Genomic DNA, 52,921 nt, shown 5'->3' on the forward strand with positions numbered 1-52,921 from the left:
GCGCGATACATGTCGAGTATTTCGACGCGCAGTGCTTTTCGTTCGGATTGCCTCGCAGCTTGCGCGTCGGTCTGGCTGGCGGCTGCGGTGTTGCTTGCGGCGTTGCTCGCGTTGGTCCCCTCGCCTGCCGTCTGTTTCGCCTGTTGCTCGATCTGCATGCGCTGCTGCACGAGCTGCGTCGACAACGCGATCGAATCGGGCTGGTTCGCCCACGCGGCCGGCCGCGGCTGATACTGCTCGAACTGCGCGAGCAGCCAGCCCTTCGGATCGGCGGGCGGCGTGTCGTCGGCGCGCGCGCCGAGGCCGAAGCGGTTCAGTGCGATCGCCGCGGCAGTCAGGTTCGGTGAGTTGGCCATACGATCCTCGTCGGCAGGCCACACGCCTGCATATCCGTTAAACGGCCGGCACGCCGAAACCCGTCGCTAGCGCGCGCATTTATTTATTCGCCCGATGCGGCATTCGCCGCCGGCTTCTTCGCGTTCGGCCCGGGCTGCGCTTCGCGCCATTGCCCGCGCAGCTTCAGGCTGTCGGCGAACTCGACGCGCTCCTCGGGCGTCAGCGTCGCCGCGAAATCGGCGACGCTCGCTTCGACCATCGCGCGCAGGCTGCTGTCGGCCGCCCGCGTGCGCGCGAGCGCGGCATCGAGCGCCGCGCGATCGAACTGCGGCGCGGCCAGCAGACGCAGCACCTCACGACGCCCTTCGCGTCCTTCACGCGCATACTGCCGACCGTCGCGGCGCGCGTTCTTCAGGCCGTCGATAAACGCTTGCCGCTGCTGTGCCGACAGCGGTTCGGCGGCGAGGCGCAGCGCGTGCTGGTCCTGCGCCGCCGCCGGCTGATTCGGACCGTGCGCAGCGAACCATTGATACGCGCCACCGGCAATCGCACCGAGCAGGAACACGTTGAGCACCGCGGAGCCCAGCAGCGCAAATTTCCACGAGCGCCCGTTCATTCGCCGCTCCAATCGGCGGAGGTGCCGCCGAAGCTCGAAGTCAGATACGAGGACTCGTGCACGAGCGGCGCGTTTTCGGTCAGCACGAAGAACGACACCGCGAACGCGCCGGCCACGCCGCCGAGCAGGCCGACGCCGGCCACCGCCGCGCCCGACCACCACAAGCGCCGACGCGCGGCTAAACGTCGGGACGGCGCGCCGTCGATGATGCGGCGCTGCAGTTCGAGGCTCGGCGGCTCGATCTGATCGGCGCCGAGCCATGCATCGAGGCAGGCCGCGTCGCTCAACGCGGCGTCGGCTTCAACCCGATGCGCGCGCGCCCACGCCTGCGCGGCCTCGCGTTCGGGCTCCGGCCAGCGGCGTGCATCGGCGCCGTACGCTGCAACGATCTGATGGAATCTTTCGGGCGTCATGACTTGTCCTTGCTCAGGCCGCTGCCGGCCAGTTGAGCGCGCAGATTGCGGCGCGCGCGGGTCAGCAGACTTTCCAGCGCGTCGACGCTGACACCCATCGAGGCGGCAGCGTCGACGTTCGACATCTCCTGGTAATAGGTCAGCACGAGCGCTTCGCGCTGTCGCGCCGGCAACGCGGCGAGCGCCGCGCGCACGCGCGCGTGGTCGGCGCGTGCTTCGAGGCGCGCGTCGGGTGGCGCGGCGGGATCGGCCGAGTCGGGCAGTTCGTCGCTCGGGTCTTCGCGCTGGCCGCGCAGACGGTCATAGCAAAGATTGAGCGCGACCCGATGCATCCATGTGTCGAACTTCGCTTCGCCTTCACGCCAGCGCGCCGCCTGTTTCCAGATTCGCACGAACACCTCCTGCGCGACGTCCTCCGCTTCCATACGATCGCCGAGCATGCGAGTGGCGAGCGCGAGCAGCCGCGGCAGCTTGCGCGCGACCAGCGAGCGGACCGCGCCGGGCTCCTCGCGGCCCACCCGCGCGATCAGCTCGGCGTCCGGATCGGGCGGCGCGTCGCTCAAGGCGCGCGGCTCCGTCGCGACCTCGCGCGCGCACATTCGCGTGCGGAGCGCATCACGGGATCAACGTCGTTCACTTGCCGCCGCTCCTTTAGCTGTCGTGTTGTCGACTTGTTATGGTTTCGTACCGCTAAGCTGCTATTCGGCCTGGTATCAGGTACGCGATCAATATACGACGACCGCCGGCCGGTAATAGGCGGGACGTGCCGGATAGACCACACAGCCGGCGAGCGAGGCCACGAGCAGAATCATCACGAGTGTTTTCATCGCCAACCCCGTTCAAGCCCAATGTCCTTCGATCCAGCGCCAGTGCGGCCCACGCTGCGCCCAATGCCCGGGCACCCAGCGATAGCCGGCGCGCACCGGCTGCCAGTGGCCAGGCGCCCACACGTATTGGCCATGCTCCCAACGCCAGCGGCCCTGGTCCCACACATATCCCGTCCGAGGCGCGGGCACGACTTCGACGCGCGGCGGCGGTGGTGGGGCCAGCGGCGCGATCATCACTTGCGCGGATGCCGGCGCGGACGTCAGCGTGGCTGCGCAGCACAGCGCGGCCGCGAGCGTGGAACCCAGCAGACGAAGCATGCGGTTGGTTTTCATGTCGGTTTCTCCGTTCAATGCCCGAAAAAGTCGGCACCCGAAACGGGCCCGTTTCTACTTGAACGCGGCAGCGAGAAAAATCCGTCGCTGTGTCGAAGAGAAAAAATCAGCGGGACACGACTTCGTTGTCCGCCCGACGACGACCCGGTCCAATGCGGTATGCTCATCCGCTTCGCGAACCTTGTCTGTACCTCTTCCAATGGTCGATTTTCCTTTCGACGCCGTACTCTTCGACTGCGACGGCGTGCTTGTCGATTCCGAACCCATCACGAACCGCGTGCTCACCGAGATGCTGGGCGAGCTCGGCTGGCATTTGAGCGTCGAAGAGACGATGCGCATTTTCGTCGGCAAGACGGTCAAGGACGAAGCCGCGTTGATCGAGGCGCGCACCGGCTTTGCGATCACGGCCGAGTGGCTGACGCAGTTCCGCGCGCGTCGCAACGTGGCGCTCGACCACGAGTTGCGCGCCATCGACGGCGCGCCGGCCGCGGTGCGCGCGCTGCAGCGGACGGTGAACGGACGCATTGCGGTGGCATCGGGTGCGGATCGCGTCAAGATCGAATTGCAGCTGGTGAAGGCTGGCATTCTCGACTGCTTCGACGGACGCATTTTTAGCGGCCACGAAATGCCGCGCAGCAAGCCGTTTCCCGATGTCTACCTCGCCGCGGCCGCGGGACTCGGCGTCGATCCCGCACGCTGCGCGGTCATCGAGGATACGGTGACCGGCGCGACCGCCGGCGTCGCGGCCGGCGCGACCGTGTTCGGCTATTGCCCGACGCACCTCGGTCATAGCAGTGCGACCGCGTTGCATGGCGCGGGCGCGGTCCACGTGTTCAGGGAGATGGCCGAGCTACCGGCATTGCTCGCGGGATGGGGCAAGCGCTGATCGGCCGACGTGTTCGGTGATGAACGACACCGGCCTGCCGCAAGTTGGCCGACGCCGGTCAGTATTGGGCTGCACAGACGCAGTCGATCAGCGCTGCAGCGAGTACAGACGGCCGATCGCGCCGCATGGCATGGTGCGTGCAGCGGACAGGCGCGAGCGCAAAGCGTTTGCGCGCTCGATGCCCATCCAACGTTGCCGGAGATTCATCATGACCATCTTGACCCTTGCCGATCTGTCGCGCTGCGACGCACTCGATCATGCCGCTGCACAGTCAGTGCGCGGCGGCCACTCGTGCTTCACCCGCGAATACCCGCCGTCGTGTTACGGCGAAAAGCCGCCGCACTACAACCCGCCCTCCTACAACCCCAGCGAGCCGGTGCATTATGGCTGTGGGCCGGTCTACACCCCGGTCTGCCATCCGGGGCCGGGCAAGATCGTGCCGCTATAAGTACGACGCCTCGCGCCGTTGCGTACGACGACGCAAGCTTGCATGCGGTCCGGGTCGGTACGACCGGGCCGCATCGCGCGTTTCGTGCACTTACTCGAAGGCCGGATCGATGGGCACACGATAGCCGACCGCGAGCCGGTTCGTTTCGTTGGCCATTCCGACGATTGCCTGCAGTTCGCCGAACATCTCGTCGGTCATGCCGGCGCGACGCGCCGCGGCCGTGTGGCTCGCGACGCAATAGCCGCAGTTGTTCGTCACGCTGACCGCGACATAGAGCAACTCCTTGACGAGCGGATCGAGCGCACCGGGCGCCATCACTTCCTTCAGGCTGCTCCATGTGCGCGCGAGCGTCGGCGGATGCTGCGCGATGTACTTCCAGAAGTTGTTCACGTCGTCGACCTGACGGGTCGCTTTGATGTCGTCATAGACGGCTTTGACTTCGGGTGGGGCGTCGGGGTATTCGATGGGGATGGGCTGGGTCATGCGGACTCCTTGGTGGGGGGATTCGGTGTGGGCGTTGGGGTATTGTGCGCTTGTGGTGCGGCTGGGAGCGGCGGAGCAATTGTTAGTGCCACCGGGAGATAGTTCAATCTCGACACGCCTGAGTTTTTCAGGAGTCCGCGGACGGGAATAAACCGGCGCGGAAGCCGGGCGATTTCCTGCCTGATAGCCTTACTCGTCGGCGTTACGTGCGGATCGTCGCAAAGTCGTTCGCAGCCACCGTCGCATATCGGCACAAGAGTTACTGATATCTGATCAAGCGTCGCATTTCCTTTGTCATCAACGTCTGGTTCCTTGATGATTCTCGTATCGACCCAAATATTTCCTTCCTTTAGAGGGTGTTAGGAACTTTGAGTTAGACCTGGTATCCTGGCCGAATGAAAACACGCAGGCCATACCCACGTCACACACCAGGCTATCAGCATTCCGTATTGCCTTGTCGGGATTGTCTTGCGCCCAGAACGAAAGGCCGATGCTGATGCCGTACAGCGTCACAGCACCAACCGGCGTCCAGTTGCGGGTGTGACGCGATCAGTGGGCCGGGTTGCATGCGCGCGCCTTCGCGTACAGTGCGTGACGCACCGCAAGAAGCGCATGATCGTCGCCTGCATGCCGCTGCGCAGGCGTGTACGTAATGGCGCCGCCACCTCGTCTTGGCGTCACGACGAAACGTCACGACCTCGGGGAACTGCTGGTTGAGATTTGCCGGGAACGAGCCGCGCCCACCGAATGGCAACACATTATTGACGAAGCGCGGCGGCACGATTCGCAAAGAAAACTCAAGAATGGCATCGCACGGCTGGCGGACTCGGACCCGATACAAGCTCGACCGGGAGAGGACAACTAAGGCCACTGGCAGCAGCGAAGCGGCAGATTTTCATTTGACAATCGTTTGCAAAAATTCAGAGCGCGCCGCATTGATGCTGGCGCTCGATCCGTCATAAGGTGGTGCGACGTTATCTATACGGAGTGCACCGAATCCATGACGAGCAAGTCGGTACCGCATAAGCGGCAAAAGCCACCACCGCCCGGCCTCAAGCAACTGGCATTTGCCTTTCCCTTCCTGCGCAAGGCGCAAGGCAATGCCCGAGCGTCGGCCCAGTTCACCGATGAGCACGAGATTTACCGGCTGCTCGCCGCAAGCGAGCCGTCCGGCGCGTATCTCGTCAGCCGCAAGGGCATGTGGCACGGTGGGATTCACATCACCGAGGCCGGCGCGGGGCAGGCGCTCGACCTTGACGCGGGACTACGCTGCCTCGCGGAAGGGGTGCTGGTCGCCTATCGCGCCGACAGCGACTATCCGATCAGCGAAGTGAGCGTGGACGGCAGCAACGTACCGCTTCGGGCTCCCTACAGTACGGGCTTTGCCCTCGTGCGGCACGAGATGGAGTTTCCGCGCGGCACCAAGTTGACGTTCTACACGCTGTACATGCACCTGATGTCGAACGCCGACTACGAGAGCAACTTCCCGAAGCGGCAGAAACCGGCGTACTGGTCGCGGCAGTGGCGGGTGACTCAGTACGCGCAGGACAAGCCTCTGCGGGGTCGCGCTGGTCAGCTCGCGGCCCCGTCGCAGGTAGGTTTGCATGTGCGCAAGACGCCTAACGGCTCCGTTCTTGGCATCCTGCCGCAGGGTGCGAGCGTCAGCATAGGCAAGACCGAGACGGTACAGGGTGCGGCATGGGGCCAGGTAACGCACCTGAATGGAGCAACGCTCTGTCCGCCCGAGGCAGGCGGCTATGTCGCGCCTTCCGTGGCTATCAATGGCTGGATTTATCTGGGCACGCAGAATGGCGGCCCGGTTGCCGAAGAGCGCATCCCTGAGTCGAATTTCGACCGTGTGATTGTCACAACCGATCAGACGTGCAGCCTGGGCGATCCTCAGGGAATACAAGGCGGCGTCCCGATCAAGGCGGGCGACCTGATCGGCCACCTCGGCCGCTATGACTCGCTGAACGGGTGCACGTCCGGAACCCGGATGGCGCACATCGAGGTGTTCTGCGACGACAGCATCCAGCCGTTCCTCGAGCAGGGCCGCGCATGGGTGAACCAGCACGGTCCGCACAAGGAAGACTGGGCGGCAGTGGGCCTGCCGTCCGGGCCGACGATCCTGCGGATCGCACCGGGCACGGTGCTGTGTCAACGTACTGAGGACAACAAGTTTGTCCCCGGCGCTGACCCACAGTCGAGAAAGACGGACGCCGTTCAGGTGTATTCGCTCGCCGAACTGGCGCGTGATCCGAATCGACGGGTCCCCGAGCCGCATCCGCATCCCGATCCGGGTTGGCCGGTGAGCTGGTGGCACGTGGACGGCGTGAATGCACAGGGTCAAAAGATCGACGGATGGGTGTGCGACTTCAACCACCCGGGCGGGCGGGTGACGCCGGAATTCGCGCAGAAGTGGATCGACTTCGAGTGCCTGGCGGATGCCCATGATCCGGCGCATACGATTTTTGCGACCACCCGGAAGTGGGTGGATTATGCGAGCGGCGCCAATGTCGCGGACCCCGCTTCGCGGTCGAATCTCAGCCCGCTGATGCTCAGGGTGTACGACGCCCTGTTCACGAAAGGCGATGGGAAGCACGCAGCTGATGAACTATGCATGCTGTCACAGACCGAGCGTGGCGGGTATCCGTGGCTGATGCAGGCGGCTTCGAGGCTGATCGTCAGGCACGAGAGCGAGTGGGCGAATCCATCAAAGTGGAAGCAGTTGATCGCCGAGCTGGAGAAGCAGACGGGGCCCAGGCCGCAGCACGAGGAAGAGCAGAAGCGGATCGATAAGCTCGTGTGGTGGAATGAGGTGGCGGCGGGTGTCTCCGGGTTCCCCGGCTCTGATGTGTATCACATAAATCCAATTGGGCTGGTGGGAAATTTTGGCAAAAGTTCGGTGCATCCGTTTATTTCTATCCAAGGACAACGAATTGAACTTCAGTTTTTGCTGAAATCCGATGGCCAGCCGCTTAATGAAAAAGACTATGCAGATGCGGCTGCGGAGTTAGGGTGCGAGATGCAAGCAATCAAGGCGGTAGCGAAAACGGAAACAGGATCGTCAGGTCCTTACTTTAAACCCGGCCACGATTTGGCTTCAAGAGACGACCAAGTTCCAGCCATCCTCTTCGAACGGCATCTGTTTCATCGCGCAACCCACGGCGAATACGATCAAAGCCACCCTCACATTTCCAATTCCATACAAGGCGGCTACGGGAACAAGGCGGTTCAATACGAAAAATTGACGGAAGCATATGCACTCAACTCAAATGCGGCACTACTTTCTGCATCTTGGGGGCGATTCCAAATACTAGGGAGCAATTTTGGGGCGGCGGGCTTTAAAAATGTGCAAGACTATGTTGCGTCGATGAGTGAATCCGAGGCTAATCAACTTCGGGCATTTGTTTCTTTTATCAAAGCGGATTCCGCGTTGAACAGGGCCATTTCCAGCAAAGATTGGCATGGATTTGCAGTTAGATACAACGGTCCGGCCCAACAAGGCTACGATGCAGCTATTGCAAGAAATTATAGGGAGCTAAGCGGACAATGAAGTCAATAACACATACAATTCGCACAATGATGTTGTTTGGTGGCGCCCTTTGCAACGTAACTATAGCTGCGCCTTCGCTATGCGAGTCACCAGAATCTGTGGTTTTTTCTTGCTCAACCGCGACTTCGAAAATTATCGCTTTATGCATGGATGCGCGCACTCAAGAAATAGTTTATCGATTTGGGAAGGTTGGAAAAATAGAGATGTGCTACTCGGCAAAACAAGGAAGTGAACATGGATTTTTATATAATCACTATGTCCGTCCAAGCGTAGATTACATGCGCATTTCCTTCATGAGAGCGGGATACGAATACTCGGTATTCAGAAATTATGATGCTACCGAATCTCAAGTTTCGAGCTATGGTGTAGCAGTCTCTAAGGACGGTAGCGATGAAATGCAGATTAAATGCAAATCGCAAGTAGTCGATAGAATGTCGATAATTATTGAGCAATTGAAGTGCGATGAAAGCAGCGCACTTGGCTGCTTTTAGCGCTGATGTGAAAACTAGCCCACCCCCAGTAGAACTTAATGATTTATAAAAAACATGAAAATTCTCTGCGTTTTTTTCATGTTGCTATCCCCTGTCGTCAATGCCGAGGAGTGAAATTACTCACGACAATTCACACGATGCAGTAAAGCGGCATCCAGCAGTGCCGCGCAAGCTGATTTCGTTACTGCGGAGATTGTGGTGCAAAAGAAGCGACTAAATATCGCTTTCGCGAATGCAGCCAAAAAACTCGCGCCCGAGGACAAGACATATCTAGACAAGGTGCAGCACGAATGGATCACGTGGCGGGATGACAACTATAATTTTCTCGCCGAGCATGTGTCAGGCTCTTTCGGTGCTACTCGAACGAGCCTCGATTTCATGTTGCGGTCGGTGTTCGATAGGGCAAGCGAACTTGAGATGATTTCAGATGAAATGGGCGGGAATTAGATGTCTTGGCTTTGAATCATCGACGGTTGCATCAGCAGCTAATCGATAGTTCATGATATGCGCCGCCCAAGCTGCCATTACCGAGCGTCGCTGCCTCAAACGTATTTCGGTCTGACGCATGCCAAGAAAGATGAGACGCACCCATACCGAGACCACTCTACCGCATGTCGTTATACAGAAGTGTCGGCGTCGCCGTCATCGCGCAAATAAGCGAATGGTTTCCGCGGCGATATGAACTTTCGTGAGTCCCTTCCAGATGGTCTCCGCACCGGGTTCGCCGTCGCCCTCGCGACCGAGGAAACCGCCCAGGCGTGCGACCTAACGCAACACCTCGTTGAGCTCGGGCTGCGCTGGGGTACGCGTTTTCGTGAGCCAGTGGGCGGCCCGAATTTCATCGGGATTGGAGAACAGATGCGCATCCAGATCAGGACAGGTTCGGCCCATCCGCATCAAATGAGCCACCCGCCAGGCCACCACCAGAAACAGCGCCAACGCGCGCTCGAGTCGTTCAATCGTGCCCAGTTGCAGCTCTTCGACCCGACAGCCGTTCTTCAGAACGTTGAACAGGATCTCGATTTCCCATCTCGCCCGATACCACTCGATCAATTCGATCGTTTCATCCAGCGTGCTCGACGCACGGTTAGTCAGCAAGCGCCATTCGATCGGCTTAACACCGGCAGGTGCGTCGAACTCGCGCGCAACCAGGCACGTTGCAGCGATGCTTTTGCCCTTGCTCGCGGGCAACTCCACGCGTTGCAGCCACAGGCGCTGGCGCACCGTGCGCGCTTTCACGCCTTGGCGCGCGGCCATCGTGAAGGCGATTTCGCCCACCGCTTCGCCGCGCGCGACGCGCTCCCACAGTTTGTCGCCCTCGGGCAGGCTGCGGTTATGCGAGGAACGTACCAGCCAGTCGGCCGGGTTGCCCAGCGCATCGGCGCGTTCCATCAACGCCATCAGATCCGCTTCGCGATCGGCCACATACACCAGGCGGGTCGAGGGCATGTCCGGCGCCATCTCGGCGATGCGCTCGTAGCCTTCGATCCAACGCAAACTTTCCTTGGAGCTGCCACGTTGGCCCGAGTCGTCCTTCTTCTCGCGGGCCCACATCCAGGCGTCCAGGATGCCCAACGCCTCGCGCTGCGGAGTCACCACATAGGTCGGGTGAACAAACATTCCGCGCTGCGCCTCATACGTCAGCGGCCCCAATCCCAGCGCATCCTGACCGTTGAAATCGAGCTCGGTCGTGTCTTGCAGGCAAAGAACGACTGGGTGTGCCTGCATCCGCTTGTGCGTCTGCTGCCAATGCGGCTCCAGAATCGCATGCCACTGGACCTTCTTGTTGTCGAAAAAGCGGTACGCCGCGATCGTTTTGCCCCAGCCATGACATGCCTGCGGCACACTGGCCGTCGGCTCAGCCGACATTCTTTCCATCAAAGGCTTCGCTCGCTTGTTCAGGCGCGCGTCGCCCAGGCCCAGTTGCTCCAATTCCGTTTGCGTCCACGGTGTCGATTCGGTGACCAAGGCGTCCGCTCAAAAGCGGAGAGTAAACGGCAAACGCCGACAGTTTACAAGCGCTGCTCTATGTCATTGAAAGTAAACCGGCTTTCTCGCTGTCGCGGCACGACGGCGACGTTGTGTATAACGACATTCGTTAAACCTTCGCCACACGCCCATACGTATCTTCGAACCGCACGATATCATCCTCCCCGAGATAAGCGCCCGACTGAACCTCGATCAACTCGAGCGGAATCTTGCCGGGGTTCAACAGCCGGTGCGTGACGCCGAGCGGAATATAGGTCGACTGGTTTTCGGTCAGCATGATTTCCTTGTCGCCGTTCGTCACGAGCGCGGTGCCCTTCACGACGATCCAGTGCTCCGCGCGATGGTGATGCATCTGCAGACTCAGCTGCGCGCCCGGATTGACGACGATGCGCTTGACCTGGAAGCGCTCGCCGCTATCGATGCCTTCATACGAACCCCACGGCCGCACCACGCGACGATGCGTGACCGACTCGTGACGCCCCATCGCATTGAGCTGCGCGACAATCTTCTTCACATCCTGAGCCTGATCCCGATGCGCGACCAGCACCGCGTCCGCGGTCTCGACGATCACGACGTTGTCGAGCCCGATCGCCGCCACGAGTCGATGCTCGGCGCGAATATACGAGTTGCTGACCGCGTCGGTCAGCACGTCGCCGATCAGCGCGTTGTTCTGCGCATCGCGCTCGGCGATGTCGGCGAGCGCGGTCCACGAACCGATGTCGTTCCAGCCGAGATCGGCGACCGCGACGACGGCCGCGCATTGGGTCTTCTCCATCACCGCGTGGTCGACGGAAAGGTTCGGGCAGGCGGCGAACGCCTCGGCATCGAGTCGCACGAAATCATGATCCTGCTGCGCGCTGTGCAGCGACAGCTCGGCCTGACGCGCGATCTCCGGCTCGTAGCGGCGCAGTTCGTCCATATACGTCGACGCCTTCAGCATGAACATGCCGCTATTCCAGTAGTAACGGCCTTCGTCGATGAAGCGCTGAGCGGTCGCGGCATCGGGCTTCTCGACGAATGAATCGACCGTGAAGCTCTGCGTGCCGTCGATCAGCGGCGCGCCCGCGCGGATATAACCGTAGCCGGTATGCGGCTCGGTCGGTGCGATGCCGAACGTGACCAGACGCCCGTCTTTCGCGATCTGTGCTGCTGCTTCGACCGCCTTGACGAACGCGGCCTCGCCGGCGATCACGTGATCGGACGGCAGCACCAACAGCAACGCGTCGGGCGCGTCGCGCAACGCGAGCAATGCCGCCACGGCGATGGCCGGCGCCGTGTTGCGGCTCGCCGTTTCCAGCACGATGCGCGAGGAACCCACGTCGACCTGCCGCAGTTGCTCGGCGACAAGAAAACGCTGCTCGTTGTTCGTGACGACGATCGGCGCGGTCACATCATCGATGCCGCGCAGGCGCAACGCGGTTTGCTGGACCAGCGTGTGTTCGCCGGTCAGTGCCAGATACTGCTTCGGGTAGCCGCCGCGCGACATCGGCCACAGTCGTGTGCCGCTGCCGCCGCAAAGAATTACCGGATGGATGTGCATGTTTTCAGGTCCTCGTTTGTGTCTTATCAATCGACTGCATCGTGCATCTGCGTCTTGCTCGCGTCGCACGTTGCTGGCCGTCTTTTTTCCGCGCCACTTATTGCTTGCCAACCCACTCCATCCGCACCGACTCGAGCTCGCGCGGCAAGCGCGCCGACAGCGGCGCGCGGCGCGGCAATTCGACGAAGCCGAGACGCCGGTACAGCGCGTATGCGCGCCTGTTGCTCACCAGCACGTCGAGCACCAGCTGTTGCGGATCGTGTTCGCCATGCGCCGCGCGAGTCTGCGAACTCAGCAACGCCCGCGCGCGCATCGCCTCCGCAAACAGCGTGCTGAAAACGCCCGTGCCGCGCAGGCGCTGATGCGTCGCGCAGTGGGCGATCAGCGTCTGCGACGACTTCGGTGCCGGCAACTCGCTTTCGAGCACGAGGCCGCGCAACAGCATGCGAACCGTGCGGCGCAGGCCGAAGAACAGCAGCAGCATCAGCGCGACATGCGGATCGTCGAACCATGTGTTGCGTCCGTCATGGAGCGCTAGCACCGCGACCGGCCGGTCGCCTTCGGTCACGGCCACACGGTGGCGTCGATACGAAAAGCGTCCGAGCTTCGATGCGAACGCAAATGCCAGAAATTCGATGCACGCCTCGGCCGGCTCGTCGAGAAAGAAACCGAATTCACGCACGCCCGATGCGAAGACCAGCGGCGCGCACGCTTCGGCATCGCCGGCGCGCGCGGCACGACAGCGCAACGTGCCCGGTTCCTGTTCGCGATCTGGCGAATCCACGCGCGCGGGATCTAAGGCATACATGACAGGCAGCCCCGTGTTTGATTGGTTACGTTGTGGTTAGCGAGCGACGCGCTTGAGCGCGACGATCGTGCGGCTGATCTGCTCGGGTTCGTGCGTCGAGCAGATGAAAAAGCGCAGCCGCGCCGCTTTTTCCTCGACGGCCGGATAGAAGATCGGCTGCACGTTGACGCCTTCGGCAAACATCGCGTTCGCCCATTGCGCGGCCTTCAGTGTGCTGCCGGTAATGATCGGCACGACCGCATATCCCGCGCTCTTGCCGGTATCGAGACCGGCGGCACGCGCTTCGTCGATGAACTGCCGCCCGCGTGTGCGCAAGCGCGCGACCCGCTCGGGCTCGGCGATCAGACGTTCCAGCGCCGCGAGCGATGCCGCCGCCAACGCGGGCGCGAGCCCCACGCTATACAGGAAGCCCGGCGCGAGATGGCGCAGGATATCGATCAACGCCTGCGTGCCGGCGATAAACCCGCCGCAACCGGCCAGCGTTTTGCTGAGCGTGCCCATCCAGATATCGACGTCACCGCTCGCGACGCCGCAATGCTCGCGCACGCCCTTGCCGCGCTCGCCGAGCACGCCGAGCGAATGCGCTTCGTCGACCATCAGGAATGCCGCATGACGGCGCTTGAGGTCGACGAATTGCGCGAGATCGGGAATGTCGCCGTCCATGCTGTACAGACCTTCGATCGCGATCAGCACGCGCCGGTAATCGTGCCGCACACGGGCGAGCAACGCGTCGAGCGCCTGCCAGTCGTTGTGCGGAAAGCTCAGCCGTTTGGCGCCGCTCAATTGCGCGCCCTGCACGATGCTGTTGTGCGCGAGCGAGTCGTGCACGATCAGGTCGCCGGCACCGAACAGCGAGCCGATCACGGTCACGTTGGTCGCGTGGCCGCTGACGAACACCACGCAATCGTCGACCTCGTAGAACGACGCGAGCGCCGTTTCGAGTTCGCGCTGCACGGGCCGCTCGCCCGCCACCATGCGGCTCGCCGACGCCGACGTGCCATAGCGGTCGATCGCCTGTTTCGCCCGCGCGCACACGTGCGGATCGCCGGCGAGACCGAGATAGTTGTAGTTCGCGTAGTTCAGATACTCGGCGCCGCCGATGCGCGTCGTCGCGCCGGCTACGCCTTCATGCACGCGAAAAAACGGCGACTGCACCTGCAGCTTGTCGCCCATCTGCCGCAAGATCTCGACCTGCTGATAACCCGGCATGCTTTCGAAGCTGCATAGCTCGGCGCGCGCGGCGTCCTGCGCCGCGCGAGTGCCGCTCGCCGCGAGCGGCGCGCCTGGCTCGCGCGCTTCGTCGGACACGCGTTCGAGCTGCCTCATCAACGCCTTGGCGGCCAGTTGTTGGCGAAGGTGATCACCCAGTCCCATAGTGTTTCGCTAATCCTGTACGTTCAGCCCGCGAATTCTGCCCATTCCCACGCGTCGCGATCCGCGAGCAGCGCGGCGACGAGCCGGTAGTTCATTTCGTGACTCGGCCGCAACGCGCTCACGCGGCCCAGCAATGGCGCGCCGGCCATCGCCATGTCGCCGACAAGGTCGAGCACGCGATGGCGCACGAACTCGTCGGGCACGCGCATGCCGCCGAGCACCCGATTGCCGACGATCGCCGCCGTGCACGACAGCCGCGCGCCGCGCAGAATCGGTACGCCGCGCACGTAGCCGGCCGCGATCGCCGGGATCGCCCACTTGACGCGCCCATACGACCGCGACGGCGCGATCTCGCCCGCGAAGCTCGCCGGCGTCAGCGCGCCGTCCCAGCGCAATTCGCCGAAGCCTTTCAGATCGTTGCGCACGCTCACTTCATATGCGTCTGCCGGTTCGATCGACATGCTGCGTTCGTCGCGCGTGCCAACACCGTCGGCGATTCGCACCGGCCGCAGCACGCGAATGAAACGCTTCGCATGCGGCAACTCGATGCGGCCGCACGCGTGAATCTCGTCGAGCCACGGTTGCGCGCTGCCGTCGAGAATCGGCACTTCCTCGGCGTCGAGTTCGACCGTCGCGCGATCGATTTCGCACGCCAGCAGCGAAGCCAGCAGATGCTCGACCGTGCGCACGCGCACGCCATCGGCCGCTTCGAGCATCGTGCACAGCGGCTGCCCGCGCCGCAGCGCGGGATGCACCGCGAATTCGGCCAGCACCCGGCCGTGTTGCATGCGCCGGAACACGACGCCGCGCGGACCGCTGGCGGTGCCCGGCAGGATCCGCACGTTCACGCGCCGGCCGGTGTGCAGGCCATGACCGCTCACGCTCAGCACGCGCGCGAGCGTCCCCTCGCGATGACTCCAGCCCGCGGGCGCGCGCATCAGACCAGCTCCGTCGCGCTCGACTGCGCGGACAGCGCATCGGCCACGTCGGCCAGCGCGTTGGCACCGACATCGAGCGCATGCTGCGCGGCGACCGCCGCGACCTGCGCCGCCATCTGCGCGGCGGCGCCGTTCGGCTCGGCCGCGTCATCCTGCGTCTGGATCGACTCGACGATCCGTTGCGCGAGCGAATGCACGGTCGCGCCTTCGGCCATCGTCATGATCGACAGCTTGACCTCGAAGCGTTCTTCGACGGCCATGCCGAGCTCCATGCCCATCAGCGAATCCATGCCCATGTCGAGAATCGAGCGGCCGGTTTCGATCTTCTCCGGCGACATGTGCAGGATGCGCGCGATCTGCGCCTGCAACGCCTCCTCGACCAATCGCTGCGCGTCGTCGAACGGCATCGCCGCGATCTGCTCGCGCATCTGCACGCTGCCCTGATGCGCCGGTTCGTGAGCGCCGCGCGCCTGCAGCTCGGTGTAGCGATGCGCGCGCGCCGCCGGCATGCCGAGCGCGAGTGCATGCCAATCGAGCCGCACCACCGCCTCGCCCGCATGCATCGCGACCAGCGCGCGTTCGAGCGCGGCCATCGCTTCGGCCGAGCTGATCGACGCGCCGCCGATGCGAGCCTGCAGCGCTTCACGTGTGTCCGCGTTGCGCGCGAGGAAGCCGACGTCGTCGAGCGGGCCCCATGCCATGCAGGTGCCCGGCAAACCGGCCGCGCGCCGCTGCGCGATCAGCGCTTCGAGGAAGCTGTTTGCCGCGACGTAGCTCGATTGCCCCGGATTGCCGAGGAAGGTCGTCGCCGACGAATAGACCACGAAGAAATCGAGCGACAAGTCGCGCGTCGCGCGATGCAGATTCCATGCGCCCGCCACCTTCGGCGCGAGCACGGCGGCAAAGCGCTCGTCGTCGAGATTGCGCACCAGACCGTCGTCGATCACCATCGCCGAATGCAACACGCCCTTCAACGGCGTGCCGCGCTGCGCGACGTCGGCAAGCAACGATTCGAGCGCCGCCGCGTCGGTCACGTCGCAGGCGACCGTGCGCACTTGCGTGCCGTTGCTCGCGCGCCAGCGCGTGACCTCTTCGGCCAGTTCGGGCGCGAGTGTGCCGGAACGGCTCGCGAGCAGCAGATGACGCGCGCCACGCGACATCATCCAGCGCGCGCTCGCAAAGCCAAGCCCACCCGTGCCGCCGACGATCAGATAGACGGCCGCCGGATCGAGTTCCAGCGTGGCGCCGGACTGCGCCGACCGCGCGGGACTCGGCGTGCCCGCCGGATACGTGACCAGAATCTTGCCGATCTGCCGCGCCTGCTGCATATGGCGGAACGCTTCCTCGACGCGCTCGGCCGGGAACGCGCGATATGGCAGCGGATGCAGCACGCCGTCCGCGAACAGCCGCATCACGTCCTCGAACAGACGCGCGGTCAGCCCCGGCAATGCGCTCATCAACTGGTCCGCATCGATGCCGAAATAGCTGATGTTGTTACGGAACGGCCGCAAGCCGATGCGGCTGTTTTCATAGAAATCGCGCTTGCCCAGTTCGAGGAAACGACCGAACGGACGCAGCGTGTCGATGCTGCGCACCATCGCTTCGCCGGCCAGCGAATTGAGCACGATGTCGACCCCGGCGCCTCGCGTGCGTTCGCGGATTTCATCGGCGAAGGCGAGGCTGCGCGAATCGAACACATGATCGGCGCCGAGCAGACGCACGAATTCACGCTTCTCGCGGCTGCCCGCGGTCGCGAACACTTCCGCGCCGAGATGTCGCGCGAGCTGGATCGCCGCGATCCCCACGCCACCCGCCGCGCCATGCACGAGCACACGTTCGCCGCGACGCAGACGCGCGAGCTTGCACAGCGCGTAGTACGCGGTGAAGAACGTGGTCGGCACCGTCGCCGCTTCCTCGAACGTCAGACGCGCGGGCTTGTGCGCGATCGCTTCCGCTTTGGTGCGCACGTGGCTCGCGAACGACGCCGGCGCGAAACCGAGCACCGCATCGCCCGGCGCGAAACGCTGCACATCGCGGCCGACGCGTACGACGCGCCCGGACAGCTCCATGCCGACCGTCGCGCCCGCGAAGCCGTTTTCGACGGCCTCGTCGGACAGCAGGCCCATCGCGTACATCACGTCGCGGAAGTTGAGGCCCGTCGCGACCGGCTCGATCTCAAGCTCATCCGCCGCGAGCTCGCGATGCGGCAACGGGAACCATTCGAGGTTGCGCAACGAACCCGGCGACGCGAAACCGAGCACCGCCGCTTCATTGCGCGCACGCAGCGGCTCGGCGACGATATCGCGCAGCGCCGCGTTCGGCGTGGGCAGCATGCGGGTTACGTAGCGGCCGCGCGGCGTCAGCAGCACTTCTTCCTCGCCGTCGGATGCCAGCAGTTCACGCGCGAGCAGCGCGCCCGCGTCGCGTTGCGTCGCGCACACATCGATCAGACGGCACGACAGTTCGGGATGCTCGTTGGCCAGCACGCGTACCAGCCCCCACAGTGCGCCCTGCTCCGGACGCAGCGACCGCGCATCCACGAACGGCGTCGAAACCGGCGCGCCGCCGCGTGTGACGATCCACAGTTGCGGGCGCATTTGGTTCGACACCGCCACCAGATCGCGCACCAGCTGCGCGAGCGCGAGCGTGGTCTGTTGCTGCGCGCGCATCACTTCGGCGCCGTCCGCGTCGGCGGACAAGGGCTGGTCGGGCGCGATAAAGACAACGTGATGGGCGGCGCCGGCCGGCGCGGCCAGCTTGCTGATGTCGTCACGCAATGCCTGGAGCGTCGTGCTCGACGTCGTCTGGCCGGCGGCTTGCAGCGCCGTGGCGAGCTTAGCGTCGATCGGGTCGATCGCGTCGATCGCGTCGGACCTGGCGTACAGCAGCGACCAATGCGCGGGCGACGTGCTCGCCTGAGTCGCGCGCGCCGCATCGTTCGCGGCCACCGCGAGCGGCGCGCGCGCCACCAGCAGTGTCGGCGCGCCTTCGAGATCGAGCCCTTGCTCCGTATGGCGCGCGACCTGTTCGAAGCCCGCCTCTTCCAGCAGTTGCGTCAGCGCCTGCGGCGACAGCCACGCCGCCCGGCGCGCGTTGGCATGAGCCGCATCCGCGTCGAGATCGAACACGAGATCCGCGAAACGGCTATTGCGCGGCTCCGCGATCACCACCAGCGCGCCCGGCGCGAGCCAGCCGCGTAACGCGGCGAGCAACGCGCGCGGCTCGCTTTGCGCAGCGAGCACGTGACTCGCGACCACGACGTCGTAGCGCTCGCTCGCGTCGACGCCAGCGAGACGCGGCGCATCGCCGAACTCGACGGTCGCGACATGGAGCGACGGATGCTCAGTCGCGTCGAAGCCGCTCAACTGCTCGCGCGTACCCGCGATCGTGTAATCGCAACGCGAGACCGGCACGTGAATCGCAAGCGGTTGCAGTATGTCGGTGAGCGGCGAATCGAGTTCGAGCACGCGCAGACGGCGCGGCTCGCTCCAGCTTTCGATCGCGCGATGCAGACACGCGGCGGTCAGCGCGTTCGCATGCGTCCACGTGGGCGACGCTTCGAAGAAATGCTCGACGAGGCTGCTGCGCGACGGCGGCAGGATCTGCGCGCCGCTCACTTCTCCGCGCAGCACGACAGGCAGCGCCGCGCCGCAATGCGCGAGCAGTGTCAGCTCGGCCACGTGCGCGGGCGATTGCGCGAGCAGCTCGCGCCACAGCTCGTCGATGGCGGGCAGGTTCGCGCAGGCGCCGTCGTCGCGCACGACACGCGCGCCGTCGCGACGCGCGAGGCCATCTTCGACGACGATCTGCACGAGTCGCGCGAGCAACGCCGGATGCGCGCAATCGGGCAGCGCCGGCTGCGCGAACACGTCCAGCGCGTCGAGCGCCTGCAACGCGTAGGCGCCCGCGAGCACGTCGAGCAGCGGCAGCATCTCGGTCAGATGCGTGTGCCGGCGCGCTTCGTCTTCCTGCGCGGCGAGCACGCTCGTCGCATCGGCGAGCAATGCGGCGGCCGTGGGCAACGCATGGGCGTTCACGTCGGCGGCAAGCGGCTTCGCTTCGACGATATACGTATAGCGTCCGGGCGCCTGCTGGCGCCGGCTCAGCAGATCGACGCGGCGGAAGCGGCACGCGCTCAGACGCGCGACGATCGCGCCCTGCGCGTCGGCGAATTCGAACGATGCGACGACCGAATGTGGGCTGCGCCGCTCGATGCGCGCGAGCACATAGCGGATCGCGTCGCCGCGCAGATAGTCGATGCGGCCCAGTTGCACCGGCACATAGGCCGCATGCTCGAGCTCGCCGTGTCGCGGCGAAGCGAGCAGCGCGAACAGCGGATGAAAGCCGCTGTCCATCAGCGCTGGATGCAATGCGAACGCGTTCGCAGCGTCGGCGGACCGCGCGAGCACTGCGGGCATGTCCACTTCGGCAAGGGCCATGTCGGCGTTCGCGTCGACGTGTACCGTGCGCACCCAACGGAACGCGGGTCCATAGTTCAGGCCGATCGCGGCAGTGTTCGCGTACAGCGTGTCGCCGGACATTGACGGCTGCGCGAGCAGGCTCGTCAGTTCGAACAGCGGCAAGTTGGCCGCCGTGTCGCCGAGCGCGCAGCCGCTCGCGAGCAAACGGCCGGTCACGTTCAGCGACCACGCTTCGTCCGACATGCGATCGCGCGTTTCGATCGTGAAGTTCGCGGTCCGCACGTCCACGGTGAAGCGGAACAGCTTCGAATGCTGCGGCTGGAACACGACCGGCAGACGGATTTCGACGTTCTCGACCGCGCAGCTCGCGGTGCCGAAATGCACGCGCGCGGCGGCGAGCGCCATCTCGACGCAGCCCGCGCCCGGAAACGCCGCGCCGCCATCGACGACGTGATCGGCCAGCATCGGCAGACCCGCCGGGTCGAGCTGGTTTTCCCATGCGAGCGCATGCTCGCGCAGACGATAGCCGAGCAGCGGATGCTCGCGGCGGCGGTACACGAGGTTGTAGGCCTCGGCGGTCGGACCGAGCCAGTGACGTTCGTGCTGCCACGGATACGACGGCAGCGCCACATGCTGATTCAGCCACGCACGCGGCGCGAAACGATCGACGTCGACGTTCGCGCCGTTCGCGATCATCGCGTGGAGCGCGTGATACAGCGTATCCGCGCTGTCGTGATTGCGCTTGAGCGTCGCCAGCGAGCGGCCCGCGATGCGCGCGTCGTCGAGCGTTTGCGTGACGTAGGTGCGCAAAATGGAATGCGGGCCGATCTCGAGGAACAGACGCACGCCGTTCTGCGCGATGCGTGCAATCGCGTCGCCGAAGCGCACTGGCTCGCGGATGTTGCGCCACCAGTAGCGCGCGTCCAGTTCGGTGCCCGCGAGTTCACCGCCCGTCACCGTCGATACGAAACCGCGTGCGACTGCGTTCGGCGCGAGGTCCGCGAGACCCGCGAGTACGTCCAGCTCGATGGGGTCCATCTGACAACTGTGGAACGCGTAGTCGAGATCGAGCATCTGGAAGAAGCGGCCGTTCGCCTTGACGGCCGATTCGAGCGCTTGCAACGCGTCGAGCGGACCGGCGAGCGTGACCGCCTGCGGACTGTTGACGCCGGCAACTTCCACCGTCGCGTCCAGATTGTGTTGCGCGATCAACGCACGCATCGCCGCCTCGCCGAGACCGGCCGCCGCCATTCGGCCGGTGCCGCGCGTTTTCGCCTGAGCGCGGCTGCGAATCTTGATCACACGCACGGCCTGCGCGAGCGTCAACGCGCCCGACGCCCACGCCGCCGCGACTTCGCCGACGCTGTGGCCGACGCACACGTGATACGCGACGCCACGCGCTTCGAGCACGCGCACCACGCCGACCTGGATCGCGAACAGCAGCGGCTGCGAATGCTCGGTGGCCGCGAGACGCTCGACGCTCACGCCTTCGCGCAGCATGTCGAGCAGCGAAGCGCTGCCGTCGGCGCGCCACAGTGCGTCGAGTTCTTCCAGTGCGGCGCTGAATACCGGCTCCTGTTCGAGCAACTGCTTGCCCATGTCGGCCCACTGCGAGCCGTTGCCGGAGAATACGAGCGCGAGACGGCCGTCGTCGGCCGGCGCTTCGCCTTTGACGAGCGCCATGTCCGCGTGCTCTTGCGTGGACGAGGCCAGCGCGGCGAGTGCCGCGCGCGCTTCCGCGAGCGTCGACGGCGCGACGATCGCGCGATGCTTCAGCCATTGCCGACGATGCGCGGCATTCGCGGCCAACAGATTCCACGACGCGCCCTGATCGAGCGACGCCAGATAGCGTGCCGCCAGATCAGGCAATGCGGCCGCCGCGCGCGTCGATAGCACGAGCGGCGCGAGTGGCGCTGTCGCGGCGCCGCGTTCGGGTTGCGTGGTATTGGTGACGCTCGAAGCCGGTGCCTCGCGCAGCACGACGTGCGCATTCGTGCCGCCGAAACCGAACGAGTTGACGCCGATCACGAGCGGCGCGTGTGCACCATCGGGCGATTCAAGCGGCGTCAGACGATCGACGACCCGCAGCCGGCCGCCGACGAAATCGATCGCCGGATTCGGCGTTTCGAAATGCAGCGTCTTCGGCACCGCGCGATGCTTCAGGCACAGGATCGCCTTGATCAGGCCGGCCATGCCCGACGCGGTTTCGAGGTGGCCGACGTTGGTCTTCACCGAACCGATCAGCAGCGGACGATCGACGGGCCGCCCCGCCGACGCGACGCTCATCAACGCGCGCGCCTCGATCGGATCGCCGACGGCAGTACCGGTACCATGCGCCTCGACATAAGCGAGCGAGCGCGGGTCGACGCCCGCGCGTTGATACACCGTGCGCAGCAGCGCGGCCTGAGTCGCCGCGCCCGGCACGCTGATGCCGCCCTGCGAGTAGCCGTCCGAGTTCACGCCCGAACCGGCGATGACCGCATGAATCGTGTCGCCGTCGGCGAGCGCGCGCTCCAGCGTCTTCAGCATCACAAGCGCGCCGCCTTCCGAGCGGACGTAGCCGTCGCCGGTCGCGTCGAACGCACGGCAGCGCCCGCGCGGCGACAGCATCGACGCCTTCGAGAACGTCACGAAACCGAACGGATGCAGCAGCAGATTGACGCCGCCCGCGATGGCCACCTCGGCGTCGCCTATCTGCAGCGCCTGACACGCCTGATGCAGCGCGACCAGCGACGACGAGCACGCGGTATCGACCGACACGCTCGGTCCGCGCAGATCGAACAGATACGACAGCCGGTTCGACGCGATGCTGAGCGTGTTGCCGGTCGCCGAATACGGGTCCACCGCGTTCAGGTCGTCGACGAAACGATTGCCGTAGTCCGGGCTCGCGACACCGACATAGACCGCGCAATTGCTGCCTTCCATGTCGCGCGGACGCACGCCCGCGTCCTCGAAGGTTTCCCACGCGAGTTCGAGCAACAGACGCTGCTGCGGGTCCATCTGCTGCGCTTCGCGCGGCGAAATGCCGAAAAACGACGCGTCGAAACCGGCGACGTCGTCGAGCACGCCCGCGGAAAACGTATAGCTCTTGCCCGCTTCGCGCTTCGACGGATGCTGGTAAAACTCCGTGCCGAAACGATCGGCCGGCACTTGCGTGACCGCGTCTTTTTCGTCGCGCAGCAACGCCCAGAAATCTTCCGGGTTCTCAACATGGCCGGGGAAACGGCAGGCCATCCCCACAATCGCAATCTGTTTCGTCATCGTTCTTCTGTTGGGTGAAGCGTGCGCGTCGGCGTCTCGCGCGATACAGCCGGCGCGAGCGCTTCTACGAGGGCGACGCCAAGTTGCCCGGCGTAAAGATCTGTTCGGGTCGCTGGCGCATCACCGTAGTTGCGCCAGATAAAGTAGTTGCTGTGTGCGGGTTCGTTGTCAAATTGCGCGTACACGTGCGAAAGCGCCGGCACGTGATCGCCATAAAAACACAGCACCGTGTCGCGGCGCCGCGCGCGCAGCGCGTCGAGCAGCCGGCCGAGCGTCGCATCGGCGTTGGCCAGATGCCGCAGATAGGCGGTCAGGTCGCGCCATTGCTCGTCGTCGCCGAGCGAATGGAACGCTGAGGACTCGCCGGGTTGCACTGTTTCCAGATGCAGCGGGCCGTGGTTTTCCATCGTCATCGAGAAGATGAACGCGGGTTTCTCGCGCGGTTCGTCCAGCGCTTCGACGATCGCATCCGCGACCGCCATATCGGCGACGTACGGGCCCGCGCGTGGTGCGTCCGCGAATGCCTTGATGTCGACAAAGCGGTCGATCTGCAGATGTTTGAACGCCCGCTCGCGACCGAAAAAATCCGCGTAATACGGGTGAATCGCCAGCGTTTGATAACCGCCTTGCTTGAACCAAGACGCGAGCGATGCACACGCGCGCCGCACGAACGCATACGGATAAAAGCGCGCGTAGCCGAGCTGCGCGTCATCGACGCCCGTCAGCACCGCGAACTCCGTGCGCATCGTATTCGCGCCCCACGCGGGCACCGTCAGCTCGCCGTGCTGGATCGACTCACGGCGCGCGAGATCGAAGTTGCGCAGGATCGACGGATTGATCGAGATGGACAGACGCCGCGCGTCGAAGAACGACTCGCTCTGGATCAGGATCACATCGGGCATTGTGCCTGGCGTGCCGGTCGCGAACGGACCGTTGGCGAGCGCGGTGCGCAACTGACGCACGGTGGTTGGGCGCATGCCGTTCAGCAAATAGGCGATGAAAACCGCGAAAAAGCCGTGGCGTTGCTGATCGTCGACGGCACGCAGTGATAACGGCAGGCGCGCGGCACATGCGTAGGCGGCCGCAATCGATGCGCACGCGGTGAGCAAAAGCGCGGCGATGGGCCGATGCGCCAGCGGCGTGTCCGCGACAAACGCCGCGACGACCACGACGACGCCGAGCACGATCGCGACGACGGTGCCCACGCTCAGGAACGGCAGATAAAGACGCGGATGCGCGAATAGCTGACTGAAGAGGCTCAGGTCGGTGAAGACGAACGGCTCACGCAGTGATGCGTATTTCGCGTTGCTGACGCCCGCCAGCAGCGCGACCAGTGCAATCGCGACGAACGCCGAAAAATGCACTCGCCCAGTGATCAGCAACACGCACGCGCAGAAGAACACGATTGCTGCGATATGCAACGCGAACGCAAGCGGCGAGCGACGCAGCGACGCACGCGGCTGCGCGAGTGCTTCCGGCAGAAGCGCAAGGCCGGCAGCGGCCGCGAAACTGAGCGCGAGCGTCGCGTTCACTCAATGCTCCTCGCGCGGCAGATACGACAGGCCACCGAGAATTGCATCGGCGAGGACCGCGGGCAGCAACGGCAACAGCCGCATGCCGAACGCGAGCAGGCTCGGGAACGCGATTTCGGCGCGGCCGGCTGCCAGTTTGCGCTGGATGTGTTGGGCTGCTTTGTCGGCGGACCAGAGGAAGGGTTTCTCGCCGGGGAACACGTCGCTCATTGCCGTTTTCACGAAGCCCGGCAGAACGATCGACATGCTAATTCCATCGCGCGACAGGATCGGACGGACCGAATCGCCGTAGGCCTTGATCGCCGCTTTGCTCGCGCAATAGGCCGGCGAAATCGCCATGCCACGCAGCGCGGCTAGCGAGCTGATCAGTGTTACGTGGCCGTGTTTGTGCGCACGCATGCGGGCGATCACCGGCAGCACCGCATGCATCGCGCCGTAGAAGTTGGTGTCGACGATCGCGGCCGTGCGCGCCAGGTCTTCCCAGTCGCTCGCGGATGCGAGCGTGCTGGCCGCGCCGGCGTTGGCGATCAGCAGGTCGATCGGGTGCGCGTCGTCGAAACAGTGCAGCCAGGTTTGCATGGCTTGTGCGTCGCGCACGTCTATCAGGCCGGTCTGCACTGTTGCGCCTTGGGCGCGGCAGGCTTGCGCCGACGCTTCGAGACGTTGCGCGTCGCGGCCGATCAGGGCCAGTACGACGCCAGGCGCCGCATAAGCCAACGCGAGCGCGCGACCGAGACCGGCGCTCGCGCCGGTGATCACGATGTGGCGCGGCGCGGCTTTACGCATGCGCAGCCGCCTCCAGGCGTTGCACCGCGCCGGCTACGGCCATCGCGATGCCGGTCTTCGTGTAGAAGTCGCCGTTGATTTGCGTGTGGTGGACGACGTAGTCGAGGAAGGCCTGGTACAGGTTCATGTCGGGCTGATCGGCGTGGAGCCAGAAATCGTCGAGCGAGCCTTGCCAGGTCAGGCCGGGCATGTTGTAGATGGCCGAACCCAGCGCCATCAACGGGCGGCGGTGGTGCAACGCCGACAAGCCGACTGTGCTGTTCACCACGACGGCGCCGCGCGCGTGGTCGAGCAGCGTCGGCAGATGGCCTGCGTCGATGAAACGCATGCGCTCGGCGATGCCGAGTTCGCGCGCGAGCTGCTCGGCGTGACGGCGGTAGTCGATCAGGCCGGTGTCGAGCGGATGGTTCTTGATGACGAGCCAACTGTCGGCCGGCGCGTGATGCGCGAACGACGTCAGTACTTTTGCGATTGCTTCACGCACGCTGTCGAACGGCGAATGGACGACGATCTGCGCATCCGAATTCAGTTGCAACGGAAAGATGTAATACGCGCGACCGGCTTCGAGTAGATCGCGAGTGACTTTGTCGGAATCGTGATGGTGTTTGCGTTGTCGCAATGCGCGCGTAGCCAGTCCCGAGTATTCGAAGAAGCCGTTTCTCGGACGATGGCTGCGGTAATGCGGAAAGCGCAACGCGAATAGCGTGTTGGCGCTGCGATAACGCATGTCGTGAAAAGCGCGTTCGTAAAGGTTATAGCCGGTGGGATGACCGACGGGGCTGGGCGGCGTGAAACGGCGTTGGTCGAGATACCAGGCGGGATCGCACGGTAATTGCGAGCGACCGTTTACGCCGTCCTTCTCCAGCGTCAGCCAATGCGGGCGGACGTAGCCTTCTTCGAAGACGTGGACGCGCAGGCCGTGGGTTTTTGCAATAGGGTGTACCGGGCGATGTATTTCGCGACAGTCACCGAACATTAGTACGTCGGTAAAGCTGCTGGCGTTCACCTTATTGGAATACCAATCGGACAATTCGCCTGGGTGTCCGCGAAAATTCCATGCATCACTATTACAAGCATATGACAGATCACCGCCGCAGAAATTAACCCGGCGTACGGCGTGGCCGCGCTCGCGCAGTGCTGTGGCAAGTCGGCTAAAGAACGGAGAAGCCGTGCCTTGCAGGGCGAGGAAGGAGCGGTGCATGTGAGTACGTCGAATGGCAGGTCGAGCATTACCGATAGAACACATAGACATACATGCGTCCTCGGCCCCCGGGCGACCTTGGTATCGTTTGAATTGTGCGACTGGCCTTAAGCAAGGAGCGAAGAATACAACATTACGAGGTAAAAAATAACAACGGTTGTAAAATTTAAGAAATTTGTTGGAAGGATACGAAGGTGGATGGCGCAGGCCCTATAGGGTGGCTACAATCAGCCGCCCTTGCTCTATCGGGTAGGCATACGCCAATATTTGCCAACCAAGAATTGCCACGTTTAGTTTGCGCCTGCAATCCTTGGCGAAATATCGCGTAAGAATTCATAGTGGCCCACGTAAAACGTTTGCGCCCATTTGGGCTGCAGGTATTTTGCGGTGCTCTCGATCTTTCCCACTGCTTCGCCAGAGAGGCAGAGAGGGAATTGAAAGAACTACTCAAAGTTGGATAAGACGTTGGAAACAGTATCTAGCAAAAATGCGGCGCCGCCGTCCCCGGGAAAGAAAAAAAGCCTACTCGAGCGCGTCAAAGGAATCGACCGGCTCTTTGCGTTGACGGTGGTCGCGCCTACCGCCATCGCCGTAGTCTATTTTGGATTGATTGCGTCGGACATTTACGTGTCGGAGTCGCGCTTCGTGGTGCGCAGCCCGCAGCGACAAGCTCAAACGAGCGTGGTAGGCGCGCTATTGCAAGGGACCGGATTCTCGCGCGCGCAAGACGACACCTACTCGGTCATCGACTACATCCAGTCGCGCGATGCGCTCAAGGAACTGAACCGGGGCAACTACATTCTCAATGCCTATGGTAATCAGGGCGACTTCTTCAGCCACTTTTCAACGGGCATAGACAGCAGTTTTGAAGCGCTGTGGAAGTACTACAACAAACGCATTGTCTCTGTGGATCTCGATTCGACCTCGGCGATCGCGACCGTGCAGGTTCGCGCGTATACCGCGAGCGATGCGGAGCGAATCAACAAGTCGCTGCTGGAGATGAGCGAGCGCTTGATTAACCGCATGAACGAACGGGCGGCTACGGATACTGTGCAGTTCGCACAAACCCAAGTGGACCTTGCGGCGAACAAGGCGAAAGACGCTGCCGCTGCATTGGCTGAATATCGTAACTCATACACGGTCTTTGATCCGGAAAAGCAATCGGCATTGCAGTTGCAGCAGGTTACCAGCCTGCAGGCACAGATGTTCGCCGCACAGACGCAGTTGATCCAGTTACAATCGATCGCGCCGCAAAATCCGCAGATTCCAGTTCTGAAGACCAGCATCGCGACACTTGAAAAGCAGATTCAGACAGCTACGGGCGGCGTGACAGGTGGAAAGAATTCATTGTCCGCAAAAGCGGCTGCGTATGCGCGGCTGCAACTCGACGCCGAATTCGCCGACAAGCAATTGGCGTCGGCAATGGCGGCATTGGAAAACGCCAAGGCTGAAGCACAGCGCAAGCAACTCTATCTGGAGCGGCTCGTCCAGCCAAATCAGCCCGACGTCGCCATTGAACCGAAGCGCATGCGGGGAATCATCACGGCGTTTATCCTAGGACTTGTTGCGTGGGCATCGCTAAGCCTATTGCTTGCCAGCGTTCGAGAACATCAGGACTGAGTCATGCCGGACAATAGGACCGCTTCGCTCTCTCGCGCCCTAGTCATTCAGGCGCGTGTTATCTTCGCCTTGATCATGCGGGAAATCATTACGCGCTACGGACGTCACAACATCGGCTTCGCTTGGCTTTTCGCCGAACCGATGCTGTTCACCATGGGCGTCATGGGCCTGTGGACTATTGTGCACGATGTCAGTTCCGGCCATAGCGTCAACGTAATGGCGTTCGCGATAACGAGCTATTCCACCGTGCTTGTATGGCGAAACACCATCGGTCGATGCACCCTCGCCGTCGAGCCTAACGCCTCCCTTCTCTTCCATCGAAACGTTCAGGTCATTGACCTTTTCCTCGCGCGCATTGTTCTAGAAATTGCGGGAATCACGCTTTCCATGGTCGTCCTCGTATCATTGTTCGTGGTGACAGGACTCATCCTTCCGCCGGCGGACATGTTGACGATGGCGGCCGGCTGGGGGCTACTAGCGTGGTACTCGGCTGCAATGGGGCTGCTGATCGGCGGCATTTGCGAATACAGCGAAATGGTGGAACGTTTGTGGCATCCGATCGCATACTTTCAATTGCCGGTGTCCGGAGCGTTCGTGATGGCGAGTTGGCTGCCTCCACGAGTGCGCGACATTGTCATGCTTTTCCCGGTTCCGAACTGTGTGGAACTGTTCCGCTTTGGCTACTTCGGACCGTCAATCAAACCTTATTACGATGTCCAGTATGTCGTCATTGTTTGCGCCTTTCTGACGTGGATGGGACTGGCTGTCATGAAAGACATCTCATCGAAAGTGGAACACTGATGCTCAACTTGCGCGACGTGAGCAAGCAATACCGGACCAGGAACGGCCGGCGAACAGTTTTGAATAACATTCAACTTGCAATAGGCAAATCCGAGCGCGTTGGCATTTTGGGGCGAAACGGGTCAGGCAAGTCCACCCTGATTCGCCTCATTGGCGGGTCGGAACTGCCAAGCTCGGGACAGATTGACCGAGGTATGACGGTGTCCTGGCCGCTCGCATTTTCCGGCGGATTCCAGGGCAGTCTGACCGGACTCGACAACCTTAGATTTGTCTGCCGCGTCTACGGGGCATCGTATGACGATGCACTCCCATTTGTCGAAGAATTCACGGAGCTCGGCGATTATCTCCGGGAACCAGTGAAAAAGTATTCGAACGGGATGCGCGCCAGACTCGCATTCGCGATGTCGATGGCAATTGAATTCGAATGCTTTCTGATCGATGAGGTCATTGCGGTAGGTGACGCAAGCTTCCAGGCGAAGTGCCACCACGAACTATTCGAGCGACGGCGCGATAGAGCGATGATCATGGTGTCACACGATCCGCAAATGATACGCGAGCATTGCTCACGCGCGTGCGTGCTCGAGCGCGGAATACTGCGTGAGTTTGCGGACGTCGACACCGCATTCGATTTTTACTACGAGGCGACCGGTCAATCAGAGAAGCGAGCCTTCGTTGCGCCGCCGTTAGCGCCTAAAGCCGTTCTGCAGCTAGTAGCCGCCGAAGCTCCACTCGCGCAGACAAAGCCGTCCAACCACATCACGGACCTAGTCTTGCCCGCCCATCAAATGACTAAAGAGAAACAGAACGAACGGATCATTCAGGCTTTCTATCGTGCACTCTTGGGTCGAGAACCTGAGCCGAGCGGGCTGCAACATCACACCGAACTCTTGGCTCGGCACGATTCCGAATCCGCTATCGAGCAGACGCTGCAAATGTTTTTGGCCAGCGAAGAATCGAAAAGCCATTTCAAGCGTAAGGTACTTGTCGCTTTCCCGGATAGCACAGCGAACACGCCCAGGTACTTCGACAATATCGTCAGTCTGGGCACGCACTGCTACACGAGTACCTTCTTAAAGCGCTTCGGACTGAAGAAGTTCTCTTCGGCGTTCGACTGGACGTTTGCCAGCCCATCGATGATTGCGCACGCGGTCGAAGACAATTTCCAGACTTTCCTGGACAGACAGTACTACGCCCCCGTCCCTGTGGAAGAGCGTCGCGACGGTCCCGAAGTGAACCGGGTGCAACATGTGTTCTACCAGGAGAAACATGGAGTCGACTTCGTATTCAATCATCACGATGTGCACGAGTCAACTGACTACGCCTATTTGACACGGTGCGTCGACCGGCTCCGCTTATGCCTGAAGAATGGGGCAAGCACCCTGTTCCTAATGATTCGCCGTGAAGATGAACATTCAGATCACGATTTCGACCTTGTTCAAACCGCCCTGAAACGCGCCGCACCAGACTGTGCATTCGTGTTCGTAGCGGTTGCGCGTGGCAAGACCAAAACCGGTGTTCCGAGCGTCACAGTCTCCGCGAAAGATAGCCGTTCCGCGATGTACCGTTTTAGTGGGTCGTCGGATTGGCAAACGCTGCAATTTGCCGATTCACTTGATGAAATCAGCCTCTTTCGCACAATTTTCAAGGATTTCCGGCCTAGCACGGTGTGACCATTGGAGAAATGGGCGGCGGCCCATCAAGCCGCCGCCCAGCGCTTCGACAAATACAGGCGTCGCGATTACAGAATCAACATGTCCTGACGTTCACGAATGTCGAGCCGGAACTCAAAATCATCCGGATCGCACATACCAATGCCGCAGAGTCCAACGCCAATCACGCGATTGTCCGCGTCTTCTGACGATTCGGACAAGGACACCAGAACCTTGTGATCGAAGACCATTACGTTGTATTCGCCCGCTTCTTCCCGCAAGACCAGCCATGATTTGCGCACCGTGAAACGGACAAAGCGGGTCTCATGGGATTGTAGCGATACCTCGCCGACTACATGTGAGCCCAATCGAACCGTTACTTCAGTCGATTCAGGACCGCAGACGAGCTTCAGATAGACGAGAACCTCATCGTGGGCAAGGTGGCTCGCCGGCGAGAACTTGAACGCCAGCTTCGCGTTTTTGTTACGCGCCCACGTACCCCACGCTTCGACAGGGTGCCAAGACAATTCGTGACGTAGCATCTCCGCAACGGCACGATCAGGGCCCGCGTCCACGTGGGTCTTCGCGCCAAAGTCGTAGAAGACGCCCGGTTCGATTTGCGCCACTGCCGGCCCGCGCGAATCCTTGCGGGCCGCGGAGAAATGATCCGTCACCCCACCCACGAGATCGTGAAGCACTTCGACCCATTCCCGCGGCTTGAAATCGCGGGCGATTTCAGCCTCTCGACGCACACGATATTGATCGTCAAACACGAGCTTGTTCAAACCACTGACAATGTCGGGTACTGAATCGTTATCAAAGTAGTCGGCGAACCGGGAACCCGCTTCCGGCAGCGATGAATTATTTGCACTCAGACACACCTTTCCGAAGCTCAGGCTTTCGGTGACCGGCAGGCCCCAGCCCTCATAATGGCTGGCATATACAGTGAACAGGCAACCTTTGTAAAGCGCCGCAAGCTCGTCATCCGAAATGCCCGAAAGAAGAGCAATCTTGCTGGCGAGTCGGCTATCTGCTTCCAGCAGTGAACTGGCCTGATCGAACAGCCATCCCCGTTTGCCAACGCACACGAGCGTCGGCGTAGCATCTACGCCGTGCGCGGTCATCAGCTTCTTCCACGCCTGGAAGACGCCTACGTGGTTCTTTCGGGATTCGAGCGTGCCCACGAAAAGCACATACTTGCCGGCCACAAGGCCAGAGTCGATCAGAAACTCCTGACCGCCCGAGGGGATGTCGGTGCGTGCGAATTCGGCGTCGAGTCGCACGACTTTCGGTTCGAACTGTAGTGCAAAGCGTTGCTTGCCGTACTCGATGACATCGTTCTTGGTATTGGTCGAATTAACCGCAATAAAGTCCGCCTGAAGCATGACAGACTCAATCCATGCCTTGAACTCTTCGACCAGCCCCTTCGAACAGTGTTCCGGCGTAAGCAGCGGGATCAGATCGTGCACAAACGGCACATACCTCAAACCGAACCGCTGTTTTGCGTGACGCACGTAGGTGCCATAGTCCTTGATCCACCAGGACGTACCCACATTGATAAGCGTCGAGTTCTGCGGAAAACGGATCCGTGCTTTCATCTCCAACATCTTCAGGAGATGATCGACCGCCGAAATCCAGACTGGCTCTTCGGCGCCGCCCGGGAGCGACGAGAGATCGCACAGTCGTCGGAAAGCGATAGGATCGAGTTCCACCCAGAAATTCTTGCCATCCACAAACGCACACGCGCGCAGAGGCACGTCGGACTCCGACTCCTGAGCGGCTTTAAACAGCTCGATTTGTACCCGCTGAATTCCTGTGGGAAATCGGTTGTGCTGGAAATACTGAACGAGGTCGCTGTAGTCAAAGTAAATCGGCGAACTTCCCGTAGAGCCTGAAAAAGCGACGGAATCCGTGTGATCCGAGTGTTTCTCGAGGTACTCTAGTACGATCGGATCGCGCGAGCCGAATTTCGCCGCTTCCCGGTAATACTTGAGTGCGTTAGTCACGTCGTGTCGCACAGAAAACAGATGGCCAAGTTGAACACTCGTATCGGAATTTTCTGGATTTAGGTCCAAAGCGCGCCGATAGCTTTCCTCAGCTTTTCCAAACATGCCAAGTTCTTTCTGCGAATGACCGAGCTGAACCCAGATTCCATCTGCTTTTGGATTGATCTCAAGTGCATCGCGATAGTGAGCAGCGGCGCGATCCCACGCTCGCTCGTCGCGGGCGGCATCACCGAGCCTCGTTTTATCGGAGAACAACTGCTTTTTACCGTTCTGAAAGAAAGACAACCCCTGTACCATGAGTCAAATCCTAAATAAGTAAAGTAGTCAATTCCATTAAAACGTTTTTTGATACATATCGAGCAGCTTCTCTCGATACTGTCCGGGACCAAACGTCGTAGCCCGTTCCAAGCCGGCAATTCTCAGGTCCTCTCGCAAACCCGCGTCTTGGTCGAGCAAGCGCAGTCCTTGGGCGATCGCGGACACATCGTAAGGATCGACACGCACACTAGCCGAGCCGGCTATCTCCGGCAACGACCCTTCGGTAGAGCACAAGGTCGGAGTGCCGAGTTGCATTGCCTCAAGAATCGGCAGGCCAAAGCCTTCGTACAAGGAAGGAAATACCACGGCCTTTGCCGAACGAATCAGACTTACAAGGAAAGGACGAGGTGCATAGTCAAAGATATGAATCCGCTTGCTCAGACTCGGTCGCTGCTTCAGCATGCCATTGACCAGTTTCATTTCTTCATCCGATTTCCAGGCAAGCGAGCCGACGATCACCAGCTTCGCGTCCAACCGGGTTGAAAGAAACGCCTCAATAAGACGTCCCACATTCTTTTTCGGCTCGATGGCCCCAAAGAAAAGGAAGTAGCTACGAGGAGCCAGACCATAAATACCCTCGACCTCCAATTCTGTCTCACGCTGACTCTTGCGATCGAAAGTGCCCGCGGTCTCAACCGCTTGATATGTGTTGGTAATATCAGATTCAGACGCGCCGAACAAACGAATAATGTCTTCCTTCGACTTCTCCGAGACGGTGCAAATATGGTCCCCGCCTTCAATGCAGCCTTTAATCATCCGGTGATAGTACCGCTTGTTATCCAACGTCGTGTAGGGAAGTCGCAGGGGAACGAGGTCGTGAATTGTGTAGATGTTCGGTATGCCCGCCGCCTTGATCGGCATTGGATACGTCCAATGCATCACATCCGGCGGATTGGGAAAACGTACTTCTAGAAATTTTTTGTATCGTTGGAAATAGCGTCGCGCAATGTGAAACAGATCGTCGATGTTGAATACTTCGGATTCACGCGGCAGACGCCCGGCGAAACGTCGAGTCTCTACGCTGCCAGTTAACGGGATCCCCACCGCCTGATATCCCATCGGGGCGATGAATGGCTCTTTCGCCCACGCCAGCGTCTGCGATAATTTGCTCCTTCTACGCGAAGCCCCGCCGAGGAAATCGAAGAACGCTATCTCACGTAGTAATTCAGGGGTCCGCGGTGAGATCGGAGCTCCGTACAGCGTCCAGGTTTTCCATCTCATATCCTGGATGCTATTGGCCAGATTTCTCGCATAAGTAGCCACCCCTGTCCCGTGTTGGAGAGCGAGATTGTGTCCATCGATTGCAACAACGCGACCCATACCGGTTTGTTCCTTAGACTTCTATGTGAAACGACACGCCGACAACGAACGAAAGAATCACTTTTCAATTCATCAACGCAACCCCACTTGCGAACGCATCACTTCGTGCTGTGCTCGCTGCCCAACGCCTGAAGATATATCTGCCGTGCCTCGTCATAAATGATAGAGTCGAGCTGCGTCAACTCGGCGATTGCCCGGTCGAGTCCCGGCGTGCTGCTGACCTCCGGCAAACACTTCTTAAAGAAAAGCTCTGTTCCAATCAACTGATTCACCGCGTGATCGTGACGCGGATTCAGGTCCGGCCTTTTCAAAATGTCTGCAAGCATCGCGGTCGATCTCGCGAAATCGTCCTGCATGCCGATAAATGAAAACTCATTTAACCGCTCACGAGCCGCATGCCTGAACTCCTGCAGGATGCTGACTTTGTCAGCCTGATCGGCCTCGGCGGCCTCCATTCTCGTAGTCCAATGCATCCAGCCGCGCTCCCCCATTACGGCCCATGCAATGTGGTTCCACGTTTCGTATTCCCGCCATGACGAGATGGTGCGACAAAACTCTTCCATCCCAAGTTGATTGGCCAGCGCCATTTTCTCGTGGAATGATGGATGATCCGACTCGTGCGCTCGCCAAAATCTGTAAAGTGAAACTAAACGCTGCTTCGGGTCTCTAAGGAAGGTAACGACCGAAATCCTAGATTTGGGTATGTACGAGATCGAATCGTAATTGAAATGCCCCAAAAATAGTCTGTACTGAGCCAACTCAGCCGCAGATCTTAGATATAACGTGTCAGCGTGTTCGCGATAAACCGGTTGATCACTGAAGGCATCGGTGATCATGTTTTGCAGGGATGTACCGCCCGTTTTCTGAATATGCAGGAAAACCGTAACCGGGTCGTCGCGCGTTAGAGACGGATGGGGGAGCACATACGGAGAAGATCGCCAGCGCCGTCGGCATTCACCCGACTCCATCACGATACTTAACACGTGCTCGATGCCATTCTGTGTAAGAAGCAGTGGCGTGTAATGGCCAATCGCTTCCTCTTCCGGCTCACGCCCGAGAAGAACCTTGAATATCGCGCGTATCAACTCGGGCGCGAGAGTCTCGAGACATCGCTCCTTTAACCTGCCTTGAAAGTGACCGCCGTCCACGGCGACGCAATCGATCGTACGCGCAAGCTCGTCCGCCATCCATGGTTCGATGGCTGCCGCGAGGCGAGCCCGTGTCTGCTCGTCACGAAAAATAGTTTGCACTAAGACGTTCGCGAAGGGGGCAGGGATTTCCATAATGAAGAAATAAGAGAAATATCGGTGATACGTAGCGCCACGTTCATCGCATTTTGGCAATGTCGCAGCTAGAACTTGAAACGCTTGAATCTGTTATTGCCTACTAGTGGCATTCCCAATAATGGATTGGTTATGTTCTAGCAGTCGTGCGTTCACGATCGTCAAACAAAAAGCACCACGGCGAATCCCGCCCACGTGCTCCCAAATCACGAAACGTCGGTTGCGATGTCGCACTGAAGTGGAAAAGCCAGATCGGCACGGCGCTATGCCGCTCGCGATTCATTACCTGAACGTCTGAACGCCGGTCACAATCGGATAAGCTACGGAGAAAACTACATTCAAGAACTTCTGAACTTCAGCAATCGGCGCGTTGGACACATACAGCAGGTCTTTGTTGTCCATCATGAAGCTCTGCGCTACGAAGAACGAGTTCGGGTCACGCAGATTCACGCGATACACGACCGGCACCTTGCCGTCCGCAGTCGTACGTACAGGCGTAATCGGCCACGGCAACGCTTTTGCATCCTCGAGACGGAAAATAAACACGCCCTGAGCATCCGAACGGGAGTCTTCCAAACCGCCGGCACGCGCCAAACCCTGCGCAAGCGTGATCCCTTGCGCTTCGAAATTGATTTCCTGATTCTTGCCGGTCGCGCCGAGCGACGTAAAACTAAACGGCTGGAACAGCGCCGTCACCACGTCGCCCGCATGCAGCGGCACGTTCTGACGCGGATCTCGAATGACCGTTTCAAGCGGCAGCGATGCCACCGCGTCGCCACGCGTGACCTGAATCGTGATCTTGTCGACTGGCTGCTTGACGCCACCAGCAAAAGCCAGCGCATCGAGCACGCGCTCGCCGCGCGCGCTCAGAGGCATCCGGTTGCTGCTTGCCACATCGCCGACAACGGTCACGTACGAGGTCGCGTTTCGCGAAAGCTTCACCAGAACTTGCGGATCGTGGGCGATATTCTTCAGGCGCGCGGTGATATCACGCTGCAATTCCGTCGGAGTGCGCCCCGCCGCTTTCAATTCACCCGCAAACGGCACATTGATTTTGCCGCTGCCGTCGATCGTCTGATCGGGCAGTACGGTCACACGCGCGTTGCTTGTGCCACCCTTCGAGTCCAATTGCGCAGCGCCAAAAAGCGTGGCGGGCGGCGCTTCCCAGATCGATACTTCAATAGTGTCGCCCACACCGAGTTGCTGTTGGAAAGCGGTTCCATTACCCAGCGCGGTAGCGAAGTTGCCAACGATACGTTCGGCGAACAGCTTGCGGGCGACATCATCGGTCACATCGACAATCTGGATTCCTGTCGGATTGGCGGGAGCCGCGGCGCCGCTTATCTGCGAGCTGCTGGGACCGGAGGTCGGAATGCTAGAGCAACCAGAAACCGCAACCGCGCCACATACGATCGCGGCGAAAATTACACAACGAGACAGACGCGACATTTATGGTGACGATTAGTAAGTAATTAAAGCTCGGCGCGGATTGTCTCATGCTCTGGGCCTGAATTGCGCAATCTGACGAAAATCCCACACAACAATCACGAAAAATTCATCGCCTGCGTCGCGGCTATCAAGTTTCAAGTGGAAATGACGATTAACGAAAGTGAGAGAGATATCAGCAAACGTTTGCAATTGACGCCAGTGCTCCAGCGCTTGTTTGGCCCTACGTTGATCAACAACGTGACATCGATTCGCCCAACAGCGGACACACAATTTCCAGTAGCTTAGGCATAAACAGCTGTCTCGCGCGCGCCGCTGGCATCTTCGCTCAGCGGCCCAAGCGCCAGCAGGATCTGTCGCAACGCATCGTTGGGTGTCGTTTCAGAAGTATTCAAGCGCAATTCAGGGTTCAGCGGTGTCTCGTACGGCGAATCAATGCCAGTGAGCTTCGCCAACAAGCCGTCTCGGGCTTTGCGGTACAGCCCCTTGGGATCTCTCGCCTCAACGACGTGCAGAGGCGCGTCGACATGCACTTCAAAGAACTGTCCGCTTGAAAACAACGCTCTGGCAGCATCACGGTCGGCGCGGAACGGGGAGATAAACGACACGATCACGATCAACCCTGTATCCACCATCAGCCGCGCAACTTCCGCAACGCGACGTACGCTTTCGTGCCGACTAGCGTCAGAAAAATCGAGGTCGTTATTCAGGCCGAGGCGAAGGTTGTCACCGTCGAGAAGCGCTGTGTGGTGGCCCGCAGTATGCAACTCCTTGTCCAGCATTCGCGCCAGCGTCGACTTTCCAGCGCCCGACATGCCAGTCATCCAAATGACCATCGGGCGTTGACGTTTTATCGATGCTCGCATTGCAGGTGTAATCAAAGCAACGGTCGGAACCACCGGACCGATGTAACGTGTTTCCATTTCTCTCGGATCTATTTTTGCGTGTATGTAGCAACACGACGTTAAAGGCACAACTATCGCCTGGTTCGCGCCCCCACCCAACTGCAATCGCAACTCCAATGCGCTGTGGCGCCCCCCACGCAACGATGCGGCGCGGCGTCAACACCGCCGCACGGAGCTTCGATTCGGGCGAACGATATCGCGCCCACAAACCTACCGTTGTCTTACTGAGTTTTTACAAACTGCCGCCGCGAATTCTCTCACGCACTCGGGTAAAATGTTGCGTTGTAATAAAAAAGCCACACCGTACAGATCAGATGTGTCTTTGCGGCAGATTACGAAACCACTACGCCTTCCCGTGTCAAAGCTCTTCTTGGACGTCACGCGCCTTCTAACGCGCCTTTACGATGGGCTTCTGCCTACAGGTGTCGATCGCGTCGGTCTCGCTTACATTGAAAACTACGGCGCAAATGCCCGCGCGATCCTCAGCGAGCGTGGCTACTCCACCGTGCTGACAGAGAGAGATTCCCAGCAAACGTTTGCATGGATTTTCTCATCGATTCGCAATAGAAACAAAATCCGCGCATTAGTCGCTCGCGCCTGCCTTAATCGCCTAAGAGAATCAAGACTCAACGGAATACTGTTGCACACAAGTCACAACGGGATGGAATTCGGCCGCTATTACAAGATGATGTCAAAGCGTCAAATTCACCCCGTATTCATGGTCCACGACTTAATCCCGTTGACTCACGCCGAATACTGCCGCCCCGGTGTGGACGCCACGCATCGCAATCGCATGCACACGGCGTTGAGGCACGCAAGCGGGCTCATCATGAATTCGCAAGCCACGCTCGACTCCCTCGCTGCCGAAGCCGAACGCGCCAACCTTCCGCTTCCACCGACAGTCGTCGCTCACCTCGCCTCCGGCGTAACCCCACGCCCACTCGCGCCGCGCCCGATCGCCACACCGTACTTCGTGATGCTAGGCACGATCGAGCCGCGCAAGAACCACTGGTTAATCCTGAACGCCTGGCGCCGCCTCGTCGAACAACTCGGCACCGCAGCACCAAAGCTCGTGGTAATCGGCCGACGCGGCTGGGAATGCGAAAACGTCATCGACATGCTGGAGCGCTGCGAACCGCTAAAAGGCGTAGTAATAGAAGAACCCCACTGCTCCGACGAAAAACTGCACGCGTATCTGCAACACTGCCAGGCGCTGCTGTTCCCCTCCTTCGTCGAAGGCTATGGCATGCCACTCGCCGAAGCACTCGCGCTGAAAGTACCGGTACTCGCTAGCGATCTCCCTGTCTTCCACGAAATCGCCGATAACATTCCCGACTATCTGGATCCACTCGACGGCCCCGGCTGGCTCGCGCGCGTTCAGGCCTACGCGCAGCCGAATAGCCCCGAGCGCGATGCGCAGATAATCCGCATCGAACGATTTCGCGAGCCGACGTGGGCGGAGCATTTCGAACGCGTCGACGCCTTTCTGGAAACGCTGCGCTAAATGAAGCAACGCGTCATCGCCAACGAACAGGCATCCTCGAACCTCGCAATCGATCTGCACAGTCTTACGCGCGGTTTTCGCCTGTGGAGCGGACTCCGTCAACGGAGCGTCGAGCATGTATGGATCGACCGTTGGTATGGGCGCATTGCCTTACGCGTCGCAGTTCTACTCCGCAAGCACATCAACGCCGCGTGGCCCGGACCGGTCTGGTCGCGTGGACCGTCCGGCACGCCGCTGTTGTCATGGTTTTCGATGCCGCTTGCAGATGCCAGCTCCGAGACATTCGCCGCCGCGCTGAACGAAGCACTCGCGACCGCAACAGAACAGAATCGCCGTTCCCAAACCGCATCCCAATCGCAACGATTGATGCGGCGGTTCGCGCGCACTAACGCATCGTCAATACGTGACTCGCAATCCTGCTGCCCCGTCGCGCTACTCGAGCCACGAAGCAAGGAACGCGTACTGCTGATCGACGAACGCGTCCGCTCAAAAGGATCTAGCGCAATCGCAACACGCCATTCGTCCAAAGCATTTGCGCGAATGGTACAAGCCGCGATAAGCGCCCATCCGCAAGCCGAATTCTGGATCGCTCCATCCACCGATCCAGCACGAGGCCGCTGGCTGTCCGCATCATCGGAACCGATGCTGCCCGCCGGCACGAGGCGTTTCACCGACAACGAATCGCTGTGCGCTGCCCTGCCTCACGTCGATCACGTCTATACGCTGGGGGCGTCGGAAGGCATGCATGCTCTGTTGGCCGGCGCGCGCGTCCACGCATTCGGCGCACCGTACTACGCGGGCTGGGGTCTGACGCATGACGCCCAGCCCTTGCCGAACCGAACTGCGCGCCCCACGCTGGCCACCTTGTTCGACGTGGTGTTTGTCCGCTCGACGCGCTATCTGAATCCGTCCACGCACGCACCCGGCACGCTCGACGATCTGCTAGACAGCATCGAGTTACAGCAAGTGGTCCAACTACGCTTCGCCGATCTGCACGCCGTCGCGGCACTGCGTTTTCAATGGTGGAAGCGCCCGTTCGCGACGCCATACATCACGGCGGGCAATTCGGCATTACGCTGGACCGCCGAACCGCAATCGGTGCAATTCCACGAATGTGCGGTACTGTGGGGCGCGCGCAGCGCAGACGGCCTCGCGCCGGAAGTTCATCGCGTCAGAATCGAAGACGGTTTCTTCCACTCGACGGGCCTCGGCTCCGACATGATCGCGCCGCGCAGTCAGGTGATCGATCGCCGCGGTCTGTACTTCGATGCGAGTCAGCCGAGCGACTTAAGCGTGCTGCTCAACGACACCGAATTCAGCGACACCGAGTTGGCGCGCGCCGCGGCGCTTCGCAACAAGGTCGTGCAACTCGGCGTCACGAAGTACAACCTCGGCCGTCGCCGCCCTATCTGGACGGCGCCGGCCGGCAAGCAGATCGTGCTGGTCCCCGGCCAGGTCGCCGACGATGCATCGATCCGCCTCGGCACGCGCGCCATCGGCACCGCCGATGCTCTGCTGCGCGAAGTGCGCCGCCTGCGTCCCGACGCATTCGTCGTCTACAAGCCGCATCCCGATGTGCTATCAGGCAACCGCAATGGACTGATCGACGCACAGCAGCTCGCGGACGTCGTCGATACGGAAGCGGACCTGCTGTCGCTCGTCGATGCGGCGGATGAAGTTCACACGCTATCGTCGCTCGCGGGCTTCGACGCGTTGTTGCGCGGCAAAGCGGTGTTCACCTACGGTCTGCCGTTCTACGCCGGCTGGGGACTCACCCACGATGCGCTCGCGCCGCTGCCGTGGCGTCATCGCACGCTGACGCTCGACATGCTGTGCGCGGGCGTGCTGCTGCGCTACCCGCTGTACTTCGACTGGAAAACGCGCCTCTTCACGACGCCGGAAGCCGTGGTCGAACAACTCGCACCGCAAGCGGCACGGCCGCTGGAAAAAGTACGCGGCAACCGGATGCGGCCGCTATTAAAAGCCTTTCGCTGGAGTCTCAATGCGATTCGCCACCTGGGCTGGCGCTATCGTCAGTACTTCGCGCGATAACGCAGCACGAACAGCACGCGATCGGGTCTCAGCACCGTTTCACTCGCCAACCGAGCAATAGGTATGCGGCGCCGTCGAGACGTCATCACAAACGCCTCGACGGTCCTGGTCTACTCGCGTTGCCGCATCCCCGTTGTTGAATCTTCGCTCTGTCGGCGTTTCTCTCAGGTTCTCTTTTTTTGATACAAAAAATATAGCGGTTTGCGCGAGATCGCGCAAGTGCGACGTAGAGCGTCTGCGCACTTGGACTTCCATCACCTGTCAGACCGGCCTTGCCCATCGTCACGAAAAATTCTTCAACTTTCGTCGATTCATGCCGTTATTCCGCTCGTCACTCAGGGCTTGATCCAGACTCAGACGGGGAACGGAATCACACCGTTGACGGGCATCGATAGCTGGTCGCAGAACACGCCGGTTGCGCTGGGTGGCGGTCAATATTCGGTGCAGCTGAGCGCGGGTGTCAACGAAAACGGCACGGCCGAATGTTCGAGTTGCCAGTTTGCCGCGCAGACTCCGGGCTCGATCCGCTACGCGGCGCTGCAATGGACCAACAACGACACGCTGTATATGAACGCGTGGCGTTACCAGTACTGAAGACGCTTAGATGACCAGAAGAAAGTAGGTGGAGTAAAAGCGAGCCGATAAATGACAGAAGCCCCGCAAGAACCTTCATTCTTGCGGGGCCTCTCTTTTCGGGCTAAAGCGTTATCCGCTTAGCGCGACATCATGTTCATGCTGACGTTATGCATCACCCACAACGTGCCGCCAACCACGATCACCGCGGTCAGCACGGTGAACGCAAACGCGGTCACGTTCCAGCGCTGCGACGACGACGTGTTCATATGCAGGAAGAACACCAGATGCACGAGGATCTGCACGAACGCGAGGCCCGCGATCGCGAGCAACGCGCTTTGGCCTGTCAACGTGCCGGTCATCACGAGCGCGAATGCCGCGACGGTCAGAATGACGGAGAGCACGAAGCCCGCCGTATAGCTGCCGAAGCTGCCGTGGCCGCCTTCCGAGTGTGCGCCATGGGCGCTATGACTATGGTCCATTTAGATCACGCTCGCAAGATAGACAAAGGTGAAAACGCCGATCCACACGACGTCGAGGAAGTGCCAGAAAAGACTCAGGCACGTCAGACGGATCATGTCGCGTTCGGTCAGGTCGCGATGACGCATCACCTGCAGCGCCAGCACCACCATCCAGATCAGGCCGAACGTCACGTGCAGGCCGTGCGTGCCGACCAGCGTGAAGAACGACGACAGGAATGCGCTGCGGCTAGGACCCGCGCCTTCGGCGATCAGGTGCGAGAACTCGCGCATTTCCAGCACGAGAAACGCGAGGCCCAGCAGGAACGTCACGCCGAGCCAGCCGAGCAGCGCGCCCTTGCGGTTCTTGTGCGCGCCGAGCATCGCGAAGCCGTACGTGATACTCGAGAGCAGCAGCATCGTCGTTTCCAGCGCGACGCCCGGAATCTCGAACAGATCCTTGCCGCTCGGGCCACCCGCGAACTGATGGCTCATCACCGCGAACACCGCGAACAGCGCCGCGAAGATGATGCAGTCGGTCATCAGATACAGCCAGAAACCGAACACCGAGTGCGACGGTACGTGGTCCGGCGCGAGTTGCGGCTCAACCGCAATAGTCTTTTGTAACATCAGTCCACCTCCAGCGCGACCTGCTTGCCGACGCTTGCGCCGACACCGGCCACGGCACCAGCACCGCCGTTGCGTTTGTCTTCAATCAGCGCGACAGTGTCGGCAGGAATGTAATAGCCGTCGTTGTCCATGAAGCTGTAGATGATCACGGTGGCGATCGCGCCGACCGCGCCAACGATCGCAAGCCACCAGATGTGCCACACACCAGCAAAACCGAGCACCAGCGAGAACAGACCCACCAGCAGACCCGCGGACGTATTCGACGGCATGTGAATGTCGCGATACGCCGGCACCTTCTGCGCACCCTTGCGCGACTTCATTTCGGTGAACGCGTCGAGCGAGCGGACCTCCGGGATGTGCGCGAAGTTATAAGCCGGCGGCGGCGAGCTCGTCGCCCATTCCAGCGTACGACCGTCCCATGGGTCGCCCGTCAGGTCGCGGTTTTGCGCCAGGTTGCGATCGCGGATGCTGACGAACAGCTGCAGCAACTGGCAGGCAATACCGATTGCAATCAGCACCGCGCCGAACGCGGCGGCGATCAGCCACGGATGCCAGGTCGGGTTGTCGTAGTGATTCAGACGACGCGTCATGCCCATGAAACCAAGCACGTACAGCGGCGTGAACGCAACCCAGAAGCCGATCTGCCAGAACCAGAACGCGGCCTTGCCGAGCTTCTCGTTCAGCTTGAAGCCGAACGCCTTCGGGAACCAGTAGTTGAAGCCGGCCAGATAACCGAACAGCACGCCACCGATAATCACGTTGTGGAAGTGAGCGATCAGGAACAGGCTGTTGTGCAGCATGAAGTCCGCGCCCGGAATCGCCATCATCACGCCGGTCATACCACCGATCGTGAAAGTAATGATGAAGCCGATCGTCCACAGAACCGGCGTCGTGAATCGCAGACGGCCCTTGTAGATCGTAAACAACCAGTTGAACACTTTGACGCCGGTCGGAATCGAGATGATCATCGTCGCGATACCGAAGAACGCATTCACGTCCGCGCCCGAACCCATCGTGAAGAAGTGGTGCAACCACACGAGGAACGACAGCACCATGATCGTGCAGGTCGCCCACACCATCGTCTTGTAGCCGAACAGCGGCTTCTCCGCGTAGGTGGCGACGACTTCCGAGAAGATACCGAACGCGGGCAGGATCAGGATGTACACCTCGGGGTGTCCCCATGCCCAGATCAGGTTCAGGTACAGCATCGCGTTGCCGCCGGCATCGTTGGTGAAGAAGTGCATGCCGAGGTAACGGTCCAGACCGAGCAGTGCGAGCGTGACGGTCAGGATCGGGAACGACGCCATGATCAGCACGTTCGTGCACAGCGCGGTCCACGTGAACACCGGCATCTTCATGAACGACATGCCCGGTGCGCGCATCTTCACGATGGTCACGAAGAAGTTCACACCGGTCAGCAACGTGCCGATACCGGAAAGCTGCAAGCTCCACAGGTAGTAGTCGACGCCGACACCGGGGCTGAACTGCAATTCGGACAGCGGCGGATAAGCGAGCCAGCCCGTCTGCGCGAATTCACCGATCACCAGCGAAATGTTGATCAGGATCGCGCCGATTGCCGTCATCCAGAAGCTCAGCGAGTTGATGAACGGGAACGCGACGTCGCGTGCGCCGATCTGCAGCGGCACGATGAGGTTCATCAGACCGACCATGAACGCCATCGCCATGAAGAAGATCATGATGACGCCGTGCGCGGTGAAGATCTGGTCGTAGTGATGCGGCGGCAAAAAGCCCGGGGCCAGGTATGACAGCGCCAGTTGCATACGCATCATGATCGCGTCGGCGAAGCCGCGCAGCAGCATGACGAAGGCAATGACGATATACATGACACCAATCTTCTTGTGGTCGACCGAGGTCAGCCATTCGGTCCACAAGTAGCGCCATTTGCCGAAATACGTGATTGCGCCGAGTACGGCCAGCGCGGCGAGGATCATCCCCGCGCCCGCCGTAACGATGATTGGCTCGTGATACGGGATCGCATCGAGCGTTAGTTTTCCGAACATGCGTTACCCCTTAGGCGCACAGTTGGCGTCCTTCACGTTGTCGAGGACGTTGCCGTTGTTGTAGCGGGCGATGATGTTGTTGAACAGCTTCGGATCGACCGTCGAGAAGTACCGCACCGGGTCCTTTTCGCTCGGCTCGGACACCGCGTGATAGCGGTCCATGTCGAGACGGTCCGACGACGCGCGCACCTTCGCGACCCACGCGTTGAAGTCTTCAGGCGAGCTGGCGAGCGTGCGGAACTTCATGTCCGAAAAGCCCTTGCCGCTGAAATTCGCCGCGGTGCCCGCGTAGTCGCCAGCGTGATCGGCGATCAGGTGCAGGCGCGTTTGCATGCCCGCCATCGCGTAGATCTGGCCGCCCAGCTGCGGGATGAAGAACGAGTTCATCACCGTGTCAGACGTAATCCGGAAGTTCACCGGGGTACCGACCGGAATCGCGAGCTGGTTCACTGAAGCGATGCCCAGATCCGGATAGATGAACAGCCATTTCCAGTCGAGTGCGACGACTTCGACGTTGATCGGCTTGACCTGCGATTCGAGCGGGCGATACGGATCGAGCTCATGCGTCGTCCGCCACGTCAACACGGCGAGGAACAGAATGATCAAAGTCGGAATCGTCCAGACGACGACTTCAACCGCGGTGGAATGCGTCCAACCTGGTTGGTAGTCGGCGTTCCTGTTTGACGCGCGGTAACGCCACGCGAAAAACAGTGTCATCAGAATGACCGGCACCACGACGATCAGCATGGCCCACACCGAAGTCGCGATCAGATCACGCTCCGCGAGTCCCACACTCCCCTTCGGATTCAGAATATCGAGGTTGCTGCAACCCGAAAGCAGCAACATGAGGCTGGCGGAAAGGAAACTTGCCGGCCTTCTCAGCGTCCGTCCTTTCATTTCCATTGCCTCGTTTTTTTGACTTCAACGAACGTCATTCGACGGCTCTCCAGTAATAAGCGCTCGCATAATAGGGGTGGCACCGAATTCCAGTAAACACTCGATTCAGCAACGAACTATTGCTTCACAACGCAGTGCGACACGTTGCCGCATTTCCTGCACACCCTATTCACCAGCGTCGTTTGCGACGCTCCAAAAACGAAGCATCGAAAAGTTGACGCGTCGCAAAGTCCCTTGAAAACAAGCGCTAAAAAATCGCTGGACGCGCAGCGATTCCAAGCACTACGCCACGCATACGTTCACAACGGGATCGATAGCGACGCGCAAAAGCGCAAGAGCGTCGCCGCATCCTGACGCGCGGATGCAACAACGGCTCTTGCGCTTGGTTCTTTTAACCCGGCGTGTGCGCGGCGACCGATGCCGCTCCGGGCGCCGCTGCCTGCAGATGCTGGCGGGCTTCCGCCGGCACGGCGTCTGAAGGAAGCGCCGTGCGTTCCGATTGCGCGAGCAGCGTGCCGACCGACGGATCGATCGCATCGGTGAACGGCTTCGGATCGACGCCGATCGCGAGCACGAGCAGCGACATCGCACCGAGCAGCACGAACTCGCGCTTGCCGAGGTCTTTCAGCTTCGCGACGCGCGCATTGGCGATCGCACCGAAGATCACGCGCTTGTACATCCACAGCGTGTAGGCCGCGCTCAGAATCAACGTGGTCGCGGCGATCGCGCCGATCCAGAAGTTGAAGCGGATCGCGCCCATCAGCACCATGAATTCGCCGACGAAACCCGACGTGCCCGGCAGACCGATGTTGGCCATCGAGAACAGCATCACGAAAGCGGCAAAGCGCGGCATCGTGTTGGCGACACCGCCATATTCGGCAATCGATGCAGTTTTCGTGCGATCGTAGAGCATGCCGGTGCACAACAGCATCGCGCCGGACACCACGCCGTAGGAGATCATCTGCACGATTGCGCCGGACTGGCCGAAGCGATTGAAGACAAACAGACCGAGCGTGACGAGGCCCATGTGCGCGACCGTCGAATACGCGAGCAGGCGTCGCATGTCGGTTTGCACCAGTGCGAGCAGGCTCGAATAGATCACCGCGACGAGCGACAGCGTGATCATCATCGGCGCGAAGAAGTGGCTCGCTTGCGGCGCGATCGGCAATGCGAAACGCAGCAGACCGTAGCCGCCGATCTTCAGCATGCCGATCATCACCGCGGCACCGGTCGGGCCGTCGAGGTGCACGTCGGGGAGCCACGTATGCAGCGGCCACATCGGCACCTTCACGCCGAACGCGGCAAGAAAGCCGAGGAAGATCAGCGCCTGGGGCACCGTGTCGAGATGCGCTTCGCGCCACACGGCGAGGTCGAAGCTGTGCGTCTGGCTATACAGATAGAGCATCGACATCAGCATCATCAGCGAGCCGAGGAATGACACGAAGAAGAACTTCACCGCGGCATACGTGCGGTTTTTGTGACCGTACGTGCCGATCAGCAGATACAGCGGGATCAGCGTCGCCTCGAACGCAATGAAGAACATCATGCCGTCGAGGGACGTGAACACGCCCTGCATGAAGCCCGACAGCATCAGGAACGCGCCGAAGTACTGCGCGGTACGCTGCGTGATCGACTCCCACGATGCGATCACGATGATGATCGTCGTCAACGCGGTCAGCGCGACGAGCCACAGCGAAATCCCGTCGATTCCCACATGCCATGCGATATCGAATGTCGGCGACCAGCGGACGTTCTCGACGAACTGCATCGAGGTCACGTCGTTACGGAAATTCGCCACGAGCGGGATCACCGGCAAGAAACCCGCCACCGCGCCGATCAGCGCGAGCCAGCGCGTGCAATTACGCGCCGCGTCGGACCCGGCACGCAGAACCACGAATCCGGCGACTATGGGGATCCAGATGAGAAGACTTAGAAGAGGCAATGGCATGTGCTCTGTCGAAACTTGAAGTACAAAACGCCCCGTCAACGCCCTCAAAAACAGCAGGCGTTGAAATGGAAATGTAAGTTGGAGTTCGCTGAAATTAACGCGCGAAGGGTTTCCCGCTACACGTTTACCCGCAGCCGAATGACCAAGGGTGGGAGATTACCAAGATAAGATAAATTTTGCATCGCAACAGCGTGAAAATCGGCGCCACAATACATTGTTGCGACGGCGACGCTTGCAAAACGCATCGAAATGTGCGTTTGCACATTGTTACAAAGCCTTCCGGCGATCTTGATCATTTGGCCGCAAAAGCTGGCAATTACCAGGAGATTGATGGCTTTTAGGCATTTGGCGTCCAAGGGGCTCCGCTCGGCTGGAACGGATCATGCTGTGATGTTTTGTTTGACTGCCGCGGACGTCCCGCAATCACGCAAAGATTCGCGCTGTCGACGAGAAAAAAATTTTGTGCCGACACTACAGATCGACCCGTGAGCGAGGTGGCCACGATGCCGAGCGCCTCGATCGAGGAGCGCTGAAACTGAATCCTTCCCGGCCCGAATAAACTTCCATTTGCCTTACGACAAAACGCGCCGCGACATGCTACTTGCTGCAGAAAATCGCGCGGAGAGGCACACTCATTTCGCCCGGCCGGCTCCCCTCGCCCGGCTCCTTTTCCGGACCTGCTCGCATGACCCTTCGTGACGACGTCGCCGTACCCGCCCTCGAATGCCGCGGCCTCAGCAAGCGGTACGGCACCGGCCGCATCGTGCTCGCGCAGCTCGACTTCACGCTTGCGGCGGGCGAGTTCGTCGCGATCATGGGCGACTCGGGCGTCGGCAAGTCGACGCTGCTCAATCTGATCGCCGGACTCGACCGCGCCGATAGCGGCAGCGTGATGATCGACGGACGCGCGGTCGAGCAACTCGACGATAACGCCGCGACGCGTCTGCGTCGCCAGAAGCTCGGCTTCGTATTCCAGGCGTTTCACGTGCTGCCGCATCTGACGCTCGCGCAGAACGTCGCACTGCCACTGCTGCTCAATGATCTCCCGACGGCGAGCGCGCTCGACATGCTCGCGGCAGTCGGCCTCGGCGGACGAGGCGACGACTTTCCGCGCGAGCTGTCTGGCGGTGAGCTGCAGCGCGTGGCCATTGCACGAGCGCTCGTGCATCGTCCGACGCTGCTTCTCGCCGACGAACCGACCGGCAACCTCGACCCCGCGACCGCGCACGACGTGCTCGGCCTGTTTCGCGCGCAAAGCAAGGCGACCGGCGCGGCGACGATCATGGTCACGCATTCGGAGGCCGCGGCCGCCGTGGCCGACCGCGTGTTGATCCTGAGCGACGGCGGTCTGCACGCCTCGCGCGATAAAACCGCGAACGCCGCGCATGCGGCGACCCGCTCGACCGACGATGCCCGCTGATCCTGGTCCTCTGCCGAGCACACCGGGATCTCGCGTTCTCGCGCGCTGGCTGTTGGCGGCGGAATGGCGCAGTCATCGCGGACGCGCACTCGTCGCAATCGCGACGATCGCGCTAGGCGTCGCGCTCGGCTACGCGGTGCAATTGATCAACAGTGCAGCCTTCAACGAATTCTCGGCGGCCGCACGCAGTCTGTCCGGTGAAGCGGATCTGCAGGTGCGCGGCGCGCAGCCTTTCGTCGACGAGTCCCTCTATCCGCGACTGGCCAATGAGCCGGGCGTGGCGTTGGCGAGTCCCGTGCTCGCGCTCGACATCGCGGTGCCAGGGCACAGCGGTGCGCTGCCGGTCCTCGGCATCGACGCCTTCAAGGCGCGCCGGATCACGCCCGACCTGATCGGCGTGCCCCCGCCGGACCACCCGTTCGACATGCTCGCCTCCGATGCGATATTTCTGTCGACAGCCGCCCAGCAATGGCTGAACGTGAAAACCGACGACCACGTGACGCTGCGCATCGGCACATCGGATCTGCGTCTGCGCGTCGCGGGCGGGCTCGTGCGCACGCGGCCGGGTCAACGGCTCGCGGTGATGGACATCGCCGCCGCGCAATGGAGGTTCGGCAAGGTGGGCAAGCTGTCGCGCGTCGACGTGCAGCTCGAACGCGGCGTCGATCGGCAACGCTTCAAACGCGATCTTCAACAGCAGCTCGGCAGCGCGTGGGTGGTCGCCGAGACGCGTGATACCGAAAGCCGCACCGATCGCCTGTCGCGTGCTTACCGGATCAACATGAACGTGCTCGCGCTGGTCGCACTGTTCACGGGTGCGTTCCTCGTGTTTTCGACGCAGGCGCTCGGTGTCGTGCGACGCCGCTCGCAATTTGCGATGCTGCGCGTGCTCGGACTCACGCGAGCTCAGCTATTGCGGCAGATCCTGCTCGAAGGCGCGCTGCTCGGGTTGCTCGGCTCGTTGTGCGGACTTGCGCTCGGCTACGCGATGGCCAGCGGTGCGCTGCGTTTTTTCGGCAGCGATCTCGGCGGCGGCTACTTTCCGGGCGTGCAACCGCGAGTCGGCTTCGAGCCGCTCGCGAGCGCGGTGTTTCTCGCGCTCGGGGTCGCGGTGTCGGTGTTGGGCAGCGTCGCGCCCGCCATCGACGCGGCGCGCGCACGGCCGGCCGTGGCACTCAAGGCTGGCGCCGAGGAAAGCGCGTTGGCGCGGCTGGCGACGCCATGGCCCGCGCTCGGCTGTCTGCTGGCGGCCGCCGCGCTGACACGCGTGCCGCCGTGGTTCGACGCGCCGATCGCCGGCTATCTGGCGGTTGCGCTGCTGCTTGTAGGCGGCATTGCGCTGATGCCGCGCGTAACCGCGCTGATATTCGGCGCGGTGAGCCGCGCGCGCGGCACGCGACGCCGCATGGCCGCGACGGGCACGCTCGCGATTGCGCGTCTCGCGAATGCGCCGGGGCAAGCATCGATCGCGATGGGTGGCGTGTTGTCGAGCTTCGCGCTGATCGTCGCGATGGCGATCATGGTGGCGAGCTTCCGCGTGTCCGTCGACGACTGGATCACGCGTCTGCTGTCCGCCGATCTGTACGTGCGCGTAGCGTCGGGCGGCAATAGCGGCGACAGTGGCGGCTTGCGGCCCGACGAACAGACGCGGATCGCGACGGTGCCCGGCATCCGCAATGCCGCGTTCGCGCGCATCACACATCTGACGCTCAATCCTGCCCGCCCGGACGTCGCGCTGCTCGCGCGCGAAATCGACGCAGCCGATCCGGGCGCGAATCTGCAGATGACCGGCGCGGTGCTGCCGCCGTCCGCGCTTCGCGCCGGTGACATACCTGTTTGGGTCTCCGAAGCAATGATCGACCTGTATGGGTATCGGCCGGGCCAGCGAGTTTCGTTGCCGCTTGGCGAGCGCGGCCAGCTGTTCGTCGTCGCCGGTGTGTGGCGCGATTACGCCCGGCAGAGTGGCGCGATCCAGATACGGCTCGCCGACTATCGGCGGCTGACCGGCGACGCCACCGCAACCGATGTCGCCGTGACCGTCGAGCCGGGCGTGAGTGTCGAACGCGTCGTCGCAAGTTTGAAGGCGCTGCCGTTCGGCGCGTCACTCGAGATGTCGCAACCGGGTGAAATCCGTGCACGCACGCTGGTGATCTTCGACCGCAGTTTCGCGGTCACGTATCTGCTCGAAGCGGTGGCGATCGTGATCGGATTGTTCGGCGTCGCCGCGACGTTTTCCGCGCAGACGCTCGCGCGCGCCCGCGAGTTTGGGATGTTGCGCCACGTCGGCGTGACGCGCGCGCAGATTCTTGCGATCCTCGCGTCGGAGGGCGGTTTGCTCACCGCATGCGGCATTGCGCTCGGTTTCGCGCTTGGTTTCGCAATCAGCCTGGTTCTCGTGTTCGACGTCAATCCGCAGTCGTTTCACTGGAGCATGTCGCTGCATGTACCGTGGCTCGTGCTTGGCACAGTCGCGTTGGTGATGCTGGCGCTGTCGTGCTCGACGGCGGTGGTCGCGGGACGCGGCGCGGTATCGGTGGATGCGGTGCGCGCGGTGAAGGAGGACTGGTGATGCGAGCTGAGGGGCGTGCCTGGCGAATACGGTTGTTGTGGTGGCATGGCGTGGCCGTTCGCGGGGCCTGCTCTGCGCTATGTGCGTGCGCGACGTGGATCGCGCGCAAGCACAGCGGGTCATCGCAGCGGAGCCTTCAGCTCTTCCTGCCAGGCCTGTTTTGCGTTGGCATAGCTGCTGTGTCGACGTCTTTTGCCGCTAGTAGTAACTCATCTGCATCCACCCTGGCCGCCTTCGCGTCAGTCACGCCAGACCATCCGATCTCGTTTCCGCAGGACAGCGGTGCCCATCCGGCTTTCCGCACCGAATGGTGGTATGCGACCGGCTGGCTCACGACGCCCGATAACCGACCGCTCGGATTCCAGATCACATTCTTCCGTTCGGCGACCGGTCACGACTCCGCCGATCCCAGCGGCTTCGCGCCGTCGCAACTGATCATCGCGCACGCTGCGTTGAGCGATCCGGTCATCGGACGGCTCGTTCACGATCAACGCATCGCTCGCCAGGGTTTTGGGCTCGCCTACGCGAAGCCCGCGAACACCGACGTCAAACTCGACGCATGGAAAATGATTCGCGCCGCGGACGGTCACTACGACGTCACCGCCGACGCAAGCGGATTCGCGCTACATCTCCAACTTACGCCAACGCAGCCCCCGCTGATTCAGGGCGAGCGCGGCTACTCGCGCAAAGGACCGCGGCCCGAACAGGCGAGCTACTACTACAGCGAACCGCAACTCCGCGTGACGGGCACTGTGGTGCGCCCAGCCGGGGGTGGAAACGACACGACGCGCAATACGGCAGTGACGGGCACCGCATGGCTGGATCACGAATGGTCGAGCACGTTGCTCGATGCCAATGCGGTCGGATGGGATTGGCTCGGCGCTAATTTGACGGGCGGCTCGGCGCTAATGGCATTCAAGGTGCGGAGCCGCGATGGACATGCAGTATGGGCCCACGCGACGCTTCGCAAACCCGATGGACAGGTAACGAACTTCGGCCCCGGTGAAGTCGACTTCACGCCGCGTCGCATGTGGCTCTCGCCGCGCACGAATACTTCGTATCCGGTCTCGATGACGGTTAGAACCGGAACGCTGGCATGGCAACTCGATCCGCTGATGGACGATCAGGAACTCGATTCACGACAGTCGGCTGGGGCGGTGTATTGGGAAGGCGCGGTCCGGGTGCGTCAACAGAATGCGGATATAGGGCGCGCCTATCTGGAACTGACGGGTTACGCGGATGCACTGCGGATTGGAAAGTGA

Annotated in this window: 37 protein-coding genes and 3 pseudogenes (1 of these 40 only partly in view); 15 read left to right on the forward strand and 25 right to left on the reverse strand. The window is 61.4% G+C overall.

Annotated elements, in window-relative coordinates; translation table 11 throughout:
- From OKW43_RS11120 to OKW43_RS11140, 5 genes are all read right to left on the reverse strand, one after another.
- A protein-coding gene (locus OKW43_RS11120; protein WP_429447206.1) for a DUF1800 domain-containing protein crosses the window boundary here: on the reverse strand, positions 1 to 356 show its start. 1,141 nt of this gene lie to the left of the window's left edge; only the first 356 of its 1,497 coding nucleotides appear in the window; its start codon is at positions 354 to 356; the stop codon falls past the left edge of the window.
- Positions 357 to 439: 83 nt separating this feature from the next.
- Complete coding sequence (locus tag OKW43_RS11125) at positions 440 to 952, reverse strand: periplasmic heavy metal sensor (protein ID WP_429447208.1); 513 nt, start codon at positions 950 to 952, stop codon at positions 440 to 442.
- Positions 949 to 1,365, reverse strand: coding sequence for a hypothetical protein (locus OKW43_RS11130; protein WP_429447210.1), 417 nt, complete (start codon positions 1,363 to 1,365; stop codon positions 949 to 951). Before OKW43_RS11130 ends, OKW43_RS11125 begins: the two co-directional genes overlap by 4 nt.
- Positions 1,362 to 1,964 carry an RNA polymerase sigma factor gene (locus OKW43_RS11135; protein ID WP_429447212.1) on the reverse strand — a complete coding sequence of 201 codons (603 nt, stop codon included), beginning with the start codon at positions 1,962 to 1,964 and terminating at the stop codon, positions 1,362 to 1,364. Before OKW43_RS11135 ends, OKW43_RS11130 begins: the two co-directional genes overlap by 4 nt.
- A 240-nt stretch (positions 1,965 to 2,204) precedes the next feature.
- On the reverse strand, positions 2,205 to 2,525 hold the full coding sequence (locus OKW43_RS11140) for a YXWGXW repeat-containing protein (protein ID WP_429447214.1): 321 nt from the start codon (positions 2,523 to 2,525) through the stop codon (positions 2,205 to 2,207).
- Positions 2,526 to 2,724: 199 nt separating this feature from the next.
- On the opposite strand from OKW43_RS11140, the gene OKW43_RS11145 reads away from it, so the two are divergent.
- Together OKW43_RS11145 and OKW43_RS11150 are read left to right on the forward strand one after the other, a co-directional pair.
- Positions 2,725 to 3,411, forward strand: a complete 687-nt coding sequence (locus OKW43_RS11145) for an HAD family hydrolase (protein ID WP_429447216.1) — start codon at positions 2,725 to 2,727, stop codon at positions 3,409 to 3,411.
- 208 nt (positions 3,412 to 3,619) lie between these two features.
- Positions 3,620 to 3,859, forward strand: coding sequence for a hypothetical protein (locus OKW43_RS11150; RefSeq protein WP_429447218.1), 240 nt, complete (start codon positions 3,620 to 3,622; stop codon positions 3,857 to 3,859).
- A 90-nt stretch (positions 3,860 to 3,949) separates the two neighbouring features.
- On the opposite strand, the gene OKW43_RS11155 is transcribed toward OKW43_RS11150, so the two are convergent.
- A complete protein-coding gene (locus OKW43_RS11155; RefSeq protein ID WP_429447220.1) occupies positions 3,950 to 4,342 on the reverse strand; it encodes a carboxymuconolactone decarboxylase family protein in 393 nt (130 codons plus the stop codon).
- A gap of 1,000 nt (positions 4,343 to 5,342) precedes the next feature.
- On the opposite strand from OKW43_RS11155, the gene OKW43_RS11160 reads away from it, so the two are divergent.
- From OKW43_RS11160 to OKW43_RS11170, 3 genes and pseudogenes are all read left to right on the forward strand, one after another.
- Positions 5,343 to 7,898 (forward strand): N-acetylmuramidase domain-containing protein, encoded by a 2,556-nt coding sequence (locus OKW43_RS11160; protein WP_429447222.1) that lies wholly within the window; start codon positions 5,343 to 5,345, stop codon positions 7,896 to 7,898.
- Positions 7,895 to 8,389, forward strand: coding sequence for a hypothetical protein (locus OKW43_RS11165; RefSeq protein WP_429447224.1), 495 nt, complete (start codon positions 7,895 to 7,897; stop codon positions 8,387 to 8,389). Before OKW43_RS11160 ends, OKW43_RS11165 begins: the two co-directional genes overlap by 4 nt.
- Before the next feature lie 150 nt (positions 8,390 to 8,539).
- Positions 8,540 to 8,836: pseudogene (locus OKW43_RS11170) on the forward strand (lysozyme inhibitor LprI family protein); the annotation flags it as partial.
- A gap of 195 nt (positions 8,837 to 9,031) precedes the next feature.
- Here the strand turns inward: OKW43_RS11170 and OKW43_RS11175 are convergent.
- From OKW43_RS11175 to OKW43_RS11215, 9 genes and pseudogenes are all read right to left on the reverse strand, one after another.
- Positions 9,032 to 10,357 (reverse strand): annotated as a pseudogene (locus OKW43_RS11175) (IS4 family transposase).
- A 130-nt stretch (positions 10,358 to 10,487) separates the two neighbouring features.
- On the reverse strand, positions 10,488 to 11,918 hold the full coding sequence (locus OKW43_RS11180; protein ID WP_429447226.1) for a mannose-1-phosphate guanylyltransferase/mannose-6-phosphate isomerase: 1,431 nt from the start codon (positions 11,916 to 11,918) through the stop codon (positions 10,488 to 10,490).
- 97 nt (positions 11,919 to 12,015) lie between these two features.
- Complete coding sequence (locus tag OKW43_RS11185) at positions 12,016 to 12,726, reverse strand: GNAT family N-acetyltransferase (RefSeq protein WP_429447228.1); 711 nt, start codon at positions 12,724 to 12,726, stop codon at positions 12,016 to 12,018.
- 36 nt (positions 12,727 to 12,762) lie between these two features.
- Positions 12,763 to 14,100: an aminotransferase class I/II-fold pyridoxal phosphate-dependent enzyme gene (locus tag OKW43_RS11190; protein WP_429447230.1), complete on the reverse strand. Its 1,338-nt coding sequence runs from the start codon at positions 14,098 to 14,100 to the stop codon at positions 12,763 to 12,765.
- 23 nt (positions 14,101 to 14,123) lie between these two features.
- Positions 14,124 to 15,038 carry a UDP-3-O-acyl N-acetylglycosamine deacetylase gene (locus tag OKW43_RS11195; protein WP_429447232.1) on the reverse strand — a complete coding sequence of 305 codons (915 nt, stop codon included), beginning with the start codon at positions 15,036 to 15,038 and terminating at the stop codon, positions 14,124 to 14,126.
- Complete coding sequence (locus OKW43_RS11200; protein ID WP_429447234.1) at positions 15,038 to 22,720, reverse strand: SDR family NAD(P)-dependent oxidoreductase; 7,683 nt, start codon at positions 22,718 to 22,720, stop codon at positions 15,038 to 15,040. Before OKW43_RS11200 ends, OKW43_RS11195 begins: the two co-directional genes overlap by 1 nt.
- Positions 22,717 to 24,252: an LTA synthase family protein gene (locus OKW43_RS11205; RefSeq protein ID WP_429447236.1), complete on the reverse strand. Its 1,536-nt coding sequence runs from the start codon at positions 24,250 to 24,252 to the stop codon at positions 22,717 to 22,719. Before OKW43_RS11205 ends, OKW43_RS11200 begins: the two co-directional genes overlap by 4 nt.
- Entirely contained in the window at positions 24,253 to 25,038 is a 786-nt protein-coding gene (locus OKW43_RS11210) for an SDR family NAD(P)-dependent oxidoreductase (protein ID WP_429447238.1), read from the reverse strand.
- The gene (locus OKW43_RS11215; protein ID WP_429447240.1) at positions 25,031 to 26,239 is read right to left on the reverse strand and encodes a capsule biosynthesis protein; all 1,209 of its coding nucleotides are present in this window, start codon (positions 26,237 to 26,239) and stop codon (positions 25,031 to 25,033) included. Before OKW43_RS11215 ends, OKW43_RS11210 begins: the two co-directional genes overlap by 8 nt.
- 465 nt (positions 26,240 to 26,704) lie before the next feature.
- Between OKW43_RS11215 and OKW43_RS11220 the strand changes: the two genes are divergently transcribed.
- The 4 genes and pseudogenes from OKW43_RS11220 (at position 26,705) to OKW43_RS11235 (ending at position 30,330) form a co-directional block, all read left to right on the forward strand.
- Entirely contained in the window at positions 26,705 to 27,859 is a 1,155-nt protein-coding gene (locus tag OKW43_RS11220; protein WP_429447241.1) for a hypothetical protein, read from the forward strand.
- A 3-nt stretch (positions 27,860 to 27,862) separates the two neighbouring features.
- The gene (locus OKW43_RS11225) at positions 27,863 to 28,660 is read left to right on the forward strand and encodes an ABC transporter permease (RefSeq protein ID WP_429447243.1); all 798 of its coding nucleotides are present in this window, start codon (positions 27,863 to 27,865) and stop codon (positions 28,658 to 28,660) included.
- A pseudogene (locus OKW43_RS11230) lies at positions 28,660 to 29,301 on the forward strand (ABC transporter ATP-binding protein); the annotation flags it as partial. The gene OKW43_RS11225 and the pseudogene OKW43_RS11230, both read left to right, overlap by 1 nt.
- Positions 29,302 to 29,592: 291 nt before the next feature.
- Complete coding sequence (locus OKW43_RS11235; RefSeq protein WP_429447403.1) at positions 29,593 to 30,330, forward strand: DUF1796 family putative cysteine peptidase; 738 nt, start codon at positions 29,593 to 29,595, stop codon at positions 30,328 to 30,330.
- A gap of 68 nt (positions 30,331 to 30,398) precedes the next feature.
- On the opposite strand, the gene OKW43_RS11240 is transcribed toward OKW43_RS11235, so the two are convergent.
- The 5 genes from OKW43_RS11240 to cysC all read right to left on the reverse strand — a co-directional run bounded on the left by OKW43_RS11240 (position 30,399) and on the right by cysC (position 37,605).
- Positions 30,399 to 32,612: a glycosyltransferase gene (locus tag OKW43_RS11240; protein WP_429447245.1), complete on the reverse strand. Its 2,214-nt coding sequence runs from the start codon at positions 32,610 to 32,612 to the stop codon at positions 30,399 to 30,401.
- A gap of 36 nt (positions 32,613 to 32,648) precedes the next feature.
- On the reverse strand, positions 32,649 to 33,953 hold the full coding sequence (locus OKW43_RS11245) for a glycosyltransferase family 4 protein (protein WP_429447247.1): 1,305 nt from the start codon (positions 33,951 to 33,953) through the stop codon (positions 32,649 to 32,651).
- 98 nt (positions 33,954 to 34,051) lie between these two features.
- Complete coding sequence (locus OKW43_RS11250) at positions 34,052 to 35,203, reverse strand: sulfotransferase domain-containing protein (RefSeq protein WP_429447249.1); 1,152 nt, start codon at positions 35,201 to 35,203, stop codon at positions 34,052 to 34,054.
- Positions 35,204 to 35,518: 315 nt separating this feature from the next.
- Entirely contained in the window at positions 35,519 to 36,685 is a 1,167-nt protein-coding gene (locus tag OKW43_RS11255) for a polysaccharide biosynthesis/export family protein (RefSeq protein WP_429447251.1), read from the reverse strand.
- A 281-nt stretch (positions 36,686 to 36,966) separates the two neighbouring features.
- Positions 36,967 to 37,605: an adenylyl-sulfate kinase gene (gene cysC / locus OKW43_RS11260; protein ID WP_429447253.1), complete on the reverse strand. Its 639-nt coding sequence runs from the start codon at positions 37,603 to 37,605 to the stop codon at positions 36,967 to 36,969.
- A gap of 337 nt (positions 37,606 to 37,942) precedes the next feature.
- Between cysC and OKW43_RS11265 the strand changes: the two genes are divergently transcribed.
- The 3 genes from OKW43_RS11265 to OKW43_RS11275 all read left to right on the forward strand — a co-directional run bounded on the left by OKW43_RS11265 (position 37,943) and on the right by OKW43_RS11275 (position 41,737).
- A complete protein-coding gene (locus tag OKW43_RS11265) occupies positions 37,943 to 39,091 on the forward strand; it encodes a glycosyltransferase family 4 protein (protein ID WP_429447255.1) in 1,149 nt (382 codons plus the stop codon).
- Entirely contained in the window at positions 39,092 to 41,143 is a 2,052-nt protein-coding gene (locus OKW43_RS11270; protein ID WP_429447257.1) for a capsular polysaccharide biosynthesis protein, read from the forward strand. It begins immediately after the preceding gene.
- Positions 41,144 to 41,521: 378 nt separating this feature from the next.
- The gene (locus OKW43_RS11275) at positions 41,522 to 41,737 is read left to right on the forward strand and encodes a hypothetical protein (protein ID WP_429447259.1); all 216 of its coding nucleotides are present in this window, start codon (positions 41,522 to 41,524) and stop codon (positions 41,735 to 41,737) included.
- 119 nt (positions 41,738 to 41,856) lie between these two features.
- Here OKW43_RS11275 and cyoD read toward each other — a convergent pair whose 3' ends face one another.
- The 5 genes from cyoD to OKW43_RS11300 form a co-directional block, all read right to left on the reverse strand.
- On the reverse strand, positions 41,857 to 42,198 hold the full coding sequence (cyoD, locus tag OKW43_RS11280) for a cytochrome o ubiquinol oxidase subunit IV (RefSeq protein ID WP_429447261.1): 342 nt from the start codon (positions 42,196 to 42,198) through the stop codon (positions 41,857 to 41,859).
- Entirely contained in the window at positions 42,199 to 42,804 is a 606-nt protein-coding gene (cyoC, locus tag OKW43_RS11285; protein WP_187639287.1) for a cytochrome o ubiquinol oxidase subunit III, read from the reverse strand. It abuts the gene before it with no gap.
- Positions 42,804 to 44,825 (reverse strand): cytochrome o ubiquinol oxidase subunit I, encoded by a 2,022-nt coding sequence (cyoB, locus tag OKW43_RS11290; protein WP_429447263.1) that lies wholly within the window; start codon positions 44,823 to 44,825, stop codon positions 42,804 to 42,806. The genes cyoC and cyoB overlap by 1 nt, the downstream gene beginning before the upstream one ends.
- Positions 44,826 to 44,828: 3 nt before the next feature.
- The gene (gene cyoA / locus OKW43_RS11295; protein WP_187639289.1) at positions 44,829 to 45,722 is read right to left on the reverse strand and encodes a ubiquinol oxidase subunit II; all 894 of its coding nucleotides are present in this window, start codon (positions 45,720 to 45,722) and stop codon (positions 44,829 to 44,831) included.
- Between the two features lie 391 nt (positions 45,723 to 46,113).
- On the reverse strand, positions 46,114 to 47,670 hold the full coding sequence (locus tag OKW43_RS11300; RefSeq protein ID WP_429447265.1) for an NADH-quinone oxidoreductase subunit M: 1,557 nt from the start codon (positions 47,668 to 47,670) through the stop codon (positions 46,114 to 46,116).
- A gap of 685 nt (positions 47,671 to 48,355) precedes the next feature.
- Here OKW43_RS11300 and OKW43_RS11305 point away from each other — a divergent pair.
- The 3 genes from OKW43_RS11305 (at position 48,356) to OKW43_RS11315 (ending at position 52,921) form a co-directional block, all read left to right on the forward strand.
- Positions 48,356 to 49,090: an ABC transporter ATP-binding protein gene (locus OKW43_RS11305; protein ID WP_429447266.1), complete on the forward strand. Its 735-nt coding sequence runs from the start codon at positions 48,356 to 48,358 to the stop codon at positions 49,088 to 49,090.
- Entirely contained in the window at positions 49,080 to 51,659 is a 2,580-nt protein-coding gene (locus OKW43_RS11310; protein WP_429447267.1) for an FtsX-like permease family protein, read from the forward strand. The genes OKW43_RS11305 and OKW43_RS11310 overlap by 11 nt, the downstream gene beginning before the upstream one ends.
- A 146-nt stretch (positions 51,660 to 51,805) precedes the next feature.
- A complete protein-coding gene (locus OKW43_RS11315; protein ID WP_429447405.1) occupies positions 51,806 to 52,921 on the forward strand; it encodes a lipocalin-like domain-containing protein in 1,116 nt (371 codons plus the stop codon).

It is taken from the genome of Paraburkholderia sp. WC7.3g (assembly GCF_050436345.1).
GTDB lineage: Bacteria > Pseudomonadota > Gammaproteobacteria > Burkholderiales > Burkholderiaceae > Paraburkholderia > Paraburkholderia podalyriae.

What these genes read in the sequence shown, in the direction of transcription:
- OKW43_RS11125 (WP_429447208.1), bottom strand. Translation starts at nt 952, where the DNA reads ATGAACGGGCGCTCGTGGAAATTTGCGCTGCTGGGCTCCGCGGTGCTC.
- OKW43_RS11130 (WP_429447210.1), bottom strand. Translation starts at nt 1,365, where the DNA reads ATGACGCCCGAAAGATTCCATCAGATCGTTGCAGCGTACGGCGCCGAT.
- OKW43_RS11135 (WP_429447212.1), bottom strand. Translation starts at nt 1,964, where the DNA reads ATGTGCGCGCGCGAGGTCGCGACGGAGCCGCGCGCCTTGAGCGACGCG.
- OKW43_RS11140 (WP_429447214.1), bottom strand. Translation starts at nt 2,525, where the DNA reads ATGAAAACCAACCGCATGCTTCGTCTGCTGGGTTCCACGCTCGCGGCC.
- OKW43_RS11145 (WP_429447216.1), top strand. Translation starts at nt 2,725, where the DNA reads ATGGTCGATTTTCCTTTCGACGCCGTACTCTTCGACTGCGACGGCGTG.
- OKW43_RS11150 (WP_429447218.1), top strand. Translation starts at nt 3,620, where the DNA reads ATGACCATCTTGACCCTTGCCGATCTGTCGCGCTGCGACGCACTCGAT.
- OKW43_RS11155 (WP_429447220.1), bottom strand. Translation starts at nt 4,342, where the DNA reads ATGACCCAGCCCATCCCCATCGAATACCCCGACGCCCCACCCGAAGTC.
- OKW43_RS11160 (WP_429447222.1), top strand. Translation starts at nt 5,343, where the DNA reads ATGACGAGCAAGTCGGTACCGCATAAGCGGCAAAAGCCACCACCGCCC.
- OKW43_RS11165 (WP_429447224.1), top strand. Translation starts at nt 7,895, where the DNA reads ATGAAGTCAATAACACATACAATTCGCACAATGATGTTGTTTGGTGGC.
- OKW43_RS11180 (WP_429447226.1), bottom strand. Translation starts at nt 11,918, where the DNA reads ATGCACATCCATCCGGTAATTCTTTGCGGCGGCAGCGGCACACGACTG.
- OKW43_RS11185 (WP_429447228.1), bottom strand. Translation starts at nt 12,726, where the DNA reads ATGTATGCCTTAGATCCCGCGCGCGTGGATTCGCCAGATCGCGAACAG.
- OKW43_RS11190 (WP_429447230.1), bottom strand. Translation starts at nt 14,100, where the DNA reads ATGGGACTGGGTGATCACCTTCGCCAACAACTGGCCGCCAAGGCGTTG.
- OKW43_RS11195 (WP_429447232.1), bottom strand. Translation starts at nt 15,038, where the DNA reads ATGCGCGCGCCCGCGGGCTGGAGTCATCGCGAGGGGACGCTCGCGCGC.
- OKW43_RS11200 (WP_429447234.1), bottom strand. Translation starts at nt 22,720, where the DNA reads ATGACGAAACAGATTGCGATTGTGGGGATGGCCTGCCGTTTCCCCGGC.
- OKW43_RS11210 (WP_429447238.1), bottom strand. Translation starts at nt 25,038, where the DNA reads ATGCGTAAAGCCGCGCCGCGCCACATCGTGATCACCGGCGCGAGCGCC.
- OKW43_RS11215 (WP_429447240.1), bottom strand. Translation starts at nt 26,239, where the DNA reads ATGCACCGCTCCTTCCTCGCCCTGCAAGGCACGGCTTCTCCGTTCTTT.
- OKW43_RS11225 (WP_429447243.1), top strand. Translation starts at nt 27,863, where the DNA reads ATGCCGGACAATAGGACCGCTTCGCTCTCTCGCGCCCTAGTCATTCAG.
- OKW43_RS11235 (WP_429447403.1), top strand. Translation starts at nt 29,593, where the DNA reads ATGTTTTTGGCCAGCGAAGAATCGAAAAGCCATTTCAAGCGTAAGGTA.
- OKW43_RS11240 (WP_429447245.1), bottom strand. Translation starts at nt 32,612, where the DNA reads ATGGTACAGGGGTTGTCTTTCTTTCAGAACGGTAAAAAGCAGTTGTTC.
- OKW43_RS11245 (WP_429447247.1), bottom strand. Translation starts at nt 33,953, where the DNA reads ATGGGTCGCGTTGTTGCAATCGATGGACACAATCTCGCTCTCCAACAC.
- OKW43_RS11255 (WP_429447251.1), bottom strand. Translation starts at nt 36,685, where the DNA reads ATGTCGCGTCTGTCTCGTTGTGTAATTTTCGCCGCGATCGTATGTGGC.
- cysC (WP_429447253.1), bottom strand. Translation starts at nt 37,605, where the DNA reads ATGGAAACACGTTACATCGGTCCGGTGGTTCCGACCGTTGCTTTGATT.
- OKW43_RS11270 (WP_429447257.1), top strand. Translation starts at nt 39,092, where the DNA reads ATGAAGCAACGCGTCATCGCCAACGAACAGGCATCCTCGAACCTCGCA.
- cyoD (WP_429447261.1), bottom strand. Translation starts at nt 42,198, where the DNA reads ATGGACCATAGTCATAGCGCCCATGGCGCACACTCGGAAGGCGGCCAC.
- cyoC (WP_187639287.1), bottom strand. Translation starts at nt 42,804, where the DNA reads ATGTTACAAAAGACTATTGCGGTTGAGCCGCAACTCGCGCCGGACCAC.
- cyoB (WP_429447263.1), bottom strand. Translation starts at nt 44,825, where the DNA reads ATGTTCGGAAAACTAACGCTCGATGCGATCCCGTATCACGAGCCAATC.
- cyoA (WP_187639289.1), bottom strand. Translation starts at nt 45,722, where the DNA reads ATGAAAGGACGGACGCTGAGAAGGCCGGCAAGTTTCCTTTCCGCCAGC.
- OKW43_RS11300 (WP_429447265.1), bottom strand. Translation starts at nt 47,670, where the DNA reads ATGCCATTGCCTCTTCTAAGTCTTCTCATCTGGATCCCCATAGTCGCC.
- OKW43_RS11305 (WP_429447266.1), top strand. Translation starts at nt 48,356, where the DNA reads ATGACCCTTCGTGACGACGTCGCCGTACCCGCCCTCGAATGCCGCGGC.
- OKW43_RS11310 (WP_429447267.1), top strand. Translation starts at nt 49,080, where the DNA reads ATGCCCGCTGATCCTGGTCCTCTGCCGAGCACACCGGGATCTCGCGTT.